Source organism: Burkholderia sp. BKH01 (assembly GCF_025685725.1).
Lineage (GTDB): Bacteria > Pseudomonadota > Gammaproteobacteria > Burkholderiales > Burkholderiaceae > Burkholderia > Burkholderia pyrrocinia_C.
This window is the reverse complement of the sequence record NZ_JAOTQT010000012.1, coordinates 55,809-113,479: the sequence shown is the minus strand read 5'-3', so window position 1 is coordinate 113,479 and position 57,671 is coordinate 55,809. Positions and strand designations below refer to the sequence as shown.

At 66.7% G+C, this 57,671-nt stretch carries 44 protein-coding genes and 2 tRNA genes (1 of these 46 only partly in view); 15 read left to right on the top strand and 31 right to left on the bottom strand.

The features are described from left to right. From OEJ37_RS19185 to OEJ37_RS19160, 6 genes are all read right to left on the bottom strand, one after another. Positions 1-233, bottom strand: the 5' end (the start) of a protein-coding gene (locus OEJ37_RS19185; protein WP_152857010.1) for an IscS subfamily cysteine desulfurase. 991 nt of this gene lie to the left of the window's left edge; the window shows 233 of its 1,224 coding nt (coding positions 1-233); it begins with the start codon at positions 231-233; its stop codon lies beyond the left edge, outside the window. Positions 234-298: 65 nt separating this feature from the next. Then, on the bottom strand, positions 299-838 hold the full coding sequence (gene iscR, locus OEJ37_RS19180; protein WP_009691731.1) for a Fe-S cluster assembly transcriptional regulator IscR: 540 nt from the start codon (positions 836-838) through the stop codon (positions 299-301). Positions 839-950: 112 nt separating this feature from the next. Beyond that, positions 951-1,433, bottom strand: coding sequence for a low molecular weight protein-tyrosine-phosphatase (locus tag OEJ37_RS19175; protein ID WP_174420591.1), 483 nt, complete (start codon positions 1,431-1,433; stop codon positions 951-953). A gap of 101 nt (positions 1,434-1,534) precedes the next feature. Beyond that, positions 1,535-1,762, bottom strand: coding sequence for a hypothetical protein (locus tag OEJ37_RS19170; protein ID WP_174420590.1), 228 nt, complete (start codon positions 1,760-1,762; stop codon positions 1,535-1,537). A gap of 128 nt (positions 1,763-1,890) precedes the next feature. Next, positions 1,891-3,303 (bottom strand): lactate utilization protein B, encoded by a 1,413-nt coding sequence (locus OEJ37_RS19165; protein WP_152857007.1) that lies wholly within the window; start codon positions 3,301-3,303, stop codon positions 1,891-1,893. Positions 3,304-3,338: 35 nt separating this feature from the next. Further along, a complete protein-coding gene (locus tag OEJ37_RS19160; protein WP_174420589.1) occupies positions 3,339-4,061 on the bottom strand; it encodes a (Fe-S)-binding protein in 723 nt (240 codons plus the stop codon). Between the two features lie 183 nt (positions 4,062-4,244). Here OEJ37_RS19160 and OEJ37_RS19155 point away from each other — a divergent pair, with 183 nt between their 5' ends. Further along, positions 4,245-5,054 (top strand): IclR family transcriptional regulator, encoded by an 810-nt coding sequence (locus tag OEJ37_RS19155; RefSeq protein ID WP_034183553.1) that lies wholly within the window; start codon positions 4,245-4,247, stop codon positions 5,052-5,054. Positions 5,055-5,152: 98 nt separating this feature from the next. On the opposite strand, the gene pbpG is transcribed toward OEJ37_RS19155, so the two are convergent. Further along, on the bottom strand, positions 5,153-6,319 hold the full coding sequence (gene pbpG, locus OEJ37_RS19150) for a D-alanyl-D-alanine endopeptidase (protein ID WP_174420588.1): 1,167 nt from the start codon (positions 6,317-6,319) through the stop codon (positions 5,153-5,155). A 652-nt stretch (positions 6,320-6,971) separates the two neighbouring features. Here pbpG and OEJ37_RS19145 point away from each other — a divergent pair. Further along, the gene (locus tag OEJ37_RS19145; RefSeq protein ID WP_152857003.1) at positions 6,972-7,538 is read left to right on the top strand and encodes a phasin family protein; all 567 of its coding nucleotides are present in this window, start codon (positions 6,972-6,974) and stop codon (positions 7,536-7,538) included. A 205-nt stretch (positions 7,539-7,743) separates the two neighbouring features. On the opposite strand, the gene lpdA is transcribed toward OEJ37_RS19145, so the two are convergent. The 3 genes from lpdA to aceE form a co-directional block, all read right to left on the bottom strand. Continuing rightward, positions 7,744-9,510 carry a dihydrolipoyl dehydrogenase gene (lpdA, locus tag OEJ37_RS19140; protein ID WP_263345118.1) on the bottom strand — a complete coding sequence of 589 codons (1,767 nt, stop codon included), beginning with the start codon at positions 9,508-9,510 and terminating at the stop codon, positions 7,744-7,746. A 277-nt stretch (positions 9,511-9,787) separates the two neighbouring features. Further along, positions 9,788-11,431 (bottom strand): dihydrolipoyllysine-residue acetyltransferase, encoded by a 1,644-nt coding sequence (gene aceF / locus OEJ37_RS19135; protein ID WP_263345117.1) that lies wholly within the window; start codon positions 11,429-11,431, stop codon positions 9,788-9,790. A 68-nt stretch (positions 11,432-11,499) separates the two neighbouring features. Further along, positions 11,500-14,196, bottom strand: coding sequence for a pyruvate dehydrogenase (acetyl-transferring), homodimeric type (gene aceE / locus OEJ37_RS19130; RefSeq protein ID WP_174420585.1), 2,697 nt, complete (start codon positions 14,194-14,196; stop codon positions 11,500-11,502). 273 nt (positions 14,197-14,469) lie between these two features. On the opposite strand from aceE, the gene fixL reads away from it, so the two are divergent. The 4 genes from fixL to OEJ37_RS19110 all read left to right on the top strand — a co-directional run bounded on the left by fixL (position 14,470) and on the right by OEJ37_RS19110 (position 21,030). Next, positions 14,470-16,986: an oxygen sensor histidine kinase FixL gene (gene fixL / locus OEJ37_RS19125; RefSeq protein WP_174420584.1), complete on the top strand. Its 2,517-nt coding sequence runs from the start codon at positions 14,470-14,472 to the stop codon at positions 16,984-16,986. Then, complete coding sequence (gene fixJ, locus OEJ37_RS19120) at positions 16,983-17,621, top strand: oxygen response regulator transcription factor FixJ (protein WP_006493245.1); 639 nt, start codon at positions 16,983-16,985, stop codon at positions 17,619-17,621. Before fixL ends, fixJ begins: the two co-directional genes overlap by 4 nt. A gap of 229 nt (positions 17,622-17,850) precedes the next feature. Beyond that, positions 17,851-18,711 carry a bifunctional methylenetetrahydrofolate dehydrogenase/methenyltetrahydrofolate cyclohydrolase FolD gene (gene folD, locus OEJ37_RS19115; protein ID WP_174420583.1) on the top strand — a complete coding sequence of 287 codons (861 nt, stop codon included), beginning with the start codon at positions 17,851-17,853 and terminating at the stop codon, positions 18,709-18,711. A gap of 231 nt (positions 18,712-18,942) precedes the next feature. Then, positions 18,943-21,030 carry a M3 family metallopeptidase gene (locus OEJ37_RS19110; protein ID WP_263345116.1) on the top strand — a complete coding sequence of 696 codons (2,088 nt, stop codon included), beginning with the start codon at positions 18,943-18,945 and terminating at the stop codon, positions 21,028-21,030. Positions 21,031-21,093: 63 nt separating this feature from the next. On the opposite strand, the gene dinB is transcribed toward OEJ37_RS19110, so the two are convergent. Continuing rightward, a complete protein-coding gene (dinB, locus tag OEJ37_RS19105) occupies positions 21,094-22,257 on the bottom strand; it encodes a DNA polymerase IV (protein WP_263345115.1) in 1,164 nt (387 codons plus the stop codon). Between the two features lie 150 nt (positions 22,258-22,407). On the opposite strand from dinB, the gene OEJ37_RS19100 reads away from it, so the two are divergent. Beyond that, the gene (locus OEJ37_RS19100) at positions 22,408-23,100 is read left to right on the top strand and encodes an aspartate/glutamate racemase family protein (protein ID WP_152856998.1); all 693 of its coding nucleotides are present in this window, start codon (positions 22,408-22,410) and stop codon (positions 23,098-23,100) included. 107 nt (positions 23,101-23,207) lie between these two features. Here the strand turns inward: OEJ37_RS19100 and OEJ37_RS19095 are convergent. Then, a tRNA-Met gene (locus tag OEJ37_RS19095) sits at positions 23,208-23,284 on the bottom strand. Between the two features lie 183 nt (positions 23,285-23,467). Here OEJ37_RS19095 and xth point away from each other — a divergent pair. Next, positions 23,468-24,244, top strand: coding sequence for an exodeoxyribonuclease III (gene xth, locus OEJ37_RS19090; RefSeq protein WP_174420579.1), 777 nt, complete (start codon positions 23,468-23,470; stop codon positions 24,242-24,244). A 17-nt stretch (positions 24,245-24,261) separates the two neighbouring features. On the opposite strand, the gene OEJ37_RS19085 is transcribed toward xth, so the two are convergent. From OEJ37_RS19085 to glnA, 4 genes are all read right to left on the bottom strand, one after another. Next, complete coding sequence (locus OEJ37_RS19085; RefSeq protein ID WP_263345114.1) at positions 24,262-26,379, bottom strand: prolyl oligopeptidase family serine peptidase; 2,118 nt, start codon at positions 26,377-26,379, stop codon at positions 24,262-24,264. An 88-nt stretch (positions 26,380-26,467) separates the two neighbouring features. Further along, positions 26,468-27,985 carry a nitrogen regulation protein NR(I) gene (gene ntrC / locus OEJ37_RS19080; protein WP_175920293.1) on the bottom strand — a complete coding sequence of 506 codons (1,518 nt, stop codon included), beginning with the start codon at positions 27,983-27,985 and terminating at the stop codon, positions 26,468-26,470. A gap of 46 nt (positions 27,986-28,031) precedes the next feature. Next, positions 28,032-29,174 carry a nitrogen regulation protein NR(II) gene (gene glnL / locus OEJ37_RS19075; RefSeq protein ID WP_174420577.1) on the bottom strand — a complete coding sequence of 381 codons (1,143 nt, stop codon included), beginning with the start codon at positions 29,172-29,174 and terminating at the stop codon, positions 28,032-28,034. A 161-nt stretch (positions 29,175-29,335) separates the two neighbouring features. Next, positions 29,336-30,751: a type I glutamate--ammonia ligase gene (gene glnA, locus OEJ37_RS19070; RefSeq protein WP_263345113.1), complete on the bottom strand. Its 1,416-nt coding sequence runs from the start codon at positions 30,749-30,751 to the stop codon at positions 29,336-29,338. Positions 30,752-31,156: 405 nt separating this feature from the next. On the opposite strand from glnA, the gene OEJ37_RS19065 reads away from it, so the two are divergent. Beyond that, the gene (locus tag OEJ37_RS19065; protein ID WP_152856980.1) at positions 31,157-31,621 is read left to right on the top strand and encodes a rhodanese-like domain-containing protein; all 465 of its coding nucleotides are present in this window, start codon (positions 31,157-31,159) and stop codon (positions 31,619-31,621) included. A gap of 111 nt (positions 31,622-31,732) precedes the next feature. Here OEJ37_RS19065 and OEJ37_RS19060 read toward each other — a convergent pair whose 3' ends face one another. The 5 genes from OEJ37_RS19060 to hrpA form a co-directional block, all read right to left on the bottom strand. Beyond that, positions 31,733-32,548, bottom strand: a complete 816-nt coding sequence (locus tag OEJ37_RS19060; protein WP_263345112.1) for a competence/damage-inducible protein A — start codon at positions 32,546-32,548, stop codon at positions 31,733-31,735. Beyond that, positions 32,545-33,372, bottom strand: a complete 828-nt coding sequence (locus OEJ37_RS19055; protein WP_175920294.1) for an EI24 domain-containing protein — start codon at positions 33,370-33,372, stop codon at positions 32,545-32,547. The genes OEJ37_RS19060 and OEJ37_RS19055 overlap by 4 nt, the downstream gene beginning before the upstream one ends. A gap of 111 nt (positions 33,373-33,483) precedes the next feature. Next, entirely contained in the window at positions 33,484-34,458 is a 975-nt protein-coding gene (locus OEJ37_RS19050) for a sterol desaturase family protein (protein WP_174422049.1), read from the bottom strand. A gap of 16 nt (positions 34,459-34,474) precedes the next feature. Further along, entirely contained in the window at positions 34,475-35,464 is a 990-nt protein-coding gene (locus OEJ37_RS19045) for a beta-propeller fold lactonase family protein (RefSeq protein ID WP_263345111.1), read from the bottom strand. Positions 35,465-35,643: 179 nt separating this feature from the next. Then, positions 35,644-39,834: an ATP-dependent RNA helicase HrpA gene (gene hrpA / locus OEJ37_RS19040; RefSeq protein ID WP_263345110.1), complete on the bottom strand. Its 4,191-nt coding sequence runs from the start codon at positions 39,832-39,834 to the stop codon at positions 35,644-35,646. A 23-nt stretch (positions 39,835-39,857) separates the two neighbouring features. Between hrpA and argA the strand changes: the two genes are divergently transcribed. Then, positions 39,858-41,237, top strand: coding sequence for an amino-acid N-acetyltransferase (argA, locus tag OEJ37_RS19035; RefSeq protein WP_129512519.1), 1,380 nt, complete (start codon positions 39,858-39,860; stop codon positions 41,235-41,237). Between the two features lie 51 nt (positions 41,238-41,288). Continuing rightward, positions 41,289-41,564 carry an oxidative damage protection protein gene (locus tag OEJ37_RS19030; protein ID WP_006478357.1) on the top strand — a complete coding sequence of 92 codons (276 nt, stop codon included), beginning with the start codon at positions 41,289-41,291 and terminating at the stop codon, positions 41,562-41,564. 107 nt (positions 41,565-41,671) lie between these two features. On the opposite strand, the gene OEJ37_RS19025 is transcribed toward OEJ37_RS19030, so the two are convergent. From OEJ37_RS19025 to OEJ37_RS19015, 3 genes are all read right to left on the bottom strand, one after another. Next, the gene (locus OEJ37_RS19025) at positions 41,672-43,084 is read right to left on the bottom strand and encodes an MFS transporter (protein WP_263345109.1); all 1,413 of its coding nucleotides are present in this window, start codon (positions 43,082-43,084) and stop codon (positions 41,672-41,674) included. 102 nt (positions 43,085-43,186) lie between these two features. Next, on the bottom strand, positions 43,187-44,395 hold the full coding sequence (locus OEJ37_RS19020; protein ID WP_263345108.1) for a CaiB/BaiF CoA transferase family protein: 1,209 nt from the start codon (positions 44,393-44,395) through the stop codon (positions 43,187-43,189). After that, complete coding sequence (locus OEJ37_RS19015) at positions 44,392-46,143, bottom strand: acyl-CoA dehydrogenase family protein (protein ID WP_175920298.1); 1,752 nt, start codon at positions 46,141-46,143, stop codon at positions 44,392-44,394. Before OEJ37_RS19015 ends, OEJ37_RS19020 begins: the two co-directional genes overlap by 4 nt. A gap of 173 nt (positions 46,144-46,316) precedes the next feature. On the opposite strand from OEJ37_RS19015, the gene OEJ37_RS19010 reads away from it, so the two are divergent. Next, a complete protein-coding gene (locus OEJ37_RS19010; protein ID WP_174422056.1) occupies positions 46,317-47,219 on the top strand; it encodes a LysR family transcriptional regulator in 903 nt (300 codons plus the stop codon). 33 nt (positions 47,220-47,252) lie between these two features. Here the strand turns inward: OEJ37_RS19010 and OEJ37_RS19005 are convergent, their stop codons facing one another. The 4 genes from OEJ37_RS19005 to OEJ37_RS18990 all read right to left on the bottom strand — a co-directional run bounded on the left by OEJ37_RS19005 (position 47,253) and on the right by OEJ37_RS18990 (position 51,536). Continuing rightward, on the bottom strand, positions 47,253-48,671 hold the full coding sequence (locus tag OEJ37_RS19005; protein ID WP_174422057.1) for an amino acid permease: 1,419 nt from the start codon (positions 48,669-48,671) through the stop codon (positions 47,253-47,255). A gap of 91 nt (positions 48,672-48,762) precedes the next feature. Continuing rightward, positions 48,763-49,833: a porin gene (locus OEJ37_RS19000; RefSeq protein ID WP_411859272.1), complete on the bottom strand. Its 1,071-nt coding sequence runs from the start codon at positions 49,831-49,833 to the stop codon at positions 48,763-48,765. 70 nt (positions 49,834-49,903) lie between these two features. Beyond that, positions 49,904-50,290 (bottom strand): RidA family protein, encoded by a 387-nt coding sequence (locus OEJ37_RS18995; protein ID WP_072437246.1) that lies wholly within the window; start codon positions 50,288-50,290, stop codon positions 49,904-49,906. Between the two features lie 31 nt (positions 50,291-50,321). Continuing rightward, positions 50,322-51,536 carry an amino acid aminotransferase gene (locus OEJ37_RS18990; protein ID WP_263345106.1) on the bottom strand — a complete coding sequence of 405 codons (1,215 nt, stop codon included), beginning with the start codon at positions 51,534-51,536 and terminating at the stop codon, positions 50,322-50,324. 191 nt (positions 51,537-51,727) lie between these two features. On the opposite strand from OEJ37_RS18990, the gene OEJ37_RS18985 reads away from it, so the two are divergent. The 3 genes from OEJ37_RS18985 (at position 51,728) to cysC (ending at position 53,546) form a co-directional block, all read left to right on the top strand. After that, entirely contained in the window at positions 51,728-52,210 is a 483-nt protein-coding gene (locus OEJ37_RS18985; RefSeq protein WP_174422059.1) for an Lrp/AsnC family transcriptional regulator, read from the top strand. 82 nt (positions 52,211-52,292) lie between these two features. Beyond that, a tRNA-Val gene (locus OEJ37_RS18980) sits at positions 52,293-52,367 on the top strand. Positions 52,368-53,003: 636 nt separating this feature from the next. Next, positions 53,004-53,546, top strand: a complete 543-nt coding sequence (gene cysC / locus OEJ37_RS18975; RefSeq protein ID WP_263345105.1) for an adenylyl-sulfate kinase — start codon at positions 53,004-53,006, stop codon at positions 53,544-53,546. 213 nt (positions 53,547-53,759) lie between these two features. Here cysC and OEJ37_RS18970 read toward each other — a convergent pair whose 3' ends face one another. From OEJ37_RS18970 to OEJ37_RS18960, 3 genes are read right to left on the bottom strand one after another with little or no spacing between them, the layout of a single operon-like run. Next, the gene (locus OEJ37_RS18970; protein WP_263345104.1) at positions 53,760-55,157 is read right to left on the bottom strand and encodes an aspartate aminotransferase family protein; all 1,398 of its coding nucleotides are present in this window, start codon (positions 55,155-55,157) and stop codon (positions 53,760-53,762) included. A gap of 28 nt (positions 55,158-55,185) precedes the next feature. Next, entirely contained in the window at positions 55,186-56,526 is a 1,341-nt protein-coding gene (locus OEJ37_RS18965) for a glutamine synthetase family protein (protein WP_263345103.1), read from the bottom strand. 12 nt (positions 56,527-56,538) lie between these two features. Continuing rightward, complete coding sequence (locus tag OEJ37_RS18960) at positions 56,539-57,345, bottom strand: gamma-glutamyl-gamma-aminobutyrate hydrolase family protein (RefSeq protein WP_263345102.1); 807 nt, start codon at positions 57,343-57,345, stop codon at positions 56,539-56,541. Between the last annotated feature and the right edge of the window lie 326 nt (positions 57,346-57,671).

The following is a 57,671-nucleotide window of genomic DNA, read 5'->3' as shown; positions in this document are numbered from 1 at the left end:
GCGCCGGACGTCCAGATGATCTCGCGCGGATCCGCGTTCACAAGTGCTGCCACCTGCTCGCGCGCTTCCTCGACTGCACGCTCCGCGTCCCAGCCGTAAGCGTGGCTGCGCGACGCCGGGTTGCCGAACTGCTCGCGCAGGTACGGCACCATCTTGTCGACCACGCGCGGATCGACGGGCGTCGTCGCGCTGTAATCCATATAGATGGGCAGGTGGAGAGTCTCTTGGGTCATCTGTCGCTCCGGGTATTCTGTGCAGGGACTATGTGCGTTATGGGGTATGGCGGGCGCCTTCGCGCTCACGAACTCGCGATGTTGAACACCGAATTGGGGCCGAGCGGCATCGTGCGCACGGGCTCGGCCGGCGCGGCGACGGGCTCCGGCGTGCGCCGGTCGCGCAGCACCGCGGGTGCGCCCTCGCGTGCGCGCTGCTGATCGACGAGATCCTGCAGCGACACCGAATCGAGGTATTCGACCATCTTCTGGTTCAGGGTCGACCACAGCTCGTGCGTCATGCAATGGCCGTCGGGCTGCTTCGAGCCGTCGCACGTGCCCTTGCCGCCGCACTGCGTGGCGTCGAGCGGTTCATCGACCGCGATGATGATGTCGGCAACGGTGACATCCTGCGCGCGGCGCGCGAGGTTGTAGCCGCCGCCCGGGCCGCGCACGGATTCGACGATTTCATGCCTGCGCAGCTTGCCGAACAGCTGTTCGAGATACGAGAGCGAAATCCGCTGGCGCTGGCTGATGCCTGCAAGCGTCACCGGGCCCTGCTCCTGGCGCAGTGCCAAGTCAATCATCGCCGTGACGGCGAAACGGCCTTTGGTGGTGAGTCTCATGGTGTCTAGGGGACTGCAATCTTGACGATTTTGGTCAAGTATAAATATTTGACAGATTTAGTCAAGTATCCATGCCTTTGATAGGGTATTCGCAGATCGCTGAATACCGCGATCAGCGCTCCGTGCGGGCCCGAAGCGCCTCCAGCAGGCCCGCGCACGCGCGTTCGACCTGATCGAGCACCTGTTCGAAGCCCTGCGCGCCGCCGAAATAAGGATCGGCCACTTCGGTTTCGGTCGTACCCGGCGCGAATTCCATCAGCAGGCGCACCTTGCCGCGATGCTGCGGCGGGCAGCGGCGGTGCAGTTCCGCGAGATTCGCTTCGTCCATCGCCAGCAGCAGGTCGAAACGCTCGAAATCCGCCGCACTCACCTGCCGCGCGCGCAGTGCCGACAGGTCGTAACCGCGGCTGCGCGCGGCTGCCTGCGCACGCGTATCGGGCGGCTCACCCACATGCCAGTCGCCGGTGCCGGCCGAATCGATCGCGATCCGGTCCGCCAGTGCGGCTGCGTCGACCTGGTGGCGCATCACGCCTTCCGCGGTGGGCGAGCGGCAGATGTTGCCGAGGCAGACGAAACAGATCGCAACGCGGGTCATCGCACTATCGGAAAGCCGCGGCGGACCGCGTGGGAGAAGAACGCGCCATTATACAAAGGCGCCCGAAATCGCGCCGCCGCGCAAAGCGACGGCGCCCAGCATTACAGCGCCTTCGGCGCGGCAAGCACAACATCGCCGGATGCCGCCGGCAGCGGCTCCGCCGCGTCGCCGACCAGCCCGAACGACACCGCGCGCGCCAACTCGGCAGACGCCTGGTGAACCGCGAGCGGGCCGCGCGACGGCGCATCGGCCATTGCGTGCAGCCAGGCAGCCGCAGCCAGCGGGACCACGATTGCCAGCGGCCAGTACATCGATATTGTCTTTTTCATGATGCGACCTCCTTGACCTCGTTCCCCGAAACCCAATTCCGGGGACTACAGACGAGATTCTATAGACCGCATCTATCGAGATAAATATACAAATAGCGAACGCACTGTTGTCGCCGGATGAACAGTGCTCAGCCGAGGTGGCTCTGCGATGCCGCGTACAGTTCGCGGAACGTGCGCCCGGTCGGCGTCGGCATGTCGCGCGTGTCCATCCAGCCACCCATCATCGGCAGGCGCCGCAGCGTGCCGCCGTTGCCGCCCAGCCGCTCGAGGACACGCACCGCGAGCTTGGTCGTCAGCGCGTACAGCGTCGGCCGCCGAGCGACGAAGCCCCAGGCGGCAAGCGCGGCCCGCTCGCGCCACGGCCGCAGGTGCCGCTCGACCTGCTTCTCGCGCAGCGTGCGCAACAGATGCGACAACGGAATCCCGACCGGGCACACGCTGTCGCATTCGCCGCACAGCGTCGCGGCCTGCGGCAGGTCGAGCGTGCGCTCGAGCCCGACGTAGCTCGGGGTCAGCACCGACCCCATCGGCCCCGGGTAGACCCAGCCGTACGCATGGCCGCCGACCTTCTGGTAAACCGGGCAGTGGTTCATGCACGCGCCGCAGCGGATGCAGCGCAGCATCTCCTGGAACTCGCCGCCGATCAGGCCCGTGCGGCCGCCATCGACGAGCACCACATAGTTGTGCTCGGGGCCGTCCTCGTCGCCCGGCCCGCGCGGCCCGGTCAGCAGCGAGAAATAGTTCGACGTCTTCTGCCCCGTCGCGGAGCGCGGCAACAGGCGCATCGCGGTCGCCAGATCCTCGAGTGTCGGCAGCACCTTCTCGATGCCCGTTACCGCGACATGCACGCGCGGCATCACCGTGCACATCCCTTCGTTCCCTTCGTTCGTCACGATCGCGACCGAACCCGTCTCGGCAATCACGAAGTTGCCGCCCGTCACGCCCATGTCGGCCGACATGAAATGCGGGCGCAGCACCTCGCGCGCCTCGCGCGTCATGTCCGGGATCTCGGTGAGCCGCTCGCGGTGGTGCGTGCGCGCGAACAGGTCGGCAATCTCTTCCTTGTCCTTGTGCACCACGGGCGCAATGATGTGGCTAGGCGGCTCGTTGTCGTTGATCTGCAGGATGTATTCGCCGAGATCCGTCTCGATCGACTGCACACCCATCTCCGCGAGCACCGCGTTCAGGCGCATTTCCTCGGACACCATCGACTTGGTCTTGATGACCTTCTTCACGTCATGCCGGCGCGCGATGTCGGCCACGAGCCGCGCGGCATCCGCGGTCGTTTCGGCAAACAGCACCGTCGTGCCGCGCCGCGTCGCCTCGCGCTCGAATGCCTCGAGCCACACGTCGAGGTTCTCCAGCGCGCGGTTGCGGCGCGCCTTGAGCGCGGCACGCGTGGCCGGGAAGTCGATCGCGGTCATCGCGTCGGCGCGCGCGGACACGAACTTCGTCGACAGCTTCTTCAGGTTCTGCTGCAGGCGCTGGTCAGCCAACTTCTGGCCGGCGCGCGCCTTGAAATGCATCGATTGGACTTGCATCGCGGTATCGGGGGAAAAGTGAGCGGAACCGGGCGTCAGACGTCGCCCGCCAGCACCTGCGCGACGTGCAGCACGCGCGTGTCGCGGTCGCCGGTGCGGCGCAACCGCCCTTCGATGTTCAGCATGCAGCCGAGATCGCCGAGCACGACGGCGCCCGCGCCCGACGCACGCACATTCGCACACTTCTCGTCCGCGATGGCCGCCGAAATATCGCCGTACTTGACCGCGAACGTGCCGCCGAAGCCGCAGCAGTGCTCGCAGTCCTTCATCTCGGTGACCGCGATGCCGCGCTGCGCGAGCAGCGCGCGCGGCTGCGCCTTCACGCCGAGCTCGCGCAGGCCCGAGCACGAGTCGTGATAGGTGACGGGCCCGGTGAATTCACCCGGCTCGAGCGAGACCTTGGCGACGTTCGCGAGGAAATCGGTCAGTTCGTAGACTTTCTGCTGGAGCCGCGCGTAGCGCCCCATCAGTTCGGGGTCGTCGCGGAACAGGTCGCCATAGTGCGTGCGTATCATCCCGCCGCACGAACCCGACGGCGCGACGACGTAATCGAACTGCTCGAACTCGCGCAGCGTCTTTTCCGCGAGATCGCGCGCCAGCGCGCGGTCGCCGGAGTTGTAGGCCGGCTGGCCGCAGCAGGTCTGCGCGGGCGGCACGATCACCTCGTAGCCGGCGTCGCGAATCAGCTTGAGCGCCGAGAACCCGATTTCGGGGCGCATCAGATCGACCAGGCAGGTCACGAACAAACCGACTCGCATACGTGCTCCTTCGAGAAAACGGCTCTCATTATCCGCCGTTTGGCCGGCAAGACCAACGCCGGCTCGCGCGCAAGCCCGCGCTGCGCGAAACGAGGACTTCCTCGAACGGCGTTCGCTTTTTTCACAATACGAGATACAATCGGCCCAACTCCGCTTGACGCGTCAACCGATTTCTCCCCCGACATGAGCCAACCCACCCCGGATTCAAAAACGTCGATCCAGGTGATCGAACGCATGATGCGGCTGCTGGACGCGCTCGCCGCGCACAGCGACCCCGTCAGCCTGAAGGAGCTTGCGCAGCGCACGGAGCTGCATCCGTCGACCGCACACCGCATCCTCAACGACATGGTGACCTGCCGTCTCGTCGACCGCTCCGATCCCGGCACGTACCGCCTCGGCATGCGGCTGCTCGAGCTCGGCAATCTCGTGAAGGCGCGCCTGTCGGTACGCGACGCGGCGCTGATGCCGATGCGCGAGCTGCACCGCCTCACCGGGCAGACCGTGAACCTGTCGGTGCGCCAGGGCGACGAGATCGTCTATATCGAGCGCGCGTATTCGGAGCGATCCGGGATGCAGGTCGTCCGTGCAATCGGCGGACGCGCGCCGCTGCACCTCACGTCGGTCGGCAAGCTGTTCCTCGCGGCCGACGAAACGTCGCGCGTGCGCGCCTATGCGACGCGTACGGGGCTGTCCGGCCATACGCAGAACAGCATCACCGATATCGCGAAGCTCGAGCGCGAGCTGACGATCGTCCGCCAGCAATCGTGTGCACGCGACAACGAGGAGCTGGAGCTCGGCGTGCGCTGTATCGCGGCCGGCATCTACGACGATTCGGGCAAGCTCGTCGCGGGCCTGTCGCTGTCGGCACCGGCCGATCGACTGCAGGATGCGTGGCTCGGACAGTTGAGCCGCACGGCGCTCACCATCTCGGAATCGCTCGGCTACCGGCCGGCGCCCGCGAAAGATGCGGACGGGCTGCAGCGGCAGGCGTAAGCCGCCTTCACCGCCCCGATTCTCTCCAACGAAAAACCCCGCGATTGCGGGGTTTTTTCTTGCAGCCAATCGGCGCGGCGGTGGACCGCCGCAGGCGATCAGGTGCCGCCGTTCGGCGTGTTGGCCGCCGTCAGGCGCTCGCCGCCGCCGGCATCGAGCCAGTTGCGCAGGCGTGCCGCGTCGGCGAAGCGCGAATACTTGCCGAACGAATCGAGCAGCACCATCACCATCGGCCGGCCGTGGATCGTTGCCTGCATCACGAGGCACTCGCCCGCTTCGTTGATGAAACCCGTCTTCTGCAGGCCGATGTCCCACGAGCCGTTGCCGCGGATCAGCGCGTTCGTGCTGTTGTAGACCAGATTGCGCTTGCCCGTGTACACCTCGTACGAGCGATCGGTCGAGAACTGGCGAATCATCTGATACTGGTACGCGGCATTGACCATCTTCACGAGGTCGCGCGCGCTCGACACGTTCGAGCTCGACAGGCCAGTCGAATTCTCGAAGTGCGTGTCGGTCATGCCGAGCGACTTCGCCTTTGCGTTCATCGCGGCGATGAACGCCGGACGGCCGCCCGGGTAATAACGCGACAGCGCGGCGGCCGCGCGGTTTTCCGACGCCATCAGCGCGATATGCAGCATGTCCTCGCGCGACAGCACCGAGCCGACCGACAGGCGCGAGCCCGTGCCCTTCTCGTAGTCGCGGTCTTCGTCGGTGACTTCGATCTGGTCGGCCATCGGCGACTTCGAGTCGAGCACGACCATCGCCGTCATCAGCTTCGAGATCGACGCGATCGGCACGACGGCGTGCGAATTCTTGTCGAACAGCGGCTCGCCGGAATTCTGGTCGACGACGTACGCGACGCTCGAACGCAGCGCGAGCGCATCCGGCGTGTCGTGCAGGCCGAACGCCTGGCCGACCGTCGGCCGGCGCGGCTGGAACGCGACCTGGCGCATCGCGCCGCGGTGGCCGCCGCGCACGCCCGCCGCGAGCGTCATGCGCTTGCGCGACGCTTTCGCGCGCGGCGCATCGGCCGCGGCGACCTTGGCGGATTGGCTGGATGCTGCCTTGACCGACTTCTTCTTCGCGGACGAAGCAGGAGCGGCGGCCTTTTTCTTGGCGGCTTGTTGGGTCTGCGCAGTGGCGGCAAAGGCGTCAGCGGGCGCGACGGACGCGGTGGTCGCCAACAAGGCGACAGCGACCGACACAGCCGTGCCGAGCGTCATGCTCTGCAACAATCTGCGCGGTGAAAACGATTCGGCTTTCATTGGGGTCTGGACAAAGCGGCGGGAGGTTTCCGCAAGTGTAGTTAAAGCTTAAAAAAAGAGCAATATTAGGCACTTACCGATCGTCGTTAAACCGGAATGTAAGGGTCGGCCAACCTCAGGCCAATCGACCCTCCCGCCCCCATCGAAAAAAATCATGGGGAGCACTGCCCGACAGCGCCCGTCTCCCGATTACCACACGGTTAATTGAGATAACGTCACTTTCGGGGCAATTTAAAGCGGGGAAACTACGTATCCGGCGCTCGGTGCGCCAGGTGCGCCGGTCACGACCATGGCGGCGGCACGTCGCCACGGCACGCACATCGAAACGGCGCGTTTTCGACAGGAACAGGAGCATAACGTTCCACAGGCCTGTCAGGTTTACCTGTGCTTGATCATGGTGCGCCGCGTCTGCCCCGCGGCCGTGCGCACCATTTGGGAACGCGCGTGAAACCGATTCCGAACGGCCGCGATAACTCGTTGTTTTATCGATAATTTGCCGCGATTGTGCAATGCACAAAAAATACTTGACAACGGTTTTCTCTGCCCTAAAATACGTTTCATTGCTGCGTTGCACAAAGCACGCACATCCGAGGTTCCCCAGCGTAGTGCCCTTTACCCTGCGATCGACGCGATCGCTTTTCAGGAGCTTGACATGTCCTTGCTGACCCCCGAGCAAATCGCCGCCGCACAGAAAGCCAACCTCGAAAGCCTGTTCGGTCTGACGACCAAGGCGTTCGAAGGCGTCGAAAAGCTGATCGAACTGAACCTGCAGGTCGTGAAGTCGACGCTGACCGAGGGCCAGGAAAACGCACAGCGCCTGCTGTCGGTGAAGGACGCTCAGGAACTGATCGCCCTGCAGGCAAGCCTGTCGCAGCCGGTCGCGGAAAAGGTGCTGTCGTACGGCCGTCACCTGTACGAAATCGCATCGTCGACGCAAGCCGAGTTCGCGAAGGTCGCTGAAGCGCAATTCGAAGAGCAGAACAAGAAGGTCCAGGCACTCGTCGACAACGTCGCGAAGAACGCCCCGGCCGGTTCGGAAACGGCTGTCGCCGCGCTGAAGTCGGCACTGAACGCTGCAAACACCACGTACGAAACGGTTCAGAAGGCAACGAAGCAAGCCGTCGAGATCGCCGAAACGAACTTCAACGCCGCTGCTGCCGTCGCAACGAAGGCTGCCACCGCCGCTGCTGCGCGTCGTTCGAGCAAGCCGGCCGCGTAAGCGTCCCCTGCTCCTGAAAGAGCCGCGCCCAGCGCGGCTTTTTCGTTTCCGGCGCCGGAAACTGCGTGAACCGGCCGCCGCTCGCTACGCTGGAACAGCCGTTTGATCGCCGCGCCGGCCGCGCGCAAAAGAAAACGCCGCCGCCCGGATTGCCCGGGCGGCGGCGTTTTTCACGGCCGGCGCATGACCGGCCGTGCCGGTCGCGTTACTTCTTGCGTTGCGGCGGCAGGTCCGTACAGACGCCTTCGTACAGTTCGGCGGCCATGCCGACCGATTCGCCGAGCGTCGGGTGCGGATGGATCGTCTTGCCGATGTCTTCCGCGTCCGCGCCCATCTCGACGGCGAGACACACTTCGCTGATCAGGTCGCCCGCGTTCAGGCCGACGATCCCACCGCCGATCACGCGATGGGTTTCTTCGTCGAAGATCAGTTTCGTGAAACCTTCGTCGCGGCCGTTCGCGATCGCACGGCCCGAAGCGGCCCACGGGAACACGGCCTTGCCGTACTTGATGCCTTCGGCCTTGCACTGGTCTTCCGTCTTGCCGGCCCAGGCCACTTCCGGATCGGTGTACGCCACCGACGGAATCTGCAGTGCGTCGAAGTACGCCTTCTCGCCGTGCGCGGCTTCCGCTGCGACGTGGCCTTCATGCACGGCCTTGTGCGCGAGCATCGGCTGGCCGACGACATCGCCGATCGCGAAGATGTGCGGGACGTTCGTGCGCATCTGTTTGTCGACGTCGATGAAACCGCGATCCGTGACGGCAACACCGGCCTTGTCGGCGCCGATCTTCTTGCCGTTCGGGCTGCGGCCCACCGCGACGAGCACGAGATCGTAGCGCTGCGCTTCCGCCGGCGCCTTCTCGCCCTCGAACTTCACGTAGATGCCGTCTTCCTTCGCTTCCGCGCCGACCGTCTTGGTCTTCAGCATCACGTTGCCGAAGCGTTTCGCGTTGTACTTTTCCCAGACCTTCACGAGATCGCGGTCCGCGCCCATCATCAGGCCGTCCATCATTTCGACGACGTCGATTTCGGCGCCGAGCGTTGCGTACACCGTCGCCATTTCGAGGCCGATGATGCCGCCGCCGATCACGAGCATGCGCTTCGGCAGCTGGCGCAGTTCGAGCGCGCCCGTCGAATCGACGACGCGCGGGTCTTCCGGCATGAACGGCAGCTTCACGGCCTGCGAGCCCGCGGCGATGATCGCCTGCTTGAACTTGACAACCTTCTTGCCGTTTTCGCCCTGCACTTCCATGTGATACGGATCGACGAACGCGCCGGCGCCCGTGACGACTTCGACCTTGCGCGCCTTCGCCATGCCGGCGAGGCCCGTCGTCAGCTTCTTGACGACGCCGCCCTTGAAGTCGCGCAGCTTGTCGAGATCGACCTGCGGCTTGCCGAACGTGATGCCGTGCGACGCGAGCGCCTCGGCTTCGTCGATGACGAGCGCCGTGTGCAGCAGCGCCTTCGACGGGATGCAGCCCACGTTCAGGCAAACGCCACCGAGCGTCGAGTAGCGCTCGACGAGCACCGTCTTCATGCCGAGATCGGCTGCGCGGAATGCGGCCGAGTAGCCGCCGGGGCCGGCGCCGAGCACGAGCATGTCGCATTCGATGTCGACTGCGCCGGCGTAGCTGCCGGCTTGCGGCGCGGGCGCCGGGGCGGCTGCGGCCGGTGCCGGAGCAGCCGCTGCGGGCTTGGCCGGTTCCGGTGCTTTCGCGGGAGCGGCGGCGCCTGCCGATGCTTCGACGATGGCGATGACGGTGCCTTGCGAGACTTTCTCGCCGGCCTTGACCTTGACTTCCTTGACGGTGCCGGCGACGTCGCTGGGCACTTCCATGGAGGCTTTGTCCGATTCGAGCGTGATGAGCGTCTGCTCTTTTTCGATCACGTCGCCCGGCTGCACGTTGACTTCGATGACATCGACGCCGCTGAAATCGCCGATATCCGGAACCTTGACTTCGATGAGACTCATTACTGTCCCCTTCTTGATTAGCTGCAGACAGAGGGGGGAGAAACTCGCGATGACCCCGTTACGGCCTGACAAAAGAACGCGAACCAGAGCAGAACCACCTTTGCTGTCCGCCCAAGGACGCGCCTTTCTTTTGGTTACTTTTCTTTGGAAGACAAAGAAAAGTGACCGCCGCCCCGCGCAGGGGCGACGCTAGCAGACCGTCAGGAAAGCCAGTTCAACGACGAAGCGTGGATAATCAACATAAACCCCACGCCCCCGCGAGCCCCTCCCCCGCTCATCAAAGAACGATGCGACGGAAATCGCCGAGCAACGCACCGAGATACGCATTGAACCGCGCGGCTTCCGCGCCATCGATCACGCGATGGTCGTACGACAGCGACAGCGGCAGCATGAGACGCGGCACGAACTGCTTGCCGTCCCACACCGGCTTCGTCTGCCCGCGCGACAACCCGAGGATCGCCACTTCCGGCGCGTTGATGATCGGCGTGAAGTTCGTCCCGCCGATCCCGCCGAGCGACGAGATCGAGAAGCAGCCGCCCTGCATCTGGTCCGGCTTCAGCTTGCCTTCGCGCGCAGCCTTCGACAGGTCGCTCATTTCCTTCGCGATGTCGACGAGGCCCTTCTTGTCCGCATCGCGGATCACCGGCACGACGAGGCCGTTCGGCGTATCGGCGGCGAAACCGACGTGGAAGTACTGCTTGAACACGAGGTTGTCGCCGTCGAGGCTCGCGTTGAAGGTCGGGAATTTCTTCAGCGCGGCGACGACCGCCTTGATCACGAACGCGAGCATCGTGAACTTCACGCCCGCCTTCTCGTGCTCCTTGTTCAACTGGACGCGCAGCGCCTCGAGATCGGTGATGTCCGCTTCGTCGTTGTTCGTGACGTGCGGGATCATCACCCAGTTGCGATGCAGGTTCGCGCCCGAGATCTTCTTGATGCGCGACAGCGGTTTCGCCTCGAACGGGCCGAACTTCGAGAAGTCGACCTTCGGCCACGGCAACAGGTTCAGCTCGCCGCCGCCTGCCGGCGCGGCTGCTGCAGCGCCCGGTGCTGCGCGCTGGCCCGTCATCACGCCCTTCACGAAGCCCGTGACGTCGTCCTTCGTAATGCGGCCCTTCGGACCCGAACCCTGCACGCGTGCGACTTCGACGCCGAGTTCGCGCGCGAACTTGCGCACCGACGGCGATGCGTGGCTGGCGCGGTATTCGCCCGACGGCGCTGCGGCAGGTGCCGCGGCGGCAGCCGGTGCCGGCGCAGCCTTCGCGGGTGCGGCGGCGGGCGCCGGAGCCGGCGCAGCAGCGGCCGGTGCCGGTGCGCTGGCCTGCGGTGCGGCAGCCGGTGCGCCTGCGGCTTCGAGCAGCACGATCAGCGTGCCTTCCGACACCGAATCGCCCACCTTCACCTTGATGTCCTTTACGACGCCCGCAGCCGGGCTCGGCACGTCCATCGTCGCCTTGTCCGATTCGAGCGTGACGAGCGACTGCTCCTTCTCGACCGTATCGCCGACCTTCACGCCGATCTCGATCACCGGAACGTCCTTGTAGTCGCCGATGTCGGGCACCTTCACTTCGAGCGTGCCGCCGGCCGCTGCCGGTGCGGCAGCCGGTGCGGCCGGTGCCGGCGCTGCCGCCGAAGCAGGGGCTGCCGCCGGCGCCGCCGCGCCGTTCGGCTGTGCGGCTGCGCCGCCTTCGAGCAGGATGATCAGCGTGCCTTCCGACACCGAGTCACCCACCTTCACCTTCACTTCCTTAACCGTGCCCGCCGCGGGGCTCGGGACGTCCATCGTCGCCTTGTCGGACTCGAGCGTGACGAGCGACTGCTCGGGCTCGACCGTGTCGCCCGCCTTCACGAGCACTTCGATGACGGGCACGTCCTTGTAATCGCCGATATCCGGCACCTTCACTTCGATCGCTTGACTCATCTGTATCTGTCTCCATGGCCGCGCGCGCTCCTCGCGGAAGCGACGCGCGACATCACACGGCGTGTGCGTTAAACGGTCATCGGGTTGGGCTTGGACGGATCGAGGTTGTACTTGGCGATCGCGTCCGCGACCACCTTGCGCTCGATCGTGCCTTCGTCGGCCAGCGCGTTGAGCGCGGCGACGGTGACCCAGTGACGGTCGACCTCGAAGAAGTGACGCAGCTTCTCGCGGGTATCCGAGCGGCCGAAGCCGTCCGTGCCCAGCACGACGAAGCGGCGATCGATCTGCCCGCGAATCTGGTCGACCAGCGCGCGGACGTAGTCGGTCGATGCGATGACCGGGCCCTGCGTGTCCTTCAGGCACTTCTGCACGTGCGACAGGCGACGTTCCTCGGTCGGATGGAGCAGGTTCCAGCGCTCGACCTGGTGGCCTTCGCGCGCGAGCTCGGTGAAGCTCGGCACGCTCCACAGGTCGGCGGCGACGCCCCAGTCGTTCTTCAGCAGGTCGGCGGCAGCGATCACTTCGTTGAAGATCGTGCCCGCGCCGAGCAGCTGCACGCGCGGCGCCTTCTTGTCGGCGTCGGCCTTCCTGAACGCGTACATGCCCTTGATGATGTCGGCCGCCACGTGCTCGCCCTGCGGAATCGCCGGGTGCTCGTAGTTCTCGTTCATCACCGTGATGTAGTAGTACACGTCTTCCTGGTCCTGCACCATGCGGCGCAGGCCGTCCTGGATGATCACGGCCAGTTCGTAGCCGAAGGTCGGGTCGTAGCTCACGCAGTTCGGCACCGATGCCGCCCACAGGAGCGAGTGGCCGTCTTCGTGCTGCAGGCCTTCGCCGTTCAGCGTCGTGCGGCCCGCGGTGCCGCCGAGCAGGAAGCCGCGCGAGCGCATGTCGCCCGCGGCCCATGCGAGGTCGCCGATCCGCTGGAAGCCGAACATCGAGTAGAAGATGTAGAACGGCACCATGATCTCGCCGTGCGTCGAGTACGACGTCGCCGCCGCGATCCAGTCGCACATGCCGCCCGCTTCGTTGATGCCTTCCTGCAGGATCTGGCCGGTTTCCGATTCCTTGTAGAACATCAGCTGGTCGGAATCTTCCGGCACGTACTTCTGGCCCTGCTGGTTCCAGATGCCGATCTGGCGGAACAGGCCTTCCATGCCGAACGTGCGCGATTCGTCCGGGACGATCGGCACGACGCGCTTGCCGAGCGCCTTGTCCTTCAGCAGGATGTTCAGGATCCGCACGAACGCCATCGTCGTCGAGATCTCGCGGCCTTCGCCCGTGCCCTTCAGCAGCGGCTCGAACGCGTCGAGCGCCGGTACCGGCAGCGACGTCGCCTTCTCGCGGCGGTGCGGCAGGTAGCCGCCGAGGTCCATGCGCTGCTTGCGCATGTATTCGAGTTCCTTCGAACCTTCCTCGAACTTCAGGTACGGCACGTCGGCGATCTGCTCGTCGGTGATCGGCAGGCGGAACTGGTCGCGGAACTTCTTCAGTTGCTCGACCGGCAGTTTCTTCTGCTGGTGCGTGATGTTCATCGCCTGGCCCGACTCGCCCATCCCGTAGCCCTTGATGGTCTTCGCGAGGATGACGGTCGGCGCGCCCTTCGTGTTGCTGGCTTCGTGGAACGCCGCATAGATCTTGTGCGGATCGTGGCCGCCGCGGTTCAGCGCCCAGATGTCGTCGTCCGACCAGTCGGCGACCAGCGCCTTCAGCTCAGGCGTGTTGAAGAAGTGCTCGCGGACGAATGCGCCCGATTCCGACTTGTACGTTTGGTATTCGCCGTCGACGACTTCCATCATGCGGCGCATCAGCGCGCCCGTCTTGTCGCGCACGAACAGCGCATCCCAGCGGCTGCCCCAGATGACCTTGATCACGTTCCAGCCGGCGCCGCGGAATTCCGATTCCAGTTCCTGGATGATCTTGCCGTTGCCGCGCACCGGGCCGTCGAGACGCTGCAGGTTGCAGTTGATCACGAACACGAGGTTGTCGAGCTTCTCGCGGCTCGCCATCCCGATCGCGCCGAGCGATTCCGGTTCGTCCGTCTCGCCGTCGCCGAGGAACGCCCACACCTTGCGGCCTTCCGTCGTCGCGATGCCGCGCGCCTGCAGGTACTTCATGAAGCGCGCCTGGTAGATCGCCATGATCGGGCCGAGACCCATCGACACGGTCGGGAACTGCCAGAAGTCCGGCATCAGCCACGGGTGCGGGTACGACGAAATGCCGTTGCCGTCGACTTCCTGGCGGAAGTTGTCGAGCTGCTCTTCCTTCAGGCGGCCGAGCAGGAACGCGCGCGAATACACGCCAGGCGACGAGTGGCCCTGCACGAACACGAGATCGCCGCCGTGCTGGTCGGACGCTGCGTGCCAGAAGTGGTTGTAGCCGACGTCATAGAGCGTCGCGGCCGACGCGAACGATGCGATGTGGCCGCCGACGTTCGTGTCCTTGCCTGCACGCAGCACCATCGCCAGCGCGTTCCAGCGCGTGTACGAACGGATGCGGTGCTCGATGTCCTGGTCGCCCGGAATCTTCGCCTGGGCTTCGACCGGAATCGTGTTGATGTACGGGGTATTCGCGGAAAACGGCAGGTGCTCGCCGTGCATGCGGGCGAACTCGATCTGCTTTTCGATCAGGTAGTGCGCGCGGCCGGTGCCCACGGAGGAGATCACGCCATCGAGCGACTCCAGCCACTCAACGGTTTCTTGCGGGTCGTCGTCACGTTCGGCGGCGACATATTTCATCACTTCGTTCGGTACAGCGGACATTCTCGTCTCCTGGGTCCTGGAATGTGAGGATCGCTCTCGTGCAGACGACGCGACGCGACCGGCTGCGGGCAAGCTCCAGCGGATTGTAATGAGCGTGCGCGGGCCCGCGCAACAAAATTTTCGAATCGTGAGATCTTTTCTCGTAATGCGGAATATTGCTGCGCCGCACCCATGCTTCGGGGCTCCGCGGCACGTCCCGGCGGCATAAATCCGTTTCCGTTCAACATATCCGGTATGGGTTTTCCATGTATTGCGCTGCGCTACAATCCTGCCATGTTGACCGATCGGCTTTTCGCACGCTCGGCGCGACCGTCGGGCCCGCCGGCGGAGTCGCAGCCGTCCCGTTGGCACCACGGACCGTGGTGGTCCAATTCCTATTTGCTGACGCCGCTGCTGTCGATTCTCGTGTTCCTCGTGGTGATGAGCCTCATCCTGTGGAGCCTCAATCGCCGCGAACAGCAGCAGCAGGAAGACACCCTCTTCCGTAACGTCGCGTGGGCGCAGCAGCAGATCCGCCTGTCGATGACGGGCGCGCAGGAGCAGCTCCAGGCGCTGTCGCGCGATCTCGCGTCGGGCCGCCTCGACCAGAACGCGTTCCAGATGGCCGTCGCGGACGTGATGCAGACGCATCCGGAAATCCTCTACCTGAACTGGTACACGGCGCCCGGCGTGCAGCGCTGGCCGGCCGTGCATCCGCCGCTGCTCGGCCAGCGGCTCGCGAAGCCCGGCGACGCGCAGATGCAGGACGCCGTGCGCGGTGCCTATGACGAAGCGCGCAGCACGCGCCGCCAGGCCTATTCGCCGCTGATCTACGACGACTTCGGCAACGGCTTCATCACGCTGCAGACGCCCGTGATGCGCGGCGACCGCGAATATCTCGGCTCGATCGCCGCGGTGTTCTCGGTCGAAGGCATCCTGAAGCACGACATCCCGCAGGAGCTGTCGTCGAAGTACAAGATCTCGATCACCGACTCGAACAACCGCGAGCTGTCGTCCACCTCGACGCGCCCGCGCCTGCCGCGCGACTCGCACTACGACCTGCCGCTCGATCCGCCCGGCCAGGGGCTGACCGTGCGCGTGTACGCGTTCCCGCAGCTCACGAACCTGACCAACAACACGCTCGTATGGCTCGTCGCGGGGCTGTCGTGCTTCGTGCTGTGGAGCCTCTGGAGCCTGTGGAAGCACACGCGCCAGCGCTTCGAGGCGCAGCAGGCGCTGTACGCGGAAGCGTTCTTCCGCCGCGCGATGGAGAACTCGGTGCTGATCGGCATGCGCGTGCTCGACATGCACGGCCGCATCACGCACGTGAACCCCGCGTTCTGCCGGATGACGGGCTGGGACGAAACCGACCTCGTCGGCAAGGTCGCGCCGTTCCCGTACTGGCCGCGCGACGCTTACCCGGAAATGCAGCGCCAGCTCGACATGACGCTGCGCGGCAAGGCGCCGAGCTCGGGCTTCGAGCTGCGCGTGCGGCGCAAGAACGGCACGCTGTTCCATGCGCGCCTGTACGTATCGCCGCTGATCGACAGTTCCGGCCGCCAGACGGGCTGGATGTCGTCGATGACCGACATCACCGAGCCGAAGCGCGCGCGCGAGGAGCTCGCGGCCGCGCACGAGCGCTTCACGACGGTGCTCGAAAGCCTCGACGCCGCGGTGTCGGTGCTGGCCGCCGACGAGGCCGAGCTGCTGTTCGCGAACCGCTACTACCGCCACCTGTTCGGCATCCGCCCGGACGGCCATCTCGAGCTGTCGGGCGGCGGCTTCGACCGCGCGCAGGCATCGTCCGACTCGATCGACATGGTCGACGCGTTCGCGGGCCTGCCGGCCGCCGCGCTGACGAGCAGCACCGCCGATGCGCAGGAGGTGTACGTCGAGAGCATCCAGAAGTGGTTCGAGGTGCGCCGCCAGTACATCCAGTGGGTGGACGGCCACCTCGCGCAGATGCAGATCGCGACCGACATCACGACCCGCAAGAAGGCGCAGGAACTCGCGCACCAGCAGGAGGAGAAGCTGCAGTTCACGAGCCGATTGATGACGATGGGTGAAATGGCGTCGTCGATTGCTCACGAATTGAACCAGCCGCTCGCCGCGATCAACAACTACTGCTCGGGCACGCTCGCGCTCGTCAAGAGCGGCCGCGGCACGCCCGAGACGCTGCAGCCCGCGCTGGAAAAGACCGCGCAGCAGGCGCTGCGCGCGGGGATGATCGTCAAGCGGATCCGCGAATTCGTGAAGCGCAGCGAGCCGAAGCGCCAGCCGGCGCGCGTCGCGGACATCGTCGCCGATGCGGTCGGGCTCGCCGAAATCGAGGCCAGGAAGCGCAGGATCCGGATCGTCACGGAAATCCTCGCAAGAATGCCTATTATTTATGTCGACCCCGTGCTGATCGAGCAGGTGCTGATGAACCTGATGAAGAACGCGGCCGAGGCGATGGCCGACGTGAAGCCGGCGTCGGCGGACGGCGTGATCCGCGTCGTCGCCGACATCGATGCGGGATTCGTCGACATCCGCGTGATCGACCAGGGTCCGGGCGTCGACGAAGCGACCGCCGAACGCCTGTTCGAACCGTTTTACAGCACCAAGTCCGATGGCATGGGCATGGGGCTGAACATCTGCCGTTCGATCATCGAATCGCATCGGGGGCGTCTGTGGGTGGTCAACAACGTCGAGCCGGATGGCCGCATTTCCGGCGCGACGTTCCACTGCAGCCTGCCCATTGGGGAACCCGCTGATCTCGGCCAAGGGGGGCGCGAGGCATCGGCATCACATACCGTAACGGGAGAACTATGAATAGCCCTGTCACCACCACTCAGGAAACCGTCTTTGTCGTCGACGACGACGAGGCCGTACGGGACTCGCTGCGCTGGCTGCTGGAGGCGAACGGCTATCGCGTGCAATGCTTCTCGAGCGCCGAGCAATTCCTCGATGCATACCAGCCTGCGCAGCAGGCCGGCCAGATCGCATGCCTGATCCTCGACGTGCGGATGTCGGGCATGAGCGGTCTCGAACTGCAGGAACGCCTGATCGCCGACAACGCCGCGCTGCCGATCATCTTCGTCACAGGGCACGGCGACGTGCCGATGGCCGTGTCGACGATGAAAAAGGGTGCGATGGACTTTATCGAGAAACCGTTCGACGAAGCCGAGCTGCGCAAGCTCGTCGAGCGGATGCTCGACAAGGCCCGAAGCGAGAGCAAGAGCGTCCAGGAACAGCGCGCCGCGAGCGAACGCCTGTCGAAGCTGACCGCGCGCGAGCAGCAAGTGCTCGAACGGATCATCGCGGGCCGCCTGAACAAGCAGATCGCCGACGATCTCGGCATCAGCATCAAGACGGTCGAAGCGCACCGCGCGAACATCATGGAAAAGCTCAACGTCAACACGGTGGCCGACCTGCTGCGCCTCGCGCTGTCGAAGAAACAGGCCTGAGCGTTCGCCGGCCGCGGCGGCACTGCCCGCCCGGCCCGCAGCCGCCCCGCGCGATGCGGCCCACTCGCGCGGCGGCGGCCTTTCCTCCCGGCGCGCGAGCGCCGCGGCCATGACGCTTTCCGCTTATTCGCTGTCGGACGGCAGCAGGCGAACGGTATAATTGCGTGTTTTGCTGCGGCGCTTCGGTGCCGTACGCACGCATTCCAACTTCCCGGCAGGACCCACCACCATGACAGCCCTCCTCATCGACGGCAACGCCCTTTCGAAGACCTTGCGCGCGCAGGCCGCCGAACGCGCCGCCGCCCTGACCGCACGCGGCCACCAGCCCGGCCTCGCGGTGATCCTCGTCGGCGAGAACCCGGCGAGCGAAGTCTACGTGCGCAACAAGATCAAGGCGTGCGTGGACAACGGTTTCTTCTCGCTGAAGGACGCGTACCCGGCAACGCTGTCGGAAGCCGACCTGCTCGCGCGCATCGACGAGCTGAACCGCGACCCGAAGATCCACGGCATCCTCGTCCAGTTGCCGCTGCCCGCGCACATCGACAGCCACAAGGTGATCGAGGCGATCGCGCCGGAGAAGGACGTCGACGGCTTTCACGTCGCGAACGCCGGCGCGCTGATGACCGGCAAGCCGCTGTTCCGCCCGTGCACGCCGTACGGCGTGATGAAGATGTTCGAGGCGCACGACATCGCGCTGCAGGGCGCGAACGCGGTCGTGATCGGCCGTTCGAACATCGTCGGCAAGCCGATGGCGATGCTGCTGCTCGAAGCGGGCGCGACCGTGACGATCTGCCACAGCAAGACGCGCGACCTCGCCGCGCACACCCGGCAGGCCGACGTCGTGGTCGCCGCGGTAGGCAAGCGCAACATCCTGACGGCCGACATGGTGAAGCCCGGCGCGACGGTGATCGACGTCGGCATGAACCGCGACGACGCGGGCAAGCTGTGCGGCGACGTCGACTTCGCGGGCGTGAAGGAAGTCGCCGGCCACATCACGCCGGTGCCGGGCGGCGTCGGCCCGATGACCATCACGATGCTGCTGATCAACACGATCGAAGCCGCCGAGCGCGCTGCCGCCGCGGCCGCCTGACCCCTGCCCGTTCAGCCGGCGCGCGGTTCCGTGCGCCGGCGTCTCGCCAGCCGCACCGCGCCGGCTGCACGTCGCCCGACGGCTTTCCCTCGCATCCGACCCTGCGTCAATCGCGCCGTTAGAAACTAACGATTGGAAAGCGCACGATGCGCCCCAATAATGTCGGTATCGGGCGCCATCGCGCCGTTACCCTTTTCATCCCGGTTCATCCGGCAACAGACAGGGAGTCTTATGTCCGCCAGCGCCAATACCAATCCGCTCCTCGACTTCTCCGGCCTGCCCCGCTTCGGCGAAATTCGTCCGGAACACGTGACGCCCGCGCTCGATACGCTGCTCGACGCAGCCAACCGCGCGGTCGAGGCCGCGAGCGCGCCCGCGACGCCGTCGACCTGGGCCGCCGTCGTCGAGACGGTCGAGCACGCGACGGAGCCGCTCGGCCGTGCGTGGGGCATCGTCGGCCACCTGAACGCGGTCGCCGATACGCCCGAGTTGCGGGCCGCTTACGGCGAGAACCTGCCGCGCGTGACGGAATTCTGGTCGAGCGTCGGCCAGAATCTCGCGCTGTACGAGAAGTACAAGGCGATCGCGGCGAGTGCCGAATACGCGACGCTGTCCGCCGAGCGCAAGAAAATCCTCGACAACGCACTGCGCGATTTCCGCCTGTCGGGCGCCGAGCTGCCCGAGGACCGGAAGCCGCGCTTCGCGGAGCTGCAGGAACAACAGGCCGCGCTGTCGAAGGCGTTCTCCGACCACGTGCTCGACGCGACCAACGCGTACGCGTACTTCGTGCAGGACGAGGCCGAGCTGGCCGGCCTGCCCGGCGACGCGATCGAGGCCGCCCGCGAAGCCGCGCAGAAGGACGGCAAGGACGGCTGGAAATTCACGCTGCACTTCCCGTCGTACTTCCCGGTGCTGCAGTACGCGAACAACCGCGCGCTGCGCGAGACGCTGTATCGCGCCTATGCGACGCGCGCGTCGGAACTCGGGCCGCAGTACGGCGACGGCAAGGCCGAATGGGACAACACGGCAATCGTCGCCGACGAGTTGAAGCTGCGCCGCGAAGAGGCGCAGATGCTCGGCTACCGCAACTTCGCCGAAGTGTCGCTCGCGCCGAAGATGGCCGAATCGCCGCAGCAGGTGATCGCATTCCTCGAGGATCTCGCGACGCGCGCGCGCCCGCACGCAGACAAGGACTGGCACGAGCTGCGCGCATTCGCCGCGAAGGAACTCGGCCTCGCCGAACTCGCGCCGTGGGACGTCGCGTACGCGGCCGAAAAGCTGCGCGAGCAACGCTACGCGTTCTCGGAAAACGAGGTCAAGCAGTACTTCCCCGAGCCGGCCGTGCTGAAGGGCCTGTTCACCGTCACCGAGACGCTGTTCGGCGTGCGGATCAAGCCGGACGACGCGCCGGTGTGGCACAAGGACGTGCGCTTTTTCCGCGTCGAGAACCGCGACGGCTCGCTCGTCGCGCAGTTCTATCTCGACCTGTACGCGCGCGAAGGCAAGCGCGGCGGCGCATGGATGGACGACGCGCGTTCGCGCGCGAAGCGCGGCAGCACCGTGCAGACGCCGGTCGCGTACCTGACCTGCAACTTCTCGGCGCCGGTCGGCGGCAAGCCCGCATGCTTCACGCACGACGAAGTCATCACGCTGTTCCATGAGTTCGGCCACGGGCTGCATCACATGCTCACGCGCGTCGACGAGCTCGGCGTGTCGGGCATCAACGGCGTCGAATGGGATGCGGTCGAGCTGCCGTCGCAATTCATGGAAAACTTCTGCTGGGAATGGGACGTGCTGTCGTCGATGTCGTCGCACGTCGACACGGGCGCCACGCTGCCGCGCGAACTGTTCGACAAGATGATCGCCGCGAAGAATTTCCAGAGCGGGCTCGGCACGCTGCGCCAGATCGTGTTCTCGATGTTCGACATGCTGCTGCACGTCGACTTCGACCCGGCGGGCGCAACCGGCGTGACCGCGTTCGCGCGCGAGATCAACGAGCGCTATCACGTGATCCCGCAGGCCGCGTTCTCGCGCTGGCCGAACACGTTCAGCCATATCTTCGCGGGTGGTTATGCGGCTGGCTACTACAGCTACAAGTGGGCCGAGGTGCTGTCGGCCGACGCGTACGCGGCATTCGAGGAAGCGGCCGCCGCGAGCGGCAGCGTGCTCGACGCGGCGACCGGCACGCGCTATCGCCGCGAAATCCTCGAGGTCGGCGGCAGCCGCCCGGCGATGGATTCGTTCAAGGCGTTCCGCGGCCGCGCGCCGGAAATCGATGCGCTGCTGCGCCACAACGGGATGGCCGCGCCCGCGCACTGAGCGCGCCGCCCCGCCCGGCCCTTCGGGCTGCATCGACAGGCACCGCTTCGGCGGTGCCTGTTTTCATAGTGCGGGCGATTCGTCGTCGAACAGCGAGAACTGCCCGTGACGCTCGGCCGTGTCCTCGTCGATGCGCACGCCGACGCCGAGCAGCCGCACGGCCTGCGCGCGCCGTTGCAGCCCCTTCGCGAGCAGCGTGACGGCCGTATCCGCATTCGTCGCGTCGGCCACGCACTCGACCGTCGTGCGCTGGAAATCGGCGAAGCGGATCTTCACGTACAGCTTGCGGATCGACCGCGCGGCGCCGGCGCGCGCGACCCGCGCGTCGAGCTGCACGACCAGGCGGCGGATTTCCTCCGCGCATTGCTCGAGCGTCGTCAGGTCGGTCACGTAGGTCGTCTCGACGCTGACCGACTTGCGCTCCTGATCGGCCTGCACGGGCCGCTCGTCGATCCCGCGCGACAGTTCGTACAGCCGCCGTCCGAACGCGCCGAATTCGCGGTGCAGGTCGATCAGCGGCCAGTCGCGCAATTGCGCGCAGGTCTGGATGCCGAGCCGGTCGAGCCGCGTGGCCGTCACCTTGCCGACGCCGTGCAGCTTGCGCACCGGCAGCGCCGCGACGAACGCGTCGATCTCGTGCGGCCGCACGACGAACAGGCCGTCGGGCTTGTTCCAGTCGGATGCGATCTTCGCGATGAACTTGTTCGGCGCGACGCCGGCCGACACGGTCACGCCGACCGTGTCGTGCACGCGCTGGCGGATCTCCCGCGCGATCAGCGTCGCACTGCCCTGACACCGCTCGGACCCGCTGACGTCGAGGTACGCCTCGTCGAGCGACAGCGGCTCGACATCGGGCGTGTAGTCGCGATAGATCGCCATGATCTGCCGCGAAGCCGCGCGGTACTTGTCCATCGCGGACGGCAGGATCAGCAGGTCCGGACACTTGCGCATCGCCAGCGCCGACGACATCGCCGAATGCACGCCGTAGCGCCGCGCCTCGTAGTTGCAGGTCGCGATCACGCCGCGCTGGTCGGGGCGGCCGCCGACCGCGAGCGGCCGGTTGCGCAGCGACGGGTCGTCGCGCATCTCGACCGACGCGTAGAAGCAGTCGCAATCGCAGTGAATGATCTTGCGCATGCGCGGCAGCGCGTCGCCCGGCGGCGGTGCGTGCGGATCGGCAGGCGGAATGGTGGTCGGGTTCACGGTGCCGATACTGTACAAAAACACAGTGTAGGTTTCAACTGTCGCGTGTGCCCGCCATCGGCCGCCCGGCCCGGCTGCGCCGTACCGGCCCGCTTCGCGCGGATCGTACCGGCCGTGCGCGGAGAGCGGCGCCTATACTCGTCTGCCGCGATACACGAAACGCAAAGGTGACGAATGAAGACGATCGGACTGATCGGCGGAATGAGCTGGGAATCGTCGGCCGAGTACTACCGGATGATCAACCGGCACTCGAAGGCGCTGCATGGCGGACACCACAACGCGAAGAGCGTGCTGGTGACGGTCGACTTCGCGGAGATCGAAGCGCTGCAGCGCACGCACGACTGGGCCGCGCTCGGCGAACGAATGGCCGGCGCCGCGCGGCAGCTCGAAGCGGCCGGTGCCGATCTCGTCGTGCTGACGACCAATACGATGCACCGCGTGCACGACGCGATCGAAGCCGCGGTGACGCTGCCGTTCCTGCACATCGCCGATCCGACCGGCAGCGCGCTGCGCGACGCGGGCGTCGAGCGCGTCGCGCTGCTCGGCACGCGCTACACGATGGAGTTGCCGTTCTATGCGGAACGGCTGCGCGGCAAGTTCGGGATGGAGGTGCTCGTACCGGACGAACGCGGGCGCGACGACGTGCACCGGATCATCTACGACGAGCTGTGTCACGGCGTCATCTCGCCCGAATCGCGCGCGACCTACGTGACGATCATCGAAGAACTTGCGCAGCGCGGCGCGCAGGCCGTGATCCTCGGCTGCACGGAAATCACGCTGCTGATCGGCGCGGACGACTCGCCGCTGCCGGTATTCGACACGACCGCGCTGCATGCGAAGGCAGCCGTGGAGTGGGCTGCGCAATAGCAACGCGCAACGACACGCGCGCAGAAAACAAAAAACCCGGCACGGGGCCGGGTTCCTGTCGACGAAGCGCGCATCGGTCATATGCGCTGCACATCGTCTGGTGTGCTTGGTTGCGGGGGTAGGATTTGAACCTACGACCTTCGGGTTATGAGCCCGACGAGCTGCCAGACTGCTCCACCCCGCGTCAGAGAAATAAATTATAGGGTGAGGAAGTACTCACGTCAACACCTTTGTCACAATTTCTTCTCCCCTCCCCGCTATAGCGACGCGTGAGACCTTCGCCGCGTCGCGCATCGCGTGCGTTCGCACCGCGTGCTCGCGGTAAGATGGCGGCCTTCGCATTCACGCCGCACGCACATTCCCGTTCATGAAAATCGCCACCTGGAACGTCAACTCGCTCAACGTCCGCAAACAGCACGTGCTCGACTGGCTCACGCAAAGCGGCACCGACGTGCTGTGCCTGCAGGAACTGAAGCTGCCTGACGAGAAATTCCCGCGAGCCGATCTCGAAGCGGCCGGCTACCGCAGCTGGTTCACGGGCCAGAAGACCTACAACGGCGTCGCGATCCTCGCGCGCGACACGCTGTCCGTCGACGAATCGGACGTCGTGCGCAACATCCCTGGCTTCGACGATCCGCAACAGCGCGTGATCGCCGCGACGATCGACGGCGTGCGTATCGTGTCCGCCTATTTTCCGAACGGCCAGGCGCCCGACTCCGACAAGTTCGTCTACAAGATGCAGTGGCTCGATGCGCTGCATGCGTGGCTGAGCACCGAGCTGCAGCGCCACCCGAAGCTCGCGCTGCTCGGCGACTACAATATCGCGCCGGAAGATCGCGACGTGCACGATCCCGCGAAATGGGAAGGCCAGAACCTCGTGTCGCCGCAGGAGCGCGCGCACTTCGCGAAGCTGATCGAGCTTGGCTTCGTCGATGCGTTCCGCCGCTTCGAACAGCCCGAGAAGACCTTCACGTGGTGGGACTACCGGATGATGGCGTTCCGCCGCAACGCGGGGCTGCGCATCGACCACATCCTGCTGTCGCCTGCGCTCGCCGCAACCTGCACGTCGTGCGAAGTCGACCGCACGCCGCGCACGTGGGAACAGCCGTCCGACCACACGCCCGTCGTCGCGGTCGTCGGCTGATCGCGTAGCCCGCGCGCTTAGCGCCGCGCGGGTGCCGGCCCGAGATGGGCCCACAGGAACCCGAATTCGGCCGCGTCGGATTCGGCGCGTTCCAGATCGTCGGCGCTGCCGTGGCCGCCGTCGGTGTTCTCCCAGTACCACACCCGTTCGTGACCGAGCGCATGCATGTGCGCGGCCATCTTGCGCGCATGCGCGGGATGCACGCGATCGTCGCGCGTCGACGTCGTCAGCAGCAGCGGCGGATACGCAACGGCTTCGCGCACGCGGTGATACGGCGAATACGCGGCCAGCGCCGCACCCTCGCGCGGATCGTCCGGGTCGCCGTATTCGTCGAGCCACGCGGCGCCCGCGTGCAGCTTCGGATAACGCCGCATGTCGAGCAGCGGCACGCGGCACAGCACCGCGCCGAACAGCTCCGGCCGCTGCACCATGCACGCGGCGACCAGCAGCCCGCCGTTGCTGCCGCCCTCGATTCCGAGCTGCGCAGCGGTCGTCACGCCGGTCGCGACCAGATCCTCGGCCACCGCGATGAAATCGTCGAACGAACGCTGCCGGTACTCGCGCTGCGCGTCGACGTGCCAGCGCGGCCCGAACTCGCCGCCGCCGCGGATGTGCGCGAACGCCAAAACGCCGCCGCGTTCGAGCCACCCGATGCCGAACGCGTCGCTGTAGCCCGGCAGGTTCGGGATCGCAAAGCCGCCATAGCCCGACAGCAGGCACGGCCGCGCGACGCGCGCGGCGCCGTCGCGCGCATCGGGTGCGTCCAGCGCGTCGCTCGGCCCGATCAGCGTGTACGGCACCACCGTGCCGTCGCGCGAGCGCGCGCTTGCACGACGCACGACGAGCCCGGCCGCATCGAACTGCACCGGCGGCCGGTCGAGCAGCACGCGGCGCGACGGCGCATCGGCCGCGCGATCGGCAAGATCGGCCAGCCAGCATTCGGGCGGATCGAGATAGGTGTCGACGTCCACGTAGACCTCGTCGTTCAGCGTCGACTCGACGGGCTCGACGTCGATCTGCGCATCACCCGGCCAGTCGAACGGCCGCGCGTGCCACGTCCACGTGCCGTCGTCGGCCTGCCGCGGCTGCCACAGCGTCGTGCGGTTGTGCACGTCGTCGAGCCAGCTCGCGATCAGCATCGTGCGCGTGTGCGTCCACGTGCAGGCGGACGTCGACGGTTGCGGCGCGAACAGCGTCGTGAGCTCGCGCGACCCGGCCAGGAACGCCTGCTCGCGGATCGCGAGCAGCGAGCCGCCCGCATGGCGCACGCCGCCGCAATCCCAGTCGAGGCGCGGCTCCAGCACGAGCCAGCCTTCCCAGAACCCGACCTCGACATGCGTCGGCACGTCGTAGCGCGCCCACTCGCCCGCGTCCGTCAGCCGGTACGCATGCGCGTCGAAGAAATCGACGCTGCGCCACGCGACGTGACGCCCGTCGATCGGATCGAACCCCGCACCCGCGCTGATGTCGTCGGGTTCGCCGCGAAATACGACGGGCGCGTCGGCCAGCGGCGTGCCACGCACCCAGCGCCGCGCTTCATACGGATAACCGGCGGCAGTCGCATGCGCTTCGCCGCGATCCCAGCTCACGTAGACGGTATCGCGGTCGATCCAGCCGATCGTGTGATGCCCCGGCTCGTCGATCGTGAAACCGCCGTCGACGAAACGGCGCTCGACGAGATCGAATTCGCGCACGACGACCGCGTCGGCGCCGCCCGGCGACAGCGACAGCAGCGCGCGATCGCCGTCCGGATACAGGATCGCGTCCTGCTCGAACACCCACGACTCGCCCTCCTCGGCGCCGAGCACGTCGACGTCGAGCAGCGTCTCCCACGCCGGCCGGCCGGCGCGCCAGTCATCCCAGCGCGTGCGGCGCCACAGCCCCTTCGGATGGAGATCGTCCTGCCACAGGTCGTAGGCCCAGTCGCGCCAGCGGGTCGGAATCACCGGGCGTTCGCGCGGCAGATAGGCTTTCGCGAGACGCGCCGTGAGCGCGCGAAATGCGTCGTCGTCGCGCAGCGCGGCGCGCGTGCGCGCATTCTGCTCGTCGACCCACGTGCGGGCACGCTTGCTGTCGAGCGCTTCGAGGAAACGGAACGGGTCGGCCCCGGCGGGCCAGCGGAAGGAATCGGACATTGCGGATCGGCGATTGGGAAACTGCGTGCAAACCGCGATTATGTCCGATCGCGGCATGCGCGATGCCCGCGCATGCCGCGAATCGTGCTCAGGGCTCCAGATGCAGTTCCTGGATCTTGCGCGTGATCGTGTTGCGGCCGATGCCGAGCCGCTCCGCGGCCTCGACCTTTCGGCCGCGCGTGAAGTCGAGCGCCTCGCGGATCACGGCCGCCTCGAAGCGGCGCGCGAGCTCGTCCATCACGTCGGCCGAGTTCTCGCGCAACAGCCGCGCGACTTCGGTGCGCAAGCCATGCTCCCACACCGGATAGCCGGCCGGCGCGCCGCCGTTCGGCACTGCCGCACCGGACGCGGACGCCACCGGTGCCGCACCGATCGCCGGTTGCGCGAGCGCCGTGTCGCCGCCGCTGCCGTGCGCATCCGCGCCGTCGCCCGTCGCGGTGACCGGTGCACCGGCCGGCACGAGGTCGGGCGGCAAGTCCTTGATCTCGACGGTCTGCGCGGGCGCCATCACGGTCAGCCAGTTCGCGAGGTTCTCGAGCTGCCGCACGTTGCCGGGAAACGCCAGCGACGTCAGGTACGCTAGCGCATCGTCGGACACGCGCTTCGGCTCGACGCCGAGATCGCGCGCACTCTTCTGCAGGAAGTGGCGCGTGAGCAGCGCGATGTCCTCGCTGCGTTCGCGCAGCGGCGGCAGGCGCAGCCGGATCACGTTGAGCCGGTGGTAAAGGTCTTCGCGGAACAGCCCCTGCCGCACGCGCGCCTCGAGATTCTGGTGCGTCGCGGCGATCACGCGCACGTTCGCGCGCAGCGGGTTGTGCCCGCCGACCCGATAGAACTGCCCGTCCGACAGCACGCGCAGCAGGCGCGTCTGCAGGTCGAACGGCATGTCGCCGATTTCGTCGAGGAACAGCGTGCCGTTCTCGGCCTGCTCGAAGCGGCCCTGCCGCGTCGTCTGCGCGCCGGTGAACGCGCCGCGCTCGTGGCCGAACAGCTCGGATTCGAGCAGGTCCTTCGGAATCGCCGCGGTATTCAGCGCGATGAACGGCCCGTTCGCACGCGGGCTGTGACGGTGCAGCGCGCGGGCGACGAGCTCCTTGCCGGTGCCCGACTCGCCCGTGATCAGCACGGTCGCGGCCGAATGCGACAGGCGGCCGATCGCGCGGAACATGTCCTGCATCGCGGGCGCCTGGCCGAGCATCTCGGGCGCCTCGGCGATGCGCTCGTCCTGCGGCGTGCCGCCGCGCAGGCTTTCCTCGACCGCGCGGCGGATCAGCTCGACCGCCTTGTCGACGTCGAACGGCTTCGCGAGATATTCGAATGCGCCGCCCTGGAACGCCGCGACGGCGCTGTCGAGATCGGAGAACGCCGTCATGATGATGACGGGCAGGCCCGGCAGCCGCTCGTGCATCGCCTGCAGCAACTCGAGGCCCGAGCCGCCCGGCATCCGGATGTCGGACACGAGCACCTGCGGCGTCTCGTGGTCGAGCGCGGCCAGCGCATCGCGCACGTTCGCGAAGCTCTTCGTCGCGAAGCTGTCCCGGGCGAGTGCCTTTTCAAGCACCCAGCGGATCGATTGGTCGTCGTCTACTATCCAGATCGGCTTCATAGGTCGGTCAGGTATGGGTGAATCCGGTGAATCGTGCTGTTACCGCTCAATGGTCGAGCGGCAGCAGAATCTGAAATTCGGTACGTCCGGGCCGGCTCTCGACCTCGATCATCCCGTCGTGCTGCTGCACGAACGTCTGCGCGAGCGTGAGGCCGAGGCCGCTGCCGTCGTCGCGCCCGGACACGAGCGGGTAGAAGATCCGGTCGCGGATCTCTTCCGGAATGCCGGGCCCGTTGTCGATCACGTGCAAGTCCAGTGCCAGCTTGTACAGGCGCTTCGCGATCGTGATCTTGCGCGCGATGCGGGTGCGCAGCTCGATCTTCGCGTCGCCCTGCGCGATCCGTTCGCGCAGCGCCTGCGCGGCGTTGCGCACGATGTTGAGCAGCGCCTGGATCAGTTGCTCCTTGTCGCCGCGCAGATCCGGCACGCTCACGTCGTAGTCGCGCTCGATCGTGAGCCCGCGCGGGAATTCCGCGAGCATCACCGCGCGCACGCGTTCGCACACTTCATGAATGTTCACGTCGCCGACGATGTGCGGATGCCGGTGCGGCTCCAGCAACCGGTCGACGAGCGTCTGCAGGCGGTCGGACTCCTTGATGATCACCTGCGTGTATTCGCGCAACTCGCCGCGCTCGCGCTCGCCGAGCTCGAATTCGAGCAGCTGGGCTGCGCCGCGAATTCCGCCGAGCGGGTTCTTGATCTCGTGCGCGAGGTTGCGGATCAGCTGCTTGTTGACCGCGGTCAGGTCGTGGATGCGCTCCTCGCGATCGGTACGCGACTGCCGCTCGTTCTCGAACAGCTCGACGAGCACGAAATCGGGCGCGGTCTCGAGGAAGCCGACGATCGCGTGCACATGCAGCGGTTCGCGGCCGGGCCGGTCGAGCACGGTATCGAGGTGTGTCGCGTGAAAGCGCTCCTCGCCGATCGCGGTGATCGTCGACGCGAGTTCGTTCGCGTTCGGAAAAATCTCGCCCCACGGCCGCTGCGCGAGCTGCCGGCGCGAGATATCGAGCATCGCCTCCGCTGACGGGTTCGCGAACGCGATCCGCAGCGTCTTGCGGTCGAGCACGATCACGACCGTCGGCAGCGCTTCCAGCCCCGCAAGCAGGCCCGACCGCGAGAGCCGCTCGTCGTCCGTCAGTCGCTCGGGCTGCCCCGTTTTCGCCTTGATCAGATTCTTCAGAACCATCTGCGTGCTTGTCGCGCCTCAACGGGCCAGAAAATGAAAATCGTCGGAACAAAAAAGGGACGGCTGGACGCCGTCCCCTTTCAGACTCCGCCGCCCCCGCCGCAGGCTGCGCGACGGGAACGAACCGGCAAAACGGCGCTGAATCGAAGCGCCATCGCCGATTACAGCGAGTAGTACATCTCGAACTCGATCGGGTGCGTCGTCATGCGGAACTTCGCCAGCTCCTGCTCCTTCAGCGCGAGGTACGCGTCGATCATGCCGTCCGTGAACACGCCGCCGCGCGTCAGGAACTCGCGATCCTTGTCGAGCGCTTCGAGTGCCTGGTCGAGGCCCGCGCAGACGGTCGGGATCTTTGCATCCTCTTCCGGCGGCAGGTCGTACAGGTTCTTGTCCGCGGCTTCGCCCGGATGGATCTTGTTCTGGATCCCGTCGAGGCCGGCCATCATCAGCGCCGTGAAGCACAGGTACGGGTTCGCCATCGGATCCGGGAAGCGCGTTTCGATGCGGCGGCCCTTCGGGTTTGACACGTGCGGAATGCGGATCGATGCCGAACGGTTGCGTGCCGAGTAGGCCAGCTTGACCGGTGCCTCGAAGTGCGGGACCAGACGCTTGTACGAGTTCGTCGTCGGGTTCGTGATCGCGTTCAGTGCACGGGCGTGCTTGATGATGCCGCCGATGTAGAACAGCGCCAGTTCCGACAGGCCGGCGTAGCCGTTGCCCGCGAACAGGTTCTGGCCATCCTTCCAGAGCGACTGGTGGACGTGCATGCCCGAACCGTTGTCGCCGACGACCGGCTTCGGCATGAACGTCGCCGTCTTGCCGTACGAGTGCGCGACGTTATGGATGATGTACTTCGACCATTGCGTCCAGTCGGCGCGCTGCACGAGCGTCGAGAACTTCGTGCCGATTTCGTTCTGGCCCTGGCCCGCCACTTCGTGGTGGTGCACTTCGACCGGGATGCCGAGCTGTTCGAGCAGCAGGCACATTTCCGAACGGATGTCCTGGAACGTGTCGACCGGCGCGACCGGGAAGTAGCCGCCCTTCGTGCCCGGACGGTGGCCCGTGTTGCCGCCTTCGAATTCCTTGCCTGCCGACCACGGTGCTTCTTCCGAGTTGATCTTCACGAAGCAGCCCGACATGTCCGTGTTCCACTGGACCGAGTCGAAAATGAAGAATTCCGGTTCCGGACCGAAGTAGGCCGTGTCGCCGATGCCCGTGCTCTTCAGGTACGCTTCGCCGCGCTTCGCGAGCGAACGCGGATCGCGCTCGTAGCCCTTGCCGTCGGCCGGCTCGACCACGTCGCAGGTCAGCACGAGGGTCGACTCTTCATAGAACGGGTCGATGAATGCGGCGGTCGGGTCCGGCATGAGCAGCATGTCCGACGCCTCGATGCCCTTCCAGCCCGCGATCGACGAGCCGTCGAATGCATGACCGCTTTCGAACTTGTCTTCGTCAAACGCCGAAACCGGCACCGACACGTGCTGTTCCTTGCCGCGCGTATCCGTGAAGCGGAAATCGACGAACTTGACGTCCTCGTCCTTCACGAGCTGCATGACGTCGGCGACGGTTTTACTCATAACCTCTTCTCCTGATTGAACAATTCCGGCGGACTGGGAACCGCCTCGTTTATCGAGCTGATCGGGGTCTTGCTTTTGCGCAGCGCGCCCCGATTCGACCGAATTCTATAAAGCAGCTTCCGTGCCACCTATGTGCAAGACTGGCGCGAATCGCGCCGGCGCTCGTCGCGACGGGGCTGTGCTGCGCGATTCCGGGGCCCGGCGCCGCACCGGCCAGCAACCGATGGCACCGAGATGGTGCAATCGTCGCGACGCGTCGCGCCCGCGGAATCATTGTGGTGCACGCGAGCCATTCTGCACTTTTTTGGTGAACGCGTGTGCGGTACAAGCACCGTAGCGCATGCGGACGTCCGTGCCGTGACGCCGCGCTAGAATGTTCGTTTGATCGATAGGAGACTCCCTGCCATGAGTACGCTCGACCAGCTTTACGCGAAGGCCGACGAACGCCGCGCACAAGGCGCGCTCAACTACGCCGGCGCGCTGCTGCCGGTCGAGGCATTCGAACTGCTGCAGCTCGACCCGTCGGCACGCCTCGTCGACGTGCGCACCCGCGCCGAGCTCGACTGGATCGGCCGCCCGCTCGTTGGCGACGGCCAGTACCTGCACCTCGAATGGACGCGCTACCCGGGCGGCGTGCCGAACGCCGAATTCGTCAACGAACTGAAGGCGGCCGTCGCGCCCGATACGCCCGTGCTGTTCCTGTGCCGCAGCGCCGCGCGCTCGAAGCTCGCCGCAGTCGCGTCGTCGCAGGCCGGCTTCACGAAAGCGTTCGACCTGCTCGAAGGCTTCGAGGGTGCAAAGGACGCCGAAGGCCACCGCAAGACGGTCGACGGCTGGTGCTTCCGCAAACTGCCGTGGATCGGCGCCTGAAGGGGCACGCTCCCGACCGGTTGCGACAACCGACAACCTCATCGTCGAGCCGGGCGATGACATGCCGATGACGGGCCGCGTTGCGCGGCCCGTCGCTTTTGGTGCGGAAGATCAGGCGCGCGGCGAGTCGGGCTCGACGACATCGCCGCCGAGCAGGTGCACGCCTTCGCGCAGCTTCACGAACGCGGCCGCGACCGCTTCCGGCTCGCCTTTCACGCCGAGGTCGATGTGACGGCGCGCATAGATGCCGCCGCGCTCCGCGTCGCCTACGCTCGGCAGGCTGAACACGCGCACGCCGGGGAAGTCGCGCTCGATGCGCTCCATCAGCGGCGTGAGCGTCGATTCCGGCAGCTCGAACACGTACAGCGAGCGCTCCGCGTGCGGCGTCGCGTGATGCAGGTGCGCGTATTTCGTATCGAGCACCCATTCGATCATCGGCCAGGCCATCACCGGGAAGCCCGGCACGAAATGCAGATCGTCGACCGAGAAACCGGGAATCCGGTTATAGCCGTTCGGGATGATCGTCGCGCCCACCGGGAACACGCCCATGTTGAAGCGGTGCTGGTTCTCCGGCGAGTCGAAGTCGACCGGCGTGGCCGGATCGCCATGCGTTTCCCGAATCCGCTCCGAGATCAGCACCTTCGCTTCCGGATGCAGTTCGAGCGGCACGCCGAGCGCGGCGGCCGCGCACTGGCGCGTGTGGTCGTCCGGCGTCGCGCCGATGCCGCCCGTCGAGAACACGATGTCGCCCGACGCGATCGCGCGTGCGAGCGTCGCCGTGATGCGCGCCGGATCGTCGCCGACGTATTCGGCCCAGTCGAGCGCGAGGCCGCGCGCGCCGAGCAGCTCGATGACCTTCGCAAGATGCTTGTCCTGCCGGCGGCCCGAAAGGATTTCGTCGCCGATGATGACGATGCCGATGCTCATGCCTGCCCCATGTCGATTGCGGTGGCGCGCGAGTTCGCGCGCAGGTCCTCCAGCGCGCGCAGGCAATAGTGCCCGAACCACAGCGCCGAGAAGACGAGGATGAAAGCGTAAACCCAGATCATGGCCGCCGCGACGAACGGAAACAGCACCATCATCCAGACCGACGATACCCACACGAAGGTCGGCACGGTGCCGAGCAGTCCGGTCGCGACGCCGATGCCGATCAGCGGCCAGCGATGCTGCCGCACGAGCGCGCGACGCTCGTCGCGGCTCGCGTGCAGCGCGAGCGCGTCATAGGTCATCACGCGGTAGGTGAGCCAGCCCCAGATCACCGGCGGCAGCAGCGCGAAGAACGGCGGGATCAGCCACAGCGGGATCGTGACGACGAGCACGACGACGCCGGCCAGCGCCGCCCACAGCGAATTGAACACGCTGCCGAAGAAGGTGCCGCCCCGCTTCGGCTCGAGCGCTGCAAACTGCCGGTTCGACAGGTGCTTGATCACGACCGGCATCGAAATCGTCGCGATCAGCAGCAGCACGGTCAGCACGATCAGCGGAATCGCGAGCGACACGACCACGAACGGCGCGACGACCGCATGCAATTGCGACATGCCGATCGCGTCGAACGCGCGATACAGCGCGGCCGTCAGCACGAAGCCGTCGAGCGCGCCGCGCGCGAGGTCCAGCAGCGTCTGCCACGTGAACCACAGCAGGACGCCCCACAGGACGGCCGAGACGAGGAACGGCATCAGGGTGAGCCAGAGCATGCGCGGGTGCAATGCGCTCGCCAATGCCCGGACGAAGGAACGCAGCAAATCGTTCATGCGAGCCTGTATGGACGGAGAAAAACGGGGAAAGGATAAACCACGCGGCCCGCATGCGCCAAAGCGCATGCGGGCCGCGTGGGAGAGCCGCTCAACGGGAGAGTGGCCGGGTCAGGCCGACGCCGCGCCGCGCTTCGCGGGGAACAGGCGCCGGAAGATCCGCACGAACGCGAGGCCGTGCTGCGCCCAGAAGCCTTCGCCGTAGGACACGCCGTCGACCTGCTCGCGGATGCCGGTCGGCTCGACCGTGCGGTTCCACGACGCGGTGCCGAACATCATGTCCCACCACGGGAACAGCACGCCGAAGTTGCAGCCGTACTTGGTGCCTTCGTGGCCGTAGCCGACCGCGTGGTGGCGCCGGTGGAAGATCGGGCTCACGAGCAGGCGCTCGCCGAGCCAGCCGAACGACAGCCGTGCATTCGTATGCTGGATGCTCTGCATGAAGTTCGTGAATGCGGTCAGCACGACGAACTGCGACGGCGTCACGCCGATCACGAGCGCGATCGCCGCGAAAAAGCACGACTGGATCACGTCGTCGAGCAGGTGGTTGCGGTCGTCGCACCACAGCGACATCTGCCGCTGGCTATGGTGCACCGCGTGCAACTCCCACCAGATGCCGAACTTGTGCTGCCAGCGGTGATACCAGTAGCCCGCGAAGTCGAGCACGACGAGATAGATCGCGAACGCGACGATCGGCTGCGAGGTCACGCCCGGCCACAGATAGTCGAGGTTGAAGTTCGCGACGCCGTGCAGGCGCAGCCATGCCTGGAAGTTGTCGAATACCGGCTGCAGCGCGAAGAAGAAGAACAGCGTGTAGATGCCGAGCTTCGAGATCGCCGTATAGATCACGTCGACCCGCACCGCGCGGCGGTTCTTCCAGCGCTCGACCGGCAGCAGCGCCTCGAGCGGGCGCAGCAGCGCGAACATCAGCACCATCTGCAGCGCGCCGATGATCACCCAGTACAGCGCGTCGTAGGTGTCCTCGTCATAGTCCATCAGGTTGAACTTGAAGAGGAGCGGCTGCACGACGTCGACGTACAGCCAGGTCTGGATGTCCGACACGAACGCATCGATCAGGTGCAGCATCGTTCGCCCCCGCCCGTTACGCGCCGTTTGCCGCCTTCCACGGCGCGCGGTCGTAGAAGTAGATGCCGTGCGGCGAGCGGCCGACGGAGATCGTCTGCACCAGCTTGCGCGACGCCAGGTCGATGATCCCGACCTTCTTCGCGAAGCGGAACGTTACCCACAGCGTCTTCTTGTCGGCGGACAGCTCCATGTCGTCGGGGCCCGGCAGCAGGCCGGTGATGTCGCCGACGTTGGTGAGCGTGTTCTCGTCGATGATGCTGATCGTGTTCGCGACCCGGTTCGTCACCACGACGTGCGTGCCGTCGGCGAGCGAGCGGAAGTTGTGCGCGCCCTTGCCCGTGTAGATCTGCTTGACGACCTTCTGGTTGCGCCAGTCGACCACGGCGACGTAATCCGCGCCGGTCATCCCGACGAGCAGGAATTTGTCGTCCGGCGTGAGCCACAGGCCGGCCGGCACGTTGCCGACCTTCATCTTCCACTTGACCGTCTGGGTCGGCAGGTCGATCGCCGCGATCTCGCCGGACACCTGCAGCGACACGAGCAGCGTCTTGCTGTCCTTCGTGAACGCGAGGTGGCTCGGCATCACCGCGAGCGGCACGCGCTTCGCGAGGTGCAGGTTCTGGCCGTCGTAGCCGTAGATGTCGACGCGGTCGAGCCGCAGACCTGCCGCCGCGAACCACTTGCGGTCGGGCGAGAAGCCGAGCTGGTAAGGATCGTCGATCCCTTCGACGGTGCGCTGCAGCTTGCCCGTCTTCGGATCGAGGAACATCAGGCTGTTCGAGATCGAATTCGCGACGATCAGCGACGAATTGTCGGGCGCCGCCATCAGATGGTGCGGCTCCTTGCCGGTCGGCATCGTGCCGACGACCTCGCGGGTCTGCTGATCGATCAGGGAAAGCGTCGCTTCGGCCGAATTGAGGACGATCACGTTATTCGCGTGTGCGGCGGGCGCCAGTACGGCGGCGGCCAGCGCGAGCGTGCGGCCGAGGGAAAGGAAAGTGCGCATGAAGACTCACGTCGTGGAACAACCGTCATTGTAAAACGCTCAACCGGCCTCGCCGGTTGACCGAAATCGGCGTTGCGCCACTTCGACGCATGCCGCGGCGCCGGACAAGCCGGCGCGGCATGCGCCGTGCGGGCGGCCGGGGCCGGCCGCCGGTGCGGGCCCGGGAAACCGATGTTGCGCTAACGCTGCATCGACTCCCAGACCTTGTGCAGACGCTTGACAGAGACCGGCATCGGCGTGCGCAGTTCCTGCGCGAACAGCGAAATTCGCAGTTCCTCGAGCAGCCAGCGGAATTCCGCGAGCCGCGGGTCGGCGACGCCGCCGCGCTGCGACACCGCGCGCTGGTACTGCTGGGCAAGCGGCAGCAGGTCGGCTGACTGCTTCGCGTCGCGCGCCGGATCGGCCTTCAGCTTGTCGATCCGCAGCGCAATGCCCTTCAGGTAGCGCGGGAAGTGCGCAAGCTGCACGTAAGGCGTGTCGATCACGAAGCGCTTGCCGACCAGCGCGGCGAGCTGCTGCTGCAGATCGGCGTGCGCCTGCGCGAACGGCTTCGCCTGCGCGAGTTTCTTCACGAGACCCGCGTATTCGGCGAGGATCTGCCCGACGAGCCGCGCGATTTCCTGCGCGAGCAGGTTCAGGCGGCTGCGGCCCTCGTCGCGTCGCGCGTGGAAGCTCGCGTCGTCGTCGGGCAGCGGATCCTGCAGGCACGCGCGGTCGAGCGCCGTGTCGATCAGCTGGTCGCGCAACTCGTCCTGCGTGCCGAGCGACATGTACTGCATCGCCATCTCGCGCAGGCCCGGCAGGTTCTTCTCGAGGAACTTGATCGGCTCCTTCAGCTGCAGCGCGAACAGCCGCCGCAAGCCGGCCCGGTGGATGCGCGCGGCCTCCTCCGGCGAATCGAACACCTCGACGTCGCAATGCGTGCCGCGGTCGACGAGCGCCGGGTAGCCGTACAGCGTCTGGCCGCGCCGGCGGATCTCCAGCAGCTCGGGAAGCTTGCCGAAATTCCACGTCGTCAGGTTCTCGTACAGCGCCGTCGCGCCGGCTTCCGCCGCAGCTGCCGTCTGCGGCGCCGCGCCCTTGCCGGCCTTCGCGCCGCGACCGGCGGAACCGGCCACGGCGGCAGGCGCCGCGGCCTGGCCGGCTGCCGGGCCGGCATCGGCCTCGCCGCCGGTCGAGATCGTCGACGCCGCCGCGATCTTCTGGAACTGCTGCTGCGCCTGCGCGCCGAGCTCCTGGCGAAGCTGCGCGAGATTGCGCCCCATCGCGAGCTGGCGGCCGTGCTCGTCGATCACCTTGAAGTTCATGAACAGGTGCGCGGGCAGCGTCTCGAGCTTGAAATCGGCCGTCTTCATCGCGACCTGCGTCTCGCCGCGCACGTCGGCGATCAGCGCCTCGACGAGCCCGCCCGCGCCGAAGCGCTCGCGCCCCATCCGCTCGACGAAGCCGGCCGCGTACTCGGGCAGCGGCACGCAGTGGCGGCGCAGCTTCTGCGGCAGCGACTTCAGCAGCAACTGCACCTTTTCCTTCAGCATCCCCGGCACGAGCCACTCGCAGCGGCGCGCGTCGACCTGGTTCAGCGCGTACAGCGGCACCGCGAGCGTCACGCCGTCGCGCGGCGTGCCGGGCTCGAAGTGGTACGTGAGCGCCATCTCGACGCCGGCCATCGTCGCGCGCTTCGGGAACAGCTCGGTCGTCACGCCGGCCGCCTCGTGGCGCATCAGGTCGTCGCGCGACAGGTACAGCAGCCGCAGCTTGTCCTCGGGCTGGCCGCCCTGCTTCACCTCGTCGCGATACCAGCGCTCGAACGCGACGCCGGTGTGGATCCCTTCCGGAATCGCCTGGTCGTAGAACGCGTAGATCAGCTCGTCGTCGACCAGCACGTCCTGCCGGCGCGACTTGTGCTCGAGCTGCTCGATGTCGGCGAGCAGCTTGCGGTTGTGCGCGAAGAACGCAAGCTTCGTGTCGAACTCGCCTTCGACCAGCGCGCCGCGGATGAACAGCTCGCGCGCACGCGCCGGATCCTGCTTGCCGAACGCGACGCGCCGGCGGTGGTAGATCGGCAGCCCGTACAGCGTCGCGCGCTCGTACGCGCTGACCTGCGCCGGGCGCTTTTCCCAGTGCGGCTCCGACAGCGACTTCTTCAGCAGGTGCGCGCCGATCTTCTCGACCCATTCGGGCTCGATCTTCGCGAGGCAGCGCGCGTACAGCCGGCTCGTCTCGACGAGCTCGGCCGCCATCACCCAGCGGCCGGCCTTCTTCGCGAGCACGGAGCCCGGCCACAGGTAGAACTTGATCCCGCGCGCGCCGAGATAGTGCGGATCGTCGTCGGCCTTCAGGCCGAGGTTGCCGAGCAGGCCCGTCAACAGGGCCAGATGAACCTGTTCGTAGGTCGCCTCGACTTCGTTGAGCCGCCAGCCGTGCTCGCGCACGACGGTCAGCAACTGCGAATGGACGTCGCGCCACTCGCGCAGCCGCAGGTGCGACAGGAAGTTCTGCCGGCACGCGTCGACGAGCTGGCGGTTCGACTTCTTGTGCGCGACGGCCTCTTCGAACCACGCCCAGATCTTCAGCCACTGCAGGAATTCGGAACGCTCGTCGGCGAACCGGCGGTGCGCCTGGTCGGCCTGCTCCTGCGCTTCGATCGGCCGGTCGCGCGGGTCCTGCACGGACAGCGCGCTCGCGATGATCAGCACCTCGCGCAGCGACTGCTGGTCGCGCGCGGCGAGAATCATCCGGCCGACGCGCGGGTCGAGCGGCAGCCGCGCGAGTTCGCGGCCGAGCGGCGTCAGCGCGTTGTCGTCGTCGACCGCGCCGAGTTCGTTCAGCAACTGGTAACCGTCCGCGATCGCGCGGCCCGGCGGCGGTTCGAGGAACGGGAACGATTCGATCGCCGTCAGGTGCAGCGACTTCATTCGCAGGATCACCGACGCGAGCGACGAACGCAGGATTTCCGGATCGGTGAAGCGCACGCGCGCCTGGTAGTCGCTTTCCTCGTACAAGCGGATGCAGACGCCGTCGGCCACGCGGCCGCAGCGGCCCGCGCGCTGGTTCGCCGCAGCCTGCGAGATCGACTCGACCTGCAACTGCTCGACCTTGTTCCGGTACGAATAACGCTTCACGCGCGCGAGACCGGTATCGACGACGTAGCGGATGCCCGGCACCGTCAGCGACGTTTCGGCGACGTTGGTCGCGAGCACGATGCGACGCGCGTTCGACGCCTTGAACACCTTGTCCTGGTCGGCCGCCGAGAGCCGCGCGAACAGCGGCAGGATCTCGGTGTGCGGCGGATGGTGCTTGCGCAGCGCCTCGGCCGCCTCGCGAATCTCGCGCTCGCCGGGCAGGAACACCAGCACGTCGCCGGGGCCCTCGCGGCACAGCTCGTCGACCGCGTCGACGATCGCGTCCATCAGGTCGCGCTCGGCCTCGCGCGCGGTCTTCACGCGGTCGCGGCCGGCCGTGCCTTCGGCATTTTTCACGGCCGGGCGATCCTCGGCCACCGGGCGGTAGCGCATCTCGACCGGATACAGCCGCCCGCTCACCTCGATCACGGGCGCCGGGCGCTCGTCGGTGCCGAAATGGCGCGCGAAGCGATCGGCGTCGATCGTCGCGGACGTGACGATCAGCTTCAGGTCCGGCCGCCTCGGCAGGATTTCCTTCAGGTAGCCGAGCAGGAAGTCGATGTTCAGGCTGCGCTCGTGCGCCTCGTCGATGATCAGCGTGTCGTACGCCTTCAGCAGCGGGTCGGTCTGCGTCTCGGCGAGCAGGATGCCGTCCGTCATCAGCTTCACGGATGCGCCCGGCGCGAGGTTGTCGGTAAAGCGCACCTTGTAGCCGACCACCTCGCCGAACGGCGTGCCGAGCTCCTCGGCGATCCGGCGGCCGGTCGACGACGCGGCGAGGCGCCGCGGCTGCGTATGGCCGATCAGGCCCGTGCCGCCGGCACCGAGGCCGCGGCCGAGATCGAGACAGATCTTCGGCAACTGCGTGGTCTTGCCCGAGCCCGTTTCGCCGCAGACGATGACGACCTGATGACCGGCGATCGCGCGCGCGATTTCGTCGCGCTTGCCCGACACGGGCAGGCTTTCGGGGTAGCTGATCGGTGGGACGGGATTGGGCGCGACGGCGGCGCGCGGCGGACGCTCGCGGCGCGGGGGGCGTGCATCGGGCGCGTTCGTCGTGGCCGGCTGGCGCGCATCGCCGCGCCGTTCGTCGCCGCGCGGCCCGAGTGGCGGTTGGCCCTGCTGCTTTTCCTGCTGCTGGCGCGGCGGCTGCCCCTGCTGCTGGCGCGCATCGGCCGCACCATCCGGGTGCCGGGCCGACGGCGCTTTGGCCCGCGTCGGCGCGGGACTTTTAGGTACATTCGACATGGGGGCGCATTATAATCCCGCCCATGAATTCCCAAACCGACCTCCCTCCCGCCCAGACCGGCGCCGCGACGCCGCCGGCCGCCGACGATTCGGCCGCCAGCCACGCGCAGTTCGTCGACTGGATGCGCTCCGTCGCGCCCTATATCCACAAGTTCCGCAACAGCACGTTCGTCGTGGGGTTCGGCGGCGAAGTGGTGCAGCAGGGCCTGCTGAACGCGCTCGTGTCCGACATCGCGCTGCTGCAGGCGATGGGCATCCAGATCGTGCTCGTGCACGGCTCGCGCCCGCAGGTCGAGGAGCAGCTTAGCCTGCACGGTGTCGAATCCGAGTTTTCGCACGGCCTGCGCATCACCGATGCGCGCGCGCTCGAATCCGCGAAGGAAGCGGCCGGCGAAGTGCGTCTCGACATCGAGGCCGCGATCAGCCAGGGTCTGCCGAACTCACCGATGGCGCACGCGCACATCAGCGTCGTGTCGGGCAACTTCGTGACCGCGCGGCCGGTGGGGATTCTCGACGGGGTCGATTTCGCGCATACGGGCATCGTGCGCAAGATCGACGCCGAATCGATCCGCCATTCGCTCGCGAGCCGCAAGCTCGTGCTGCTGTCGCCGCTCGGTTTCTCGCCGACCGGCGAGGCGTTCAATCTGTCGATGGAAGACGTCGCGTCGGCCGCCGCGATCGCGCTGCGCGCCGACAAGATCGTGTTCCTGACCGACGGCCCCGGCATCGTCGACGACGAAGGCGAGCTGATCCGCGAAATGTCGCTCGATGCGGCGGCCGAGCTGCTCGATTCCGGCAACGTCCAGGGCGACGACGCGTTCTTCCTGAAGCACTCGATCCGCGCGTGCCGCGGCGGCGTGACGCGTGCGCACCTGATCCCGCAATCGCTCGACGGCAGCATGCTGCTCGAACTGTTCCTGCACGACGGCGTCGGCACGATGATCTCGTACGAGAACCTCGAAAGCCTGCGCGAAGCGACGCCGGACGACGTCGGCGGCATCCTGTCGCTGATCGAGCCGCTCGAGTCGGACGGCACGCTGGTGCGGCGCGGCCGCCACCAGATCGAACGCGACATCGACCATTTCTCGGTGATCGAGCACGATGGCGTGCTATTCGGCTGCGCGGCGCTGTATCCGTACCAGCAGGAGAAGATCGGCGAGATGGCGTGCCTGACGGTCGCGCCGGAAGCGCAGGGCTCGGGCGACGGCGAGCGCCTGCTCAAGCGCATCGAGCAGCGCGCACGCGCGCGCGGCCTCACGCACATCTTCGTGCTCACGACGCGCACCGAGCACTGGTTCCTCAAGCGCGGCTTCGTCAAGGTCAGCGTCGACGACCTGCCGGAAGACCGCCGCAAACTCTACAACTGGCAGCGAAAGTCGCTCGTGCTGATGAAACAGCTCTGAGCGGCGCAAGACGCCCGCCCTCCCCCAGTCCGATTACAGGAGAAGTACACGATGGCTCGTATGATTCAATGCGCGAAGCTCGGCAAGGAAGCCGAAGGTCTCGATTTCCCGCCGCTGCCGGGCGAACTCGGCAAGCGCATCTATGAAAGCGTCTCGAAGGAAGCCTGGCAGGGCTGGCTCAAGCAGCAGACGATGCTGATCAACGAAAACCGCCTGAACATGGCCGACCCGCGGGCACGCCAGTACCTGATGAAGCAGACCGAGAAGTACTTCTTCGGCGACGGCGCGGACCAGGCGTCCGGCTACGTGCCGCCGACGGAAGGCTGATGACGTGATGCGCGGAGCCGGCCGCCTGCCGGCCGCGTGATGCAGGGAAAACGGCACCGTGTATCGCACGGTGCCGTTTTCTTTTGGAGTCGCGCGATCGACGCGACTCAACCGGCCGGTTTCAACGCGCCGCCGTCACCCGGCTGCTGCGGCCCGTCGCTCGCGCTTTCTGCGCTTCCGCCTTCGGCACCCCATTCGGCCGCATCGCTGCGCTCGGCGGTCGACAGCTCGTCCGCACGATACCCGGTGCGGTTCAGCAGTGCCAACATGCAGACGAGCGACACGAGCGCGTAAAGGCCCGACGCGACCGCGACGCCGACGATGCTGCCCGTCGAATTGAGGATCGCCTGCGCGAGAACCGGCGTGCCGCCGCCGACGACGAGCGCGCTCAGTTGATACGCGAGCGACAGGCCCGTGTAGCGGATGTTCGCCGGAAACACGCGCGCGAGCACGCCGCCGACCGCGCCGTAGAACATCGCGGACGGAATCGTCGAGATGCACATGCCCGCGACGGCCACCCAGTACGAGCCCGTCGCGAGCGCATGGAACATCACGGGCATCAGCACGATTTCCGGAATCAGGATCCAGCACATCGCGCGCCGCATGTCGACCTTCGACACGAACCACGCGCCGACCGGCTGCATCAGGAACTGCACGACGAGCGAAATCGACAGGATGCCGAGGAACGTACCCTGCGCGTAGCCGAGCTCCTTGGTCGCCCACGACAGCGCGAACGTGCTGCGGAAATACGTGACGTTGATCACCGGCAGCGTGCCTGCCGCGAGCAGCACGACCACCCAGTGATCGCGCACGACGTCGCGCAGCGGCAGCTTCACCGTGCGCTTGCGCGCGAGCACACGCTGCATGTCGGCCGATTCCTCGAGCTTCAGCCGGATCACCATGCCGATGATCACGAGCACGGCCGACAGCAGGAACGGAATGCGCCAGCCCCACATGAGGAAGGACGGTGTCGGCAATGCGCTCAGCGCGAAGAACGCGGCCGTCGCGAGCAGGTTGCCGGTGGGCGAGCCCTGCTGCGCGAACGCCGCATACAGGATGCTGCGATGCTTCGGCGCGTTCTCGCTCGCGATCAGCACCGCGCCGCCCCACTCGCCGCCGACCGCGATGCCCTGCAGCACGCGCAGCACGACGAGCCCGGCCGGCGCCCATACGCCGATCTGCGCATAACCTGGCAGCAGGCCGATGCCCGTCGTCGCGAGGCCCATCATCACCAACGTGATCACGAGCGCGGTCTTGCGGCCGACGCGATCGCCGAGATGCCCGAACACGATCCCGCCGAGCGGCCGCGCGGCGAAGCCGGCCCAGAACGTGACGAACGCGAGCAGCGTCGCGACGCCGGGGTCCATCGTGCTCGAAAAGAACACCTTGCCGAACACGAGCGCCGCGGCCGTGCCGTAGATGTAGAAGTCGTACCACTCGATCGTGGTGCCGACGAACGCCGCGAAGGCGGCGCGGCCAGGCCGCGGTTGCGCGGCGGGCGGGGATTGCGGACGGCTCATCGATGTCTCCAGGTTTGGGTTCGGGGGCGCGACTGCCGCGCGCCTTTCCCGGGTGGCCGGCATTGCGCCGCCGGCCGGCGGCGTTGTGTCAGTGGGTGACGCCTAGTCGGGCGCCTGGCCGGGTGCCGTTTTCAGCACGCCGGCATCGAGCAGTTGCTGCTGAAGCGCGCGATCGACGCCGAGCCGATCGAGCACCGCGCGCGTGTCGCGGCCGAGCGCGGGCGGCGGCGTTCGATAGGTGGCCGGCGTGCGCGACAGCTTCACCGGCGACGCGGTGCCGCGATACGCGCCGATCTCGACGAACAGGTTCCGGTGCAGCGCATGCGGATCGTGCGCGACGTCAGCCACCGTTCGCACCGGCCCGCACGGCACGCCGGCCGCCATCAGGTCGCGCGCGAGCGGCTCGCATGCGTACGCGGCGAGCCGCGCTTCCAGTTCGGCCTTCAGCTCGGGCCGGTGCGCGCAGCGGCTGCGGTTGTCGACGAAGCGCGGATCGCCGGCGAGCGCCGGCGCACCGAGATGCGCGACGAGCCGCGCGAACTGCCGGTCGTTGCCGACCGCGAGGAAGATCGGCACGGTCGACGTGCGGTAGCTGTCGTACGGCGCGATGTTCGGATGCGCGTTGCCGCTGCGCGCCGGCACGCGCCCCGAGCCGAAGAAGTTCGGCAGGTGCGGATGCAGCAGCGACACGCCGCAGTCGTACAGCGCGATGTCGATCGACTGCCCTCGCCCGCTCTTTTCCCGCTCCGCGAGCGCGAGCAGGATGCCCGCGAGCGCGTTGAGCCCCGTGACCATGTCGACGATCGGCAAGCCGATGCGCGTCGCGCCGCCGTCGCGCTCGCCGTTGACGCTCATCAGCCCCGCCATCGCCTGGATCACCGCGTCGTAGCCGGGCAGCCCGCCGAGCGGACCGTCTGCGCCGAAGCCCGTCACCGCGCAGTGGATCAGGCGCGGGAAGCGCGGCTGCAGGTCGCGCGCATAGTCCATCCCCCAGCGCGCCAGCGTGCCGGGCTTGAAGTTCTCGACGAGCACGTCGGCGTCTTCGAGCAGGCGCCACAGGATCGCGCGCCCTTCTTCGTGCGACAGGTCGAGCGCGAGCCCTTCCTTGTTGCGGTTGACGCCCATGAAGTACCACGCGGTATCGCCGAGGAACGGCGGCCCCCAGCCGCGCGTCTCGTCGCCGGCCGGCGGCTCGATCTTGACCACCGTCGCGCCGTGGTCGGCCAGCGCCTGCGTGCAGTACGGGCCGCCGAGCACGCGGCTCAGGTCGACGACCTTCAGGCCGTCCAGCGCACCTCGCGTCGCGTTCATCGTTCGACCTCCGGCAGCAGGTCGAGCGCCGTGTCGAGCGCGATCGGCGTGCCGCGCAGCAGCGCGTCGTATGCGGCCGAATCGTCGTCGCGCGACGCAGGCGCGAGCGGATCGACCGGCAGCAGCTTGTGGCGCACGATCAGGTGCGCGAGCGCGAGGCGCCGAAAATCCGGCGCGAGCCGCACACCCTCGCAGGCCATCAGCACGGCCGCACTCGTGTAGTACAGCGCGGATGCGGCCTGCCGCACGCGTGAATCGTCGCCTTCCGCGGCGACCCGCGCGAGCGCGTCGCATGCGCGCGCGAGAACACGCCGCAGCGCCTCGCGGCTCGCGTCGGGCAGCGGCGCCGCGCCGAGCCGGTCGCCGAGGAACGCTCGCAGCGCATCGAGCGCGTGTTCGCGCTGCGCGGCCCGCGCGACGTCGAGCGCGACGATGTTGCTCGTGCCCTCCCAGATCGAGCCGAGATGCGCATCGCGCACGACCCGTGCGTCGCTCCATTCCTCGATGTAGCCGGTGCCGCCGCGCACTTCCATCGCGTCGCCCGTCACGCGGCGCGCATCGCGGCACGCACGGAACTTGATCAGCGGCGTCAGGATCCGCACGCAGCGCGCGGCCTGCTCGTCGCCCGCATCGGCCTGCGGCAGCAGCAGCGCGATCTGCATGAACATCGCGCGCGCGGCCTCGGCCGGCAGCAGCATCTTCATCAACTGGCGCTGCATCAGCGGCATCTCGATCAGCTTGCGGCCAAAGGCCTCGCGATGCGCGGCGACGTGCAGCGCCTCGTTCAGCGCGCGCCGCATCAGCCCGGCCGCGCGCACGCCGTTCGACAATCGCGACATGTTGATCATGTCGGCCATCTGGTGGAAACCGCGGCCGATCTCGCCGATCAGGTAGGCCTGCGCGCCTTCGAGCGCGATCTCGCCGCTCGCCATCGACCGGCTGCCGAGCTTGTCCTTCAAGCGCACGATCCGATAACGGTTGCGCGTGCCGTCCGGCAGCGTCTTCGGCAGCAGGAACAGCGCGAGGCCCTTGATGCCGTCCGGCGCGCCGTCGGGACGCGCGAGCACCATCGCGAGATCGGCATCCGCATTCGAGCAGAACCACTTGTCGCCCGTGAGGCGCCAGACGGTCTCGCCGTGCGCGTCGGTCTCGCGCGCCGCGCGCGTCGCGATGCGGCCGACGTCGGAGCCGGCCGCCTGCTCGGTCATGAACATCGCACCCTGGTACAGCGTGTCGAAGTCGCGCGACGCGAGCATCGGCAGGTAACGCGCGACGAGCGCCGGATCGCCGAAGCGGCGCAGCGTGCGCGTCAGCGAATCGGTCATGCTGACCGGGCAGCACAGCCCGAATTCCGCCTGCACGAACAGGAACGTCAGCGCGTACTTGACGAGCGGCGGCACGGATTCAGAACCGTGGCTCAATGACGCGAGCCCGAGCTCCGAATACGCGACGCGTTCGAGCGCGACATACGCGGGATCCTTGTCGATCCGCTGCACGGCCTCGCCGCGCCGGTTGCGGTGCTCGAGCACGGGCGGGTGCTTGTCCGCACGCGATGCCCATTCGTCGAGCTCGCCCGACACACGCGCACCGAGCGCACGGAGCTGCGGTTCGAGTTCGGCATAGAGCGCGTCGCCGAGATGCAGCTTCAGCAACGCGCCGAGATCGGGATCGGCGGTGAAGAAATCGATGCCCCGGCTGTCGGGGATGTTGGATGCGCCGGTATCCGGCGTGCGGGCGGTGTCGTTCATGCGTGTGTCTCCTGGGTTGCCGGCCCGTCGGCCGGGGCGGGCGCCGCGGCGCCCGGTCGACCTTGTGCAAAGCCTTTCGCAGAGCGTAGGCGCGTGATCGATAAGCGTCCAATACAGGATTTATCCGGTACGATAGATATCGCTTATCGATGCCGACGCCGGGAGGAGACACCATGGAACTGAGGCAGTTGCGCTACTTCGTGGCGGTCGCCGAGGAACTGCATTTCGGGCGCGCGGCGAAGCGCCTGTTCATCTCGCAGCCGGCGCTGAGTTTCGACATCCGCAAGTTCGAGGAAGCGCTCGGCGTGCAGCTCTTTTCGCGCACCAACAAGACCGTCGCGCTGACCAACGCGGGCGAGGTGCTGCTCGGCGAAGCGCGCCGGCTGCTGCTGCAGGCGGCCGAGGCCGAGCGCCTGACGGTACGCTCCGCGTCGGGCCTCGCGGGCCGGCTGCGGATCGGCTTCGTCCATTCGATGCTGTATCGCGGGCTGCCCGATGCGGTGCGGCGCTTCGAGGCCGACTACCCTGGCGTCGAGGTCGTGCTGAGCGAGATGAATACGCACGCGCAGGTGCAGGCGATCCAGCGCGGCCAGATCGATCTAGGTTATGCGCACTGGGGCCACTTCCCGCCCGAGGTCGAATCGGCGCCCGTCTATGCGGAGCCGTTCGTATGCTGCCTGCCGGCCGCGCATCCGCTCGCGCGCCGCAGGCAGCTCGCGGTCGCCGCGCTCGCGGCGGAACCGTTCATCCTGTTTCCGCGCGACGCCGCGCCGCACTATCACGACCTGATCATCGCGCAGTGCGTGAACGCGGGATTCAGCCCGCTGATCCGCCACGAGGCGCGGCTGTGGCAGACGATCCTGTCGATGATCGAGTTCGGGATGGGCATCGCGCTGGTGCCACGCGTGCTGCAGCAGGTGAAAAGCGACCGGCTCGCGTTCCGGCCGCTGAAGGACGCGTCGCTCGAATCGCACACGCTCGCGCTGAAGCGCAGCGGCACCGCCGAACCGGTGGCGCTGCGCTTCGCCGACTACGTGCGTGCGTCGATCGACGCGCTGCCCGCGCTCGCGGGCTGAGCGGGAGCACGGCTCCGCTACTTCACTGCTTCGCTACTTCACTTCAGGCTGCAGCACCGGCTGCGCACGCCGATACCAAACCGCGTACACGACCGACAGCGCGATCAGGAACGGAATGCCGAAGATCAGCGTCATGTGGAATTCGACCGTGAAGTAGGTCGTCACCATCACCGCGAGCATCAGGCCCGCGCCAAGCAGCGTCAGCAGCGGAAAGCCGCGCATCCGGAATGCGGCCGCAGGCAGGCCGAGCGCCGCGCGGCGCCGCCGGAAGCAATAATGCGTGACGAAGATCATCATCCACGTGAACAGCGCGCCGAACATCGACACCGCCATCATGATCGTGAACGACGCGTCCGGATACAGCACGCTCAGCACCGTCGCGAGCGCGATGCCGAGCGTCGACAGCATCAGTGCGCCGAACGGCACGCCGCGCGCGTTCACTTCGCCGAGCGCCTTCGGCGCATGCCCCGCGCGCGACAGGCTGAACATCATCCGCGTCGTGATGTAGAGCTGGCTGTTCATCGCGGACAGCGCGGCAACCAGCACGACGAAGTTGATCAGCCCGGCCGCGCCCGGCAGGTGGATTGCCTCCATCACCTTCACGAACGGGCTTTCGTCACGCCCCGCCGCCGTCCACGGAACGATCGCGAGCATCAACGCGAGCGTGACGAGATAGAACAGCACGAGCCGCACGATCGTCGAACGGAACGCACGCGTGACCGCGTGCTCGGGATCCTCCGCTTCGCCGGCCGCGACCGCGATCATCTCGATGCTCAGGTAGCTGAAGATCGACACGATCACCGCAACCCACATCCCCCACAGGCCCTTCGGGAAGAAGCCGCCGTGATCCGTGTAATGGTGGAAGCCCGCGCGTGTCGCGCCGTCGCCGACCAGCCCCGGATTGCCGAACACGACATACGCGCCGAGCACGATGAAGCCGGCGATCGCCGCGATCTTCACGACCGAGAAGCCGTATTCGACCGCGCCGAACACGTCGACGCTGCGCGCGTTGACGAACACCAGCAGCGCCGAGAAACCGACGATCCACAGCCATCCCGGCACACCGGGGAACCAGTACTTCATGTACAGCGCGATCGCGGTGACTTCGGTGCCGACCGCGAGCACGATGCACGCCCAGTACGCGTAGCGCACGAGGAACCCGGCCCACGGGCTCACGTAGTGTTCGGCGTACGCGCCGAACGAGCCGGATGTCGGGTGCGCGACCGTCATCTCGGCGAGACAGCCCATCAGCAGCAGCGAGATGAACGCGCCGATCGCGTAGCTGACGAGCACGCTCGGGCCCGCGAAGCCGATCGCGAAGCCACTGCCGAGAAAAAGACCGGTGCCGATCGCGCCGCCGATCGCGATCATCGCCATCTGCCGTGCGGAAAGCGTGCGGCGCAGGCCTTGCTCGCGCGCCGCGATGTGCTGGAATTGCCCTTCAGGTTGCATTGAATGACCTCGTTCGAAAGCGATTGTCTGGTCGAAGCGCCGATGGCGCGCGGCACGGCGCCGGTCCAGCCGGCCGCCGCGCGCCGCGCGCTCAGAACATGTGGCGCACACCGGCCGCGATGCCCGTCTGGTTGCCGCGACCCGGCATCTCGGTGAACGCGCCGCCCGTGACGCGGTTGTAGTCGACCGTCGCATAAACCTGCGTCGCCTTCGACAGCGCGTACTCGGCCTCGATCACGCCCGTATAGCGCTTGCCGCCGTTGCCGGCGATGCCGTTGACGTTGCGGATGTCGTCGTAGTACGCGACGCCCGTCACCGACACGGCCGGCGTGACCTTGACGCTCGCGCCCGTGTAGAAGATCGCGTCGCGGCGCGGGTTGTCCGCGAATGACCCGTAGCTCACCTGACGGCCCGGCGCGTTCAGCAGCGCCTCGTCGAGCACGCCCGAACGGTCGATGCCGCCGAGATAACCGGCATACAGCGTCGCCGCGCCGAACGCGTAGCGCGCGCCCGCACCCCACGCCTGCTGCGCGCGGCTCTTCAGGTCGCGCACCTGCTGGTACGTCGCGCCGACCATCAATCCGCCCTGCGTGTACGACACGTGCGTGCCCCAGTATGCATTCGCGCCCAGGCTGCCCGCGACGCCGCCGATGCCGTAGCTCGCGCCGACGTTCAGCCCGCCGAACGTGCCGTCGTAGCTGACGACGTTGCTCGCGCGGCCTTGCGTGAGGAAGTACGGCCACATGTTGGCCGTGTAGTTGCCGACCGTCAGCGGATCGAGGTCGCCGAACAGGTTGAACGCCTCGGTCGCCTGGCGGCCGAGCTTCACGGTACCCCAGTCGCTCGCGAGGCCGACATACGCATAGCGGCCGAACAGCGCGCCGTCGAGCTGCCCGTTCTGCGGCTCGAAGCCGCTCTCGAGCCGGAAGATCGCCTGCAGCCCGCCGCCGAGCGCTTCGCTGCCCTTCAGCCCCCAGCGGCTGTTCGTGATCGCGCCGTTGGTCATCTGCACGCTCGCGTCGTTCGACGCGTCGGCATGCGTCGTGTAGCGGATGCTCTGGTCGACGATGCCGTACAGCGTCACGTTGCTCTGCGCCATCGCGCCGCTCGCGGCGAGCGTGCCCGCCATCATTGGCAGTGCGAATCGATAAATCCTCTTCATGTTCTCCTCCAGTCCTGTTCTCGTTTCTCGATGATTGTGGTAACTGCCACCGCGCAACGCGGTGTTCCTGCTAGGTGCGCGCCGCGGGCAGCGCGACGTACGCGACAAGCTCGACGCGCATCGCCGGATGCGCGAAACCCTGCACGCCGACACACGTACGGTTCGGATACGGTTCGCGGAAGTGACGCCGATATTCGGCGTCGAATTCGGGCATCGCCTTCACGTCGGACAGGTAGACGAGCACCTGCGCGACATCGTCCATCGTCGCGCCGGCCGCCGCGACGGCCTTCGCGAGATTCGCGAGCGTGATGCGCGCCTGCTCGGCCATCGTGTCGCCGACGATCGTGCCGGACGCATCGACCGGCCCGTGACCGGTAAACATCAGCCCGCCCGCACGGGTTGCCCACGAGAACGGTTGCGCGAGCTGCGGCAAGTCGACCGGGATCGTTTCAGCCATCGTGTCCTCCTTCGGATCGGGATCGGGAAGCTCAGGCGGCCCGGCGCGACGCGCCACCGAGCACGTCGGCGATCGCGTTCGCGACATGGTCGACGTTCGCGTCGTTCAGGCCCGCGATGCACATGCGGCCCGAGCGCAGCAGATAGACGCCGTGCGATGCCCGCAGCCGGTCGACGTCGGCCGCGCCGATGCCCGTGTAGCTGAACATGCCGCGCTGCGTGACGAGCGCGTCGAACGCGCGTGCCGGCAGGCGCGTATCGAGCCGCGCCTTCAGTTCGCCGCGCATCCGCTTGATGCGCGTGCGCACCTGCGCGACTTCGTCTTCCCAGCACGCGCGCAGCGCGTCGTCGTTCAGCACCGTCGACACGAGCTGCGCACCGAACAGCGGCGGGCTCGAATAGGTGCGGCGCACGCCCGCCTGCAACTGGCTCAGCACCGTCGCGGCCTCGCCCGCGTTCGCGCAGACGATCGACAACCCGCCGACGCGCTCGCCGTACAGCGAGAAGTTCTTCGAGAACGAGTTGCCGACGATCGCGGGCAGCCCCGCATCGACGATCGCGCGCACGGCCCAGGCGTCGTCGGCGAGACCGTCGCCGAAACCCTGGTACGCCATGTCGAGGAACGGAATCAGCCCGCGCCGCGCGAGCACGTCGATCACCGCGCGCCATGCATCGCGATCGAGGTCGAGCCCCGTCGGGTTGTGACAGCACGGCTGCAGCAGCACGACGCTGCGCGCGGGCAACGCGTCGAGCGTCGCGAGCATCGCGTCGACGCGGATGTCGTTGCGCGCTTCGTCGTAATACGGATACGTGTGCACGTCGAGGCCGGCCGCCGAGAAGATCACGCGGTGGTTGTCCCACGTCGGGTCGCTGATCCAGATCGCGCTGTCGGGGAAATAGCGCTTCACGAATTCCGCACCGAGCCGGATCGCACCCGATCCGCCGAGCGTCTGCAGCGTCGCGATGCGCCCTTCCGCGAGCGCCGCGCAATCGTCGCCAAACACGAGACGCTGCACGCCCTGCCGGTAGGCGGCGAGCCCTTCCATCGGCAGATACGTATGCGGCGCACCGGCTTCGCGCACGCGCCCGGCCGCGATGCGCGTGCTGTCGAGCGCCGGAATCCGGCCCGCGTCGTCATAGTAGAGGCCGATGCTCAGGTTGACCTTGTGCGGATGCGCATCCTGCTGGAACGCCTGGAACAGCGACAGGATCGGATCGCCCGGATAGGCGGGAATGTGTTCGTACATGGCGGAATGACGGTAAAGGTTGAAGGCGGCGGCACGACCGGCGGCATCGCGTTGCGTCAGGCCGTGCGATCGAGACATGGGGCGCATGTTATCGAGGACGAAATAGAATGAGCTTCATTTTTCGATGACGAACCGGCTCGATTGCAGTAGAGTCTGCGATTCCCATCTCAAAATTCACCGGATTCTGCGAAATGGCTCTGGATCGAACCGACATGCGGATCCTCCGACACCTCGAACGTGACGGACGCATCAGCAATCAGGACCTCGCGAACGCGGTCGCGCTGTCGCCGTCGGCATGCCTGCGGCGCGTGAAGCTGCTCGAGGAACGCGGCGCCATTTCGGGGTATCGCTGCGCGATCGAGCCGAAGAAGGTCGGCGTCGCGTTCGAGGCGCTCGTGCATGTATCGATGCGGCCGGACGTGCCCGAGTGGCACGACCGGTTCGTCGAGGCGATCCAGCAGTGGCCGGAAGTCATCGCGGCACAGATCGTCACGGGCGGATCGAACTACGTGCTGACGGTTCGCGCGCGCGACCTCGATCACTATTCGGACTTCGTGATCAACCGGCTGCACCGCGCGGCAGGCGTGATGTCGATCAACTCGAGCATCGTGCTCGCGACGCTCAAGCGCGACGGGTCGATCCTCGATCTCGTCGATCCGTCGACGGCCGGCTGACGGATCGTTGCGTGAGCCTGAAAAAAATTTGCAGAAAGGGCTTTACGAACCCCAAAAGCTCTGACATAATTTCAGCTTCTTTGGGCGGTTAGCTCAGCGGTAGAGCACTGCCTTCACACGGCAGGGGTCACTGGTTCGATCCCAGTACCGCCCACCAAAGAATTCAAGGGCCTGCGTCTCACGACGCAGGCCCTTTTCGTTTTGGCGCCCGGCATACGCTGCCCGCCCATCTCGACAGGCGGCATACCGCCGACACGAATCCGTTGCTTCGAACTCGACCAGCAGGCTCGCTGCAGTTGCTGGCACCTTCATGTGACCTGCAGGATATCGATGCCGGCCCGGCAAACTCGTTGAAGCCGTGCGATTTCCCGACAATAGCGAGATACCGCCAATCGAAATCCTCCTCAAGAACAACCTTGCGCAAATGTTGCCTGACAACTGATGCGGCGCAGTTCGCCAAACACGAATAGCTTGTGTCGGCGATACAAATCAGACAAATCGACCAGCAGTCGCAAAACGCCCTATTTCTTCGCCAAACAAGCACCGCTGGACCGGCGTCATCCACCTTCCGGCATCCGCACAATGCTCGGATATTTCATTCAACCCATCACCCTGCTTTCGGCACGAAAGAACGAAAATTGCCAGCGTAATTTTTGGTAATTTATATGTAACATCTGCCGAAATACGGATGCATAGAATCGTTGCGCCATATAACAGCCGGCCGAATCGGCATCGCATTCAGGCACGGAATCACGACTTGCGATGGTGAGCTGGCGATAGAGATTGCACACCCATGTCATCAGAGAAGAATGACTACACACTGTGGCTTACCGGCCTGAGCGGCGCCGGCAAGTCAACCCTCTCGCGCGAAATTGCCAGGCAGTTGCGCGCGCGCAATATTCCGACATGCATACTTGACGGAGACGAATTGCGGGCGGGCGTTTCTCCCGATCTCGGCTTCACGCGAGAAGATCGCACCGAAAACTGTCGTCGCACCGCCGAAATCGCGAAATTGCTCAATGCCCAGGGTTTTACGGTAATCGTCGCGCTGATCTCGCCTTACGAAGCCGACCGGCAGCGGGCACGGCAAATTGTCGGTGAGGACCGGTTCGTCGAGGTCTACTTGAAAACCGATATCGCGACCTGTTCCGCACGTGATCCGAAGAAGCTTTACGCAAAAGCGATCACCGGCCAGACGACGCAATTTACCGGCATCTCGGATCCATACGAAGTACCAACCGCTCCCGATCTCATCGTTGAAACGGGAACGATGGATATCGCTTCTTCGGTAGCGCTCGTCATGGATTTCGAGCGGCAGCGATTCACGCACGCATAATCCCGGTCCGTCGTCATTGCGCATCCGGGCTGCGCCCTGTTCACTTCCCGGCGATCGGACCGGCCTCAAAGGCCGACCCGGGAACGCCGGTCAGGGTCGCCGGAACCTCACGCCTGTCCGGCCCGCCGGAATTCATCGAATCCCCGTCGATCATGACGCACCGCGCTGCCGCATGATTGCGGCCGCACGCGCGTCGCGTAAATCGTCGCGCGACTACCCCACCCGCTCCGCCGTCGCGTCGAACGCGCGCGTCGCCTTGTCGACGATCTCGTCGACCTCCGCCTCGCGGACCACGAGCGGCGGCGACAGCAGCATCCGGTCGCCGGTCGCGCGCATGATCAGGTTGCCGTTGAAGCAGAAGTCGCGGCAGATCGTACCGATATCGACATCCGCACCGAACCGCTCGCGCCGGCCGCGGTCGCGCGCAAGCTGAACGCCGGCGACCAGCCCCGTTCCCGCAATCTCCCCGACGATCGGATGGTCGCCCAGCGCGTCGCGCAGCCGGCGCTGGAAATACGGCCCGATGTCGTTCTTCACGCGCTCGACGATGCCTTCGTCGCGCAGCAGCTTCAGGTTCGCGACCGCGACAGCCGCCGCGACCGGATGGCCCGAGTACGTGAGGCCGTGGTTGAATTCGCCGTTGTCGATGATCGGCCGCGCCACCCGCTCGTGAATGCCGACCGCGCCCATCGGCACATAACCCGACGTGAGGCCCTTCGCCATCGTGATCAGGTCCGGCTCGAAGCCGAAGTGCTGGTGTGCGAACCATTCGCCGGTGCGGCCGAAGCCGCCGATCACCTCGTCGGCGGCCAGCAGGATGTCGTACTTGCGGCAGATCCGCTGGATTTCCGGCCAGTACGTCGACGGCGGGAAGATCACGCCGCCCGCGCCCTGGAACGGCTCGCCGATGAACGCCGCGACGTTCTCCGCGCCGAGTTCGAGAATCTTCGCTTCGAGCTGCTGCGCACGCGCGAGGCCGAACGCTTCGGGCGTCTCGCCCGGCTGCGCTTCGCCGAAGAAATACGGTTGGTCGATATGCACGATGTGCTCGACCTTCGACGGCATCTGCTCGTGCATGTAGCCCATCCCGCCGAGCGTGGCGCCCGCGATCGTCGAGCCGTGATAGCCGTTCTTGCGCGAGATCACGTACTTCTTCTGCGGCTTGCCCTGCACGCGCCAGTACTGATGCACGAGGCGCAGCACGGTGTCGTTGCCTTCCGAGCCGCTGTTGCAGTAGAAGAAGTGGTTGAAACCGGCAGGCGTGACTCCCGCGAGCATCGCGGAAAGCTCGATCACCGGCGGGTGCGTCGTCTTGAAGAAGGTGTTGTAGAACGGCAGTTCCTGCATCTGGCGATACGCGGCATCGGCGAGTTCCTTGCGGCCGTAGCCGACGTTCACGCACCAGAGGCCGGCCATCCCGTCGATGACCTTGTTGCCGTCCGAGTCCCACAGGTAGACGCCGTCGGCCTTCACGATCACGCGGCTGCCCGCGCGGTTCAGCGCGCCCATGTCCGAGAACGGGTGGATATGGTGCGCGGCGTCGAGCGCGCGGTATTCGGCGGTCGTGTGCGCGGCCGGTCGCGGTGAAACGGCTTCGTTTCGATCGGTCATGTTTCCTCCGTAAAACCGTGCCGCACGCTCATACGTGCAGCAGCAGATGCCGGCGTTCCCACGAGCTGATCACGCGGAAGAACGCTTCGTATTCGGTTTCCTTCAACGCCAGGTAGGCCTTCACGAACTTGTCGCCGAGGATGCCGGCGAGCGGCTCGCACGCGGCCATCAGCGAGATGCCTTCCTCGAGATTGCGCGGCAGCTGGTACGGCAGGTTGTAGCCGTCCGATGCGATCGGCTCGGTCGGCGCAAGCTGCTGCGTCATGCCGAGATAGCCGGCGGCGAGCGTCGCCGCGAACGCGAGGTACGGGTTGCAGTCGACGCCCGGAATCCGGTTCTCGATGCGTCGCGCCACCGGGCTCGACTGCGGGATGCGGAAGCCGACCGTGCGGTTGTCGTAACCCCACTGCACGTTGATCGGCGCGGCCATGAAGCGCGACAGCCGGCGATACGAGTTGATGTACGGCGCGAAGATCGGCATCAGCGCAGGCGTGTATTTCTGCAGCCCCGCGAGGTAGTTGTAGAACATCGACGTCGCGCCGCCGGTTTCCTGCGACGTGAACAGGTTCAGGCCCGTTTCCTCGTCGACGATGCTCTGGTGCACGTGCATCGCCGAACCCGGCTCGTTTTCCATCGGCTTGGCCATGAACGTCGCGTACATGTTGTGACGCAGCGCGGCCTCGCGCACCGTGCGCTTGAACAGGAACACCTGGTCGGCCAGCGGCAGCGCGTCGCCGTGCACGAAGTTGATCTCCATCTGCGCGGCGCCGACTTCGTGGATCAGCGTCTCGATATCGAGGCCCTGCATCTCGCAGTACTCGTAGATGTCCTCGAACAGCGGATCGAACTCGTTGACGGCCTCGATCGAATACGACTGGCGGCCGGTCTCCGCACGCCCCGTGCGACCGACGGGCGGACGCAGCGGCAGGTCGGGATCGGCGTTCATGTCGACCAGATAGAACTCGAGCTCCGGTGCGACCACGGGTTTCCAGCCCTTCGCGTTGTACAGGTCGAGCACGCGGCGCAGCACGTAGCGCGGCGAGATCTCGACCGGCGAGCCGTCGAAGTGCACGCAATCGTGGATCACCTGCGCGGTCGGGTCGACGGCCCACGGGATCAGGCGGATCGTCGACTCGTCGGGCACGCACACCATGTCGGGATCGGTCACGCCGGTCAGCGAGCCGTCTTCCGGATATTCGCCGGTGACGGTCTGCACCATCACGGCCTGCGGCAGCCGCATCGATTCGCCGGATTCGAATTTGTTGCGCGGGATGATCTTGCCGCGCGCGATGCCGGCCATGTCGGGAATGATCGCCTCGACCTCGGTGATGCGATGTTGTCGCAGGAATTCGCTCAGTTCGGGTTGCATGATCGGCCTCTTTCAGTCGACGTCGGATGCGGCCGGCGACGGCGTCGCGCCGCCGGCCGCATGAATGCGGTGCGTCATGTGCGCGCGGCACGCCGCGCCGAATGCCGCGAAGATGTCGCGCGACAGCGGCTGTTCCGCGAAGCGCCATTCGGGATGCCACTGCACGCCGAGCGCGAACGCGCGCGCGCCACGCACGCTGACGGCCTCGACCAGTCCGTCGGGCGCGCTCGCTTCGACGACGAGCCCCGCGCCGAGACGCGCGATGCCCTGGTCGTGCAGCGAATTGACCATCGCGTCGTGCGCACCGCGCGCGACACGCTGCAGCAGCCCGCCCGGCGCGAGCTGCACGACGTGCGAGGGGCCGTACTGCCGTTCGAGCGGATCGGCCAACCGTTCGCGATGGTCGTCGAAGCCGGTCGTCGCGTGCAGCCGCTGATGCAGCGTGCCGCCGTACGCGACGTTCAGTTCCTGCATGCCGCGGCAGATCGCGAGCACCGGCACGCCCGCGTCGATCGCCGCGCGGATCAGCGGCAGCGCGGTCGCATCGCGCGCGGGATCGTGCAGCGTGTCGGGCGCGCTCGCGGCGCCGCCGTAATGATGCGGCTCGACGTTCGAATAGCTGCCGGTAAACAGCAGCCCGTCGACCGCCGCGACAATCGCGTCGGCCGGCTGGCGCGCGCCGAGCGCGGGCAGCACGAACGCAAGCGCGCCTGCGCCGTCGACGAGCGCGGCAAGGTACTTCTCGCCCGCCGTGTGGCTCGGATGCGCGCCGCGCAGGATGCGGTCGGCGGTGACGGCTACGATCGGGCGAGCACGCATGGGCGCCTCTCCGGAGATCGCGCGCAGCTCGTTCGCGCGCGGGACGATGAAGGTCCGCGGTTGCGCCGCACGTGCGCGCCAAGATGCGACGCATGCGCGATCCCGCCGCGCGGACGATGCGGCAACAGGCGGTGCGGCCCGGGACGAAAGCGGAAAGGGACGCTAGGGCAACAAGGATGCGCTGCCGTCGCACTGCACCGCGCTGAACACGTGCGCGGTCACGAGGTTGTAGCGGCGCAGGCCGCGATGGGAAACAGCGAAGAAGCGAGGCTCGCGTAACGGGGCGGCACGCGTGCCGCGATCAGCATGCCGGATCGGCCCGGCCT

Coding starts and splice junctions, on each gene's coding strand:
- iscR (WP_009691731.1), bottom strand. CDS start 838: ATGAGACTCACCACCAAAGGCCGTTTCGCCGTCACGGCGATGATTGAC.
- OEJ37_RS19175 (WP_174420591.1), bottom strand. CDS start 1,433: ATGACCCGCGTTGCGATCTGTTTCGTCTGCCTCGGCAACATCTGCCGC.
- OEJ37_RS19170 (WP_174420590.1), bottom strand. CDS start 1,762: ATGAAAAAGACAATATCGATGTACTGGCCGCTGGCAATCGTGGTCCCG.
- OEJ37_RS19165 (WP_152857007.1), bottom strand. CDS start 3,303: ATGCAAGTCCAATCGATGCATTTCAAGGCGCGCGCCGGCCAGAAGTTG.
- OEJ37_RS19160 (WP_174420589.1), bottom strand. CDS start 4,061: ATGCGAGTCGGTTTGTTCGTGACCTGCCTGGTCGATCTGATGCGCCCC.
- OEJ37_RS19155 (WP_034183553.1), top strand. CDS start 4,245: ATGAGCCAACCCACCCCGGATTCAAAAACGTCGATCCAGGTGATCGAA.
- pbpG (WP_174420588.1), bottom strand. CDS start 6,319: ATGAAAGCCGAATCGTTTTCACCGCGCAGATTGTTGCAGAGCATGACG.
- OEJ37_RS19145 (WP_152857003.1), top strand. CDS start 6,972: ATGTCCTTGCTGACCCCCGAGCAAATCGCCGCCGCACAGAAAGCCAAC.
- lpdA (WP_263345118.1), bottom strand. CDS start 9,510: ATGAGTCTCATCGAAGTCAAGGTTCCGGATATCGGCGATTTCAGCGGC.
- aceF (WP_263345117.1), bottom strand. CDS start 11,431: ATGAGTCAAGCGATCGAAGTGAAGGTGCCGGATATCGGCGATTACAAG.
- aceE (WP_174420585.1), bottom strand. CDS start 14,196: ATGTCCGCTGTACCGAACGAAGTGATGAAATATGTCGCCGCCGAACGT.
- fixL (WP_174420584.1), top strand. CDS start 14,470: ATGTTGACCGATCGGCTTTTCGCACGCTCGGCGCGACCGTCGGGCCCG.
- fixJ (WP_006493245.1), top strand. CDS start 16,983: ATGAATAGCCCTGTCACCACCACTCAGGAAACCGTCTTTGTCGTCGAC.
- folD (WP_174420583.1), top strand. CDS start 17,851: ATGACAGCCCTCCTCATCGACGGCAACGCCCTTTCGAAGACCTTGCGC.
- OEJ37_RS19110 (WP_263345116.1), top strand. CDS start 18,943: ATGTCCGCCAGCGCCAATACCAATCCGCTCCTCGACTTCTCCGGCCTG.
- OEJ37_RS19100 (WP_152856998.1), top strand. CDS start 22,408: ATGAAGACGATCGGACTGATCGGCGGAATGAGCTGGGAATCGTCGGCC.
- xth (WP_174420579.1), top strand. CDS start 23,468: ATGAAAATCGCCACCTGGAACGTCAACTCGCTCAACGTCCGCAAACAG.
- OEJ37_RS19085 (WP_263345114.1), bottom strand. CDS start 26,379: ATGTCCGATTCCTTCCGCTGGCCCGCCGGGGCCGACCCGTTCCGTTTC.
- ntrC (WP_175920293.1), bottom strand. CDS start 27,985: ATGAAGCCGATCTGGATAGTAGACGACGACCAATCGATCCGCTGGGTG.
- glnL (WP_174420577.1), bottom strand. CDS start 29,174: ATGGTTCTGAAGAATCTGATCAAGGCGAAAACGGGGCAGCCCGAGCGA.
- glnA (WP_263345113.1), bottom strand. CDS start 30,751: ATGAGTAAAACCGTCGCCGACGTCATGCAGCTCGTGAAGGACGAGGAC.
- OEJ37_RS19065 (WP_152856980.1), top strand. CDS start 31,157: ATGAGTACGCTCGACCAGCTTTACGCGAAGGCCGACGAACGCCGCGCA.
- OEJ37_RS19060 (WP_263345112.1), bottom strand. CDS start 32,548: ATGAGCATCGGCATCGTCATCATCGGCGACGAAATCCTTTCGGGCCGC.
- OEJ37_RS19055 (WP_175920294.1), bottom strand. CDS start 33,372: ATGAACGATTTGCTGCGTTCCTTCGTCCGGGCATTGGCGAGCGCATTG.
- OEJ37_RS19050 (WP_174422049.1), bottom strand. CDS start 34,458: ATGCTGCACCTGATCGATGCGTTCGTGTCGGACATCCAGACCTGGCTG.
- OEJ37_RS19045 (WP_263345111.1), bottom strand. CDS start 35,464: ATGCGCACTTTCCTTTCCCTCGGCCGCACGCTCGCGCTGGCCGCCGCC.
- hrpA (WP_263345110.1), bottom strand. CDS start 39,834: ATGTCGAATGTACCTAAAAGTCCCGCGCCGACGCGGGCCAAAGCGCCG.
- argA (WP_129512519.1), top strand. CDS start 39,858: ATGAATTCCCAAACCGACCTCCCTCCCGCCCAGACCGGCGCCGCGACG.
- OEJ37_RS19030 (WP_006478357.1), top strand. CDS start 41,289: ATGGCTCGTATGATTCAATGCGCGAAGCTCGGCAAGGAAGCCGAAGGT.
- OEJ37_RS19025 (WP_263345109.1), bottom strand. CDS start 43,084: ATGAGCCGTCCGCAATCCCCGCCCGCCGCGCAACCGCGGCCTGGCCGC.
- OEJ37_RS19020 (WP_263345108.1), bottom strand. CDS start 44,395: ATGAACGCGACGCGAGGTGCGCTGGACGGCCTGAAGGTCGTCGACCTG.
- OEJ37_RS19015 (WP_175920298.1), bottom strand. CDS start 46,143: ATGAACGACACCGCCCGCACGCCGGATACCGGCGCATCCAACATCCCC.
- OEJ37_RS19010 (WP_174422056.1), top strand. CDS start 46,317: ATGGAACTGAGGCAGTTGCGCTACTTCGTGGCGGTCGCCGAGGAACTG.
- OEJ37_RS19005 (WP_174422057.1), bottom strand. CDS start 48,671: ATGCAACCTGAAGGGCAATTCCAGCACATCGCGGCGCGCGAGCAAGGC.
- OEJ37_RS19000 (WP_411859272.1), bottom strand. CDS start 49,833: ATGAAGAGGATTTATCGATTCGCACTGCCAATGATGGCGGGCACGCTC.
- OEJ37_RS18995 (WP_072437246.1), bottom strand. CDS start 50,290: ATGGCTGAAACGATCCCGGTCGACTTGCCGCAGCTCGCGCAACCGTTC.
- OEJ37_RS18990 (WP_263345106.1), bottom strand. CDS start 51,536: ATGTACGAACACATTCCCGCCTATCCGGGCGATCCGATCCTGTCGCTG.
- OEJ37_RS18985 (WP_174422059.1), top strand. CDS start 51,728: ATGGCTCTGGATCGAACCGACATGCGGATCCTCCGACACCTCGAACGT.
- cysC (WP_263345105.1), top strand. CDS start 53,004: ATGTCATCAGAGAAGAATGACTACACACTGTGGCTTACCGGCCTGAGC.
- OEJ37_RS18970 (WP_263345104.1), bottom strand. CDS start 55,157: ATGACCGATCGAAACGAAGCCGTTTCACCGCGACCGGCCGCGCACACG.
- OEJ37_RS18965 (WP_263345103.1), bottom strand. CDS start 56,526: ATGCAACCCGAACTGAGCGAATTCCTGCGACAACATCGCATCACCGAG.
- OEJ37_RS18960 (WP_263345102.1), bottom strand. CDS start 57,345: ATGCGTGCTCGCCCGATCGTAGCCGTCACCGCCGACCGCATCCTGCGC.